Below are 57671 nucleotides of genomic sequence, written 5' to 3'. Positions count from 1 at the left end.
CGCTGGGACTGCAGCAGCTGCACGAGATCGGCCATCATGACCTCCGCGTCGATGTCGGCCTCGGGATCTTCAGGGTCCTCGGTGGGCTGGACTGCAAGCAGGCGCAGCTCCGGTTCGGCGTCTTCCGCCGCTGGTTCGATGGCGATGGCGAAGGGCAGGAAAACGCCCTGCTCCTCCAGCTGTTCGCGGGCAACGCCCAAGGCCGTGCCCAGCACCTTGTTCAGTTCCAGCTGGGCTGCCGCGTCGAGTTCGGCGATCTTGTTTTCCGGGGTGCTCATGCGTTGTTCCTTACGATATCTAGGACTCCGTCACGGACGAGTTCCATGGTCTTGCGGTCTACTGCTTCACCGTTGAAACGGAGGAAGGGTTCGGTGTTCGACGGGCGCAGGTTGAACCAGAACGACCCGTCGGTTGCCGTGACGGTGGTGCCGTCCATGGTGCTGACAACGGTCTCGCAGTTTTCCAATGCCGGATGGCACGGAGGGCAGACGACACCGCTGTGGTCGGGATTGAGGTCGTGGCCGTTGGCGAATTCCTCCAGCACCCGTGCCACGGCGCCCGCCTTGTCCTCTACCTCTGAGTTGATCTCGCCGGAGGACACGTAGGGCTCGTATTCGGCCGCGAAGTCGCTCAGCGGGGTGTCCTGCTGGCCCAGCGCCGCGAGCACGTGCATGGCCGCGAGCATGCCGGTGTCCGCATTGTAGAAGTCGCGGAAGTAGTAGTGGGCGGAGTGCTCGCCGCCGAAGGCGGCGCCTTCCTCGGCCATGACGGCCTTGATGAAGGAGTGTCCCACGCGGGTGACCACCGGGCGGCCGCCGGCCGCGGTGACGGCCTCCGGCACCGCGCGGGAGGTGATCAGGTTGTGGATGATGACGGGGGTTTCCTCGCCTGCCGCCTTGGCGCGGGCGATCTCGCGCACTGCAACCAACGCGGTGATCGCCGAGGGGGACACCGGGTCGCCCTTTTCGTCGATCACGAAGCAGCGGTCGGCGTCGCCGTCGAAGGCCAGGCCGATGTCGGCGCCGTGCTTGACGACTGCGGCCTGCAGGTCGCGCAGGTTTTCCGGTTCCAGCGGGTTGGCCGGGTGGTTCGGGAAGGTTCCGTCGAGCTCGAAGTAGAGGTCGATGATTTCCAGCGGAAGCCCCGGCAGGATGGCATCACCCAGGACGGCCGGGGTGGTGAGCCCGCCCATGCCGTTGCCCGCATCGACAACGACCTTCAGCGGGCGGATGCCCGAAAGGTCGACCAGCGAGCGCAGGTAGTCGGCGTAGTCGGCGAGCACGTCGACCTCGGAGACGGTTCCCTCGGGGGCTTCGGTGGACACCGGAAGGCCCTCGTCCAGGTAGGTCTGGGCCAGGTCGCGGATGTCAAAGAGCCCGGTGTCGGAGGACACCGGAACGGCGCCGGCCTTGGCCATCTTGATGCCGTTGTAGGCGGCGGGGTTGTGGCTGGCGGTGAAGACAACGCCCGCGCAGTCCAGGGACCCCGCGGCGAAGTACAGTTCGTCGGTGGAAATCAACCCGAGCATCTTCGGGTTGGCGCCGCGGTAGGCGGCTCCGCGGGCAAAGGCCGCGGCGAATTCGGGGGAGGACGGACGCATGTCGCCGCCGACCAGGACGTCCTGGCCCGACAGGCCCAGCACGTCGACAAAGGCGGCGCCGATGGCCTCGACCGCTTCGGCAGTAATGGAGGCCCCGACAATGCCGCGCACGTCGTAGGCCTTGAAGGACTCTGAAAGATCGATTTCCACACTCACAGTCAAGAGCTTAGCGGTTGGGGCCCGGCAAGCGGGGATTCTGCCCAACGAAGGTGAGTAGCACCATAGGACTCGGGCGGCTGTGCGGGGGAAGCGCGCCCCGAACTGTCACCGGACACTGGAATACTGGGGAGCATGGACGCTTACTCACCCAGCATTGAAACGGATCTGCGAGCCCAGGCAACTGCCATCTTGCGATCCCTGGTCGGCCGGGATGACGCCGACTTCCACGAGGGCCAGTATGAGGCCATCGAGGCGCTCGTCGCCGGAGGCCGCAGGGCCCTGGTGGTGCAGCGCACCGGTTGGGGCAAGTCGGCCGTGTACTTCGTGGCCTCACTGTTGCTGCGCGCCCGCGGCGCCGGACCCACGCTCATCGTTTCGCCCCTGTTGGCCCTGATGCGCGACCAGGTTGCCGCCGCGTCGCGCGCAGGGGTGCGTGCCGAGGCAATCAATTCCGCCAACGCCCTCGACTGGGAACAGATCGCGCAGAAGCTCGCCAACGACGAGCTGGACGTGCTCCTGGTGTCGCCCGAACGCCTGAACAACCCGGTGTTCCGCGACACCCAGCTCCCCGCACTCGTGGAGCGCATGGGCCTGCTGGTGATCGATGAAGCCCACTGCATTTCCGACTGGGGACACGACTTCCGGCCGGACTACCGGCGCATCAAGGACCTGATCACCGCACTTCCAAGAACCATTCCGGTGTTGGCCACGACCGCCACGGCCAACGAGCGCGTGGTCCACGACGTCCAGGAACAGCTCGCCGTGGGCGGGGCCGACGTCTTTACCCTGCGCGGGTCACTCGCACGCGAATCGCTGCGCCTGGGCGTGCTGCGGCTTCCCTCTCCGCGCACCCAATTCGCGTGGCTGCTGACCCACCTGAACGACTTCCACGGTTCGGGCATCATCTACACGCTGACCGTCTCCGCCGCGGAGGACATCACCCGGTTGCTCTCCGAGGCCGGGCACAAGGTGCTGGCCTACTCCGGGCGCACCGACACCGAGGAACGCCACCGCGCGGAAACGGCGCTGAAGAACAACGAGGTCAAGGCGCTGGTCGCCACCAGCGCCCTGGGCATGGGCTTTGACAAGCCAGACCTGGGGTTCGTTGTCCACGTGGGCGCTCCCAGCTCGCCTGTGGCGTACTACCAGCAGGTGGGCCGCGCCGGCCGTGGCAGCATCAACGCCGACGTGTTGCTGCTGCCCGGCACCGAGGACCGGGAAATCTGGCGGTACTTCGCCACAAGCTCCATGCCCGATGAGGAACGCGCCCACGCGGTGTTGCAGGAACTCGGCGCGGCCGCGGGTCCGATGTCGGTTCCGGCACTGGAATCGCGGGTCAACATCCGCAGGACTCCGCTGGAATTGCTGCTTAAGGTGCTGGCCGTGGACGGCGCAGTGGAACGGGTGTCCGGCGGCTGGATCCGCACCGGGAACCCCTGGTACTACGACGCCGAACGCTACACACGCGTGGCTGCGGCCCGGATGGCCGAGCAAACTGCGATGATCGACTACGAAAATTCACGTGGTTGCCGCATGGAGTTCCTGGCGAAGGCGCTTGACGACCCCGCCGCCGCGCCGTGCGGCAAGTGCGACAACTGCGCCGGTGTGTGGTTCAGCGACGAGATCCAGGATTCGGCCAAGGATTCGGCGCAGACGGCCTTGGGCAGGGTTGGTGCGCTGCTCGAAGCCCGGCGTATGTATCCCGGCGGCATGGAGAAGCTCGGGGTCCCGCTCAAGGGAAAGATCAAGCAGGAGCTCCAGGCCGCCGACGGACGGGCCCTGGCGCGCCTCACCGACCTCGGTTGGGGTGGGCGCCTGCGCGCACTGTTGGAAAACAGCGACGAGCCCGATGCACCCATCGCCAAACCGATGCTTGATGCCTGCGTCAAGGTCCTGAGCGAATGGAAATGGGAAACCCGCCCGGTTGCCGTGGTGTCGATGCCGTCGCGGAAGCGACCCCAATTGGTGGGTTCCTTTGCCCACGGGATCTCGGAGATCGGCCGGCTGCCGTACCTGGGCCAGCTCGAGTACCGGGGCGGGGGACCGCGCGGTGATTCGGGCGGCAACTCCGCGTTCAGGCTCGCGGCCGTCTGGGACCAGTTTGTGGTTCCGGCCGAGATGGCCGAGCGGTTGGCCGGCGCGCCGGGTCCCATCCTGCTCATCGACGACCTGGCCGACAGCCGCTGGTCGTTGACCGAGGCGGCACGCGTCTTGCGCGCCGCGGGGGCGCCGGGCGTGCTGCCCTTCGTGCTGGCCCAGGCAGGGTAGTTCCTGCTCTGGAACTGAGTCCGGGACGGGCATAAAATGAGTCGAACGTCAAGCGATTTGTTGCGTTCAACTTCAATAAGGAAGTGTTGTCATGGCTGAGTTCATGGACGTCCACCACAATATGAAGGGCTTGTCCGAGGCCGATCTCAAGGCCGCGCACGAGGCCGATCTTGCTATCCAAGCCGAGGAAAACGTGCAGTTCAAGCAGGCGTGGGCGGATCCGGACAGCGGAACGGTCTTCTGCCTGTCCGAGGCTCCGTCTGCGGAAGCCGTGCAGAGGATCCACGAGCGCGCTGGCCATCTGGCGGATGAGATCCACGCGGTCCCGCTTGTAGTCTGACCCGGATCCCGTCCCTGGTGGTTGAGCACGCTCGGACCGCCACATTACATCGGCCCGCACCCCCCTCATCCGCAACGGCGGAAAGGGCGGTGCGGGCCGATTGCGTTCGGCGGCGGGGCTAGCTTCCGACCGGGCGCAGGCGAAGACCCTGCATGCCGCCGTCGACGGCCAGGGCCACGCCGTTGGTCGAACCCGACAGAGGGCTGGCCAGGTAGGCGACGGCACCGGCAACCTCTTCCGCCGCAACCATCCGGCCGTGGGGTTGCCGCGCGTTCAACGCGGCCCGCTCGGCAACCGGGTCGTCCGCCGCATCCATGAGCCGGCCGATCCACGGGGTGTCGGCGGTGCCGGGGTTCACCGCATTGACGCGGATTCCCTCGCGTACGTGATCGGCGGCCATGGCCAGGGTCAACGAGTACACGGCACCCTTGGACGCGGAATACAGTGCCCGTTGCGGCAGGCCCGCAGTTGCGGCAATCGAGCACGTGTTGACGATGGCCGCGGCCCTTGATTCACGCAGGTGCGGCAGTGCGGCGCGGGAGACCCGGGCCATGCCCACCACATTGATGTTCAGCACGCGCAGCCACTCGTCGTCGTCGTTATCGGCGACGGTGCCCTGGGCGCCGATTCCGGCGTTGTTGATGACAATGTCGATTCCTCCCAAGGCCCGGGCAGCCCCGGAGACTGCATCATTCACGGAGTTGGCGTTCGCTACGTCGCAGGTGAAGGGGATATGGCGGGCGTCGGCGGTTGCGGTGTCGATGTCCAACACGGCAACGGTGGCCCCGCGGTCGGCAAGGGTAGCGGCAATTGCCGCTCCGATGCCAGATGCCCCGCCGGTGACTATTGCACGCAGGCCGGCCATGTCCTGGGTTGCCGGGGTGGAAGTTAATTCGCTCATGCGTTGACCTGCTCTCGGAAGAATACCTGGCGTTGGCGGCCAAGCTGCTGGATTTCGAACTCCCCGACATCGCCCTCGGCGAGGTACGGGAAACGGCCGGAGAGGGCGACGCCCTCAGGGGTGCCGGTGAGGATGACATCGCCCGGTTCCAGGGCCATGTACTGGCTCAGGTGGTGGACCACGGTGGGCAAATCGAAGATGAAGTCCGCGGTGCTCGAGTCCTGGCGGATTTCCCCGTTGATCCATGAACGGCAGCCAAGGTTGTGTCCGTCGATTTCATCGGCCGGAACCAGGAACGGGCCCAGCGGCGTGGACTGCGGCAGGGACTTGCCCTTGGTCCATTGGCCTGCCGCCCCGGGGATTTGGTATTCGCGTTCGGACAGGTCGTTGGCGATCAGCAAACCGGCAATGACGTCCTTGGCCGCTTCCGCCGAGGGCAGGTACTTCGCATGGGCGCCAATGACGATGCCCAGTTCGACCTCCCAGTCGTACTTTTGGGCCGACGGCGGGATCGGGGCCGGGTCGAACGGGCCAGCAACGGTGTTGGCGGGCTTCAGGAACACCACCGGAATCGTCGGAGGTTCGGCCCCCGATTCACGGGCGTGGGCCGCGTAGTTCATGCCAATGCAAATGACGTTTCCGGGACGTGCGACGGGCGAGCCGATGCGTTCGCCCGTGGGGGCGGCGCTGAAAGCCTCGCCCGCGGCCAGGCTCCAGCCCAGTTCCGGGTAGCTTCCGGCGGCGAGCCCCGCACGGACCGCGGCGATGCCGTCCGCCGCAAGGAAGGCCCCGTTGATGTCGGGTGTGGTGCTGGAAATATCGAAGGCTCGCCCCTCGTTGTCCAGCGCGATGGGGCGTTCCGCTCCGGGTTCGCCGATTCGTGCAAACTTCATTCTGACTCCAAGCATCGGATGATTCGAGTGTGCTGATTCACAACTTTAGCTCAAAATGAACCTTTGACAACATAAACATCCGATGTCTACTCTCGGGGTAGACGAAAGCGATCTCGCTCCGGCGGGCCCTGCCGGCCCGGGCGAAGGCATCACCCCCACGAAACCGCGGGATCCACCACTTGGAGGACACATGAGCACGATCACGGCCTTGAGCACCACCGATGTCCGTTTCCCCACCTCTCGGGAGCTTGACGGCTCCGATGCCATGAACACGGACCCCGACTACTCGGCGGCCTACGTGGTGCTGGAAACGGATGCCCAGGATGGGCTTGAGGGACACGGTTTCGTGTTCACCATCGGACGCGGCAATGACGTGCAGGCCGCCGCCATCCAGGCCCTTGCGCCATTCCTCGTGGGACGCAATGTCGAGAAATTGTTGGGCAACATGGGAACGACCTGGCGTTGGCTGGTCCATGACTCGCAGCTGCGCTGGCTGGGCCCGGAAAAGGGCGTCATGCACATGGCGATCGGGGCGGTCGTCAACGCGCTCTGGGACCTCAAGGCCAAGCGAGAAGGCAAGCCGCTCTGGGCGTTGCTTGCCTCGATGAGCCCCGAGGAACTCGTTGACCTCGTGGATTTCCGATACCTTTCCGACGCGCTGACCCGCGAGGACGCGCTGGAAATCCTCGGCAGGGCCCTTCCGGGCCGTGCGGCGCGCACCGAGGAACTGTTGGCCAAGGGATACCCCGCGTACACCACCACCCCGGGTTGGCTCGGATACTCCGACGAAAAGCTATCCCGCCTGGCCGCGGAGGCCGTCAAGGACGGCTTCACCCAAATCAAGTTGAAGGTCGGCGCCGACCTCGCCGATGACATCCGGCGGCTGCGCACCGCACGCTCGGTGGTCGGCCCCGACATCAAGATCGCCGTCGACGCGAACCAGCGCTGGGATGTCGCCGAGGCCATCGAATGGATGAGTCACCTGGCCGAATTCGACATCGCCTGGATCGAGGAGCCCACCAGCCCCGATGACATCCTGGGCCACGCGGCCATCGCCCGCGGCGTCCATCCGATCCCCGTGGCCACCGGCGAGCATTGCCAGAACCGGGTGCTCTTCAAGCAATTCCTGCAGGCCGACGCGTTGCAGGTGCTGCAGATCGACGCCGCCCGCGTGGCGGGGGTCAACGAAAACATCGCGATCCTGCTGCTTGCGGCAAAGTTCGGTGTCAGGGTCTGCCCGCACGCGGGTGGCGTGGGGTTGTGCGAGGCGGTTCAGCACCTGTCCATGTTCGACTTCGTTGCCGTATCCGGGACCACGGAGGAACGCTACATCGAATTCGTTGACCACCTGCACGAACACTTTGTCGAGCCGATCAACGTCCACTCCGGCGCCTACTGGCCGCCGAGCGTGCCCGGGGCCGGAACACAGATGATTGCCCAAACACTTGCCGACTTTGAGTTCCCGAATGGTGTTGAATGGGCAAATGACTTGGCGCTCAGTGGTGCCTTGTCGATGAATGGCAACGCCGGGACAACGGAGGCCTGAGACCCGATGGAAACCATCGCACTAAACACCAGGCTCAAGCAGGGCAGGGAATCCGACTACGACCGGATCCATGCATCGCTTGCACCCCAACTGCACGCGGCGCTCAAGGCCGCCGGGGTCCGGGACTGGCGCATCTGGCGCAGCGGCCGCGAACTCTTCCACCTGGTCCAAGTCGAGGACTACCGTGCCATGCGCCTTGGCCTCGCCGAGCACCCGGCCAACATTGCTTGGCAGGCCCAAATGGCGGAACTGCTCGAGGTTGGCGACGACTATTCCGGGGACGACAGCGGGATCCCGATGGTCTGGTCGTTCGCCCAAGACCCGGCGGGGGAGCAGCAGTGATGCGCGAGTCCCTGGCCGGCCTCGGGTTCGGAGACCCGGGTTTCGGGCGAAACCTCGGATTCGGCGCGGCGGCGCTTGGCAACCTCTACCGGCCGATGGATGAGGCCACCGCGCAGGCGACGCTGCAGGCGGCCTACGATTCCGGTGCCCGCTACTTCGACACGGCACCGCACTATGGGCTCGGGCTTTCCGAGTCCCGCATCGGTGCGTGGCTCGGCGGCGGTGTCGTCCGCGAGGACCTTGTGCTCTCCAGCAAGGTCGGGCGGGTCCTCGAACCCAACGCGGGCTTTGCCGGGGAACTCGATGACGAGGGCTTCGCGGTCCCCGCCGCAACCCGCAGGCGCTGGGACCCCTCGGATGCCGGCATCCGGTCCAGCATCGAGTCCACGCTCGAACGCCTGGGCAGCGACTACCTGGACATCGTGTTCCTGCACGACCCCGATGCCTACGACCTTGAATCCGGCATCGTCCAGGGCCTGCCCGTGCTCGAAAAGCTCCGCGCGGAGGGGCTCGTCCAGGCCATCGGGGTGGGCACCAACTCCACCGGTGCAGCCGCCGAATGCGTGCGGCGGGCCGACCTTGACCTGGTGATGCTCGCGGGCAGATACACGCTGCTGGAACAGCCCGCCGCGGCAGAACTGCTGCCCCTGTGCATGGAACGGTCCGTGGGCATCGTCAACGTGGGTGTCTACAACTCCGGGTTGCTGGCTTCCGCCGTCGTTCCCGGGAACGCGAACTACAACTACGAACCGGCCCCCGCGCACGTCCTTGAACGTGCGAGGGCGCTGGCCGCGGTGGCCGCGGAGTTCGACACCGATCTGCCCACCGCCGCCGTTCAGTTTGCGATGCGGCACCCGGGCATCGTCTCGGTGATGCTCGGCGCTTCCACCCCGGAGCAAGCTCGGGTGAACGCAACCCGTGCCCATGCCCGCGTCGACGAGGGGTTGTGGGACGCGTTGGCCCAAAGGAGGTTGCTCAATGGCGCACTGGCCATCCGGTAGGCGGAAGCCGCATGCTGGGGGCGCCCATGGAGGGCCTTCCCGTCCATCCCAAGGGGGCAAATGATGGAGCGACTGGATGCGCATCTGCATCTGTGGCAGATTGGCGACCCCGGGGCGTACCCGTGGCTCACCCCGGACTTGGGGGAGCTGTATGCGGACTTCACGCCGAGCATGGCGGAGGCGGAGCTGGCGGACAGCGCCGTCGATGGCGCAATCCTGGTGCAGGCCGCCGACACCCTGGCCGACACCGAGTTCATGCTGGGCGTTGCGGCCGAGTATGACTGGGTGCTCGGGGTCGTCGGCTGGGTGGATCTCTGCGCGCCTCAATCGCTCGAGGACCAGCTCGAGTCGTGGCGCGGGTCGGGTCCGTTCTGCGGGGTGCGCCATCTGGTGCACGACGATCCACGGGCGGACTTCCTCGAGCGACCCGACGTCTCGGCGTCCCTTGAGTTGCTGGCGAAGCACGACATCCCGCTGGATATCCCCGACGCTTTCCCCCGGCACCTGGACCAGGCGCTCCGTGTGGCAGCAAGGCACCCGGACCTGCGGATCGTGGTCGACCATCTGGCCAAGCCGCCGCTGGGTTCCAGCGATGGCGCATTTGCCGCCTGGCGGGATTCCTTCACGCGGCTGGCGCAACTGCCCCAGGTTTTCACCAAGCTCTCGGGCCTGCGCATCCCGCATGCAGGCTATGACGTCTCCAAGCTGCGGCCGGCCTTTGACGTTGCGCTGGAAGCCTTCGGCCCGGGCCGCATGATGTACGGCGGCGACTGGCCAATGACGGTTCCGGCCGGCGGTTACGCGCCGACCTTGCGGGTGTTTGAAACCCTGGTGGGAACGCTCGCGGTGGCCGAACAGGAGTCCCTCTGGGCCGGGACCGCACGACGAGTTTACCCAAACCTCCGATCAAAGATCGGATGAATCAAGCGCGGAATTGATTGAAAATGCAATTGTTTGGAGCTTTTAGGTTGCATGTGATCTGATTCACGAGTAGTTTTTTACTAAACATCCGATGTTAGGAGGGTATGGATATGAGCGAGTACTTGCTGGAGATCGACGGGGTCGACAAAAGCTTCCCCGGCGTTCGCGCCTTGGCGAACATGCAACTCAACGTCCGCCCCGGTGAAGTATTGGCGTTGGTCGGCGAGAACGGCGCCGGAAAATCAACGCTGATGAAGCTCCTGTCCGGGATCTACGTTCCCGACGCGGGAACCTTCCGCATCGGCGGCAACAAGGTGGACATCAGCGGCCCGAAACACGCACAAGAGCTCGGCGTCAGCATCATCCACCAGGAATTCAACTTGATGCGCGACCTGACCGTCGCCCAAAACATCTTCCTGGGCCGCGAACCCATGCGGGGACCGTTCATCAACGACTCGGCGCTCAACCGCCAGGCCCGCGAACTTTTCGACCGGATCGGCGTGGACCTCAACCCGGTTCAGCAGGTCGCCGAACTGACCGTCGCCAAGCAGCAGATGGTTGAAATCGCCAAGGCACTGAGCTTCGACGCGAAGCTGCTGATTCTCGATGAGCCGACCGCCGCGCTCAACGATGCCGAGGTCGAAACCCTGCATCGGATCATCCGCCGATTCATTACCCCGGAAACCGGCGCCATTTACATCTCGCACCGCATGGACGAGCTCAAGGTCATCTCGGACCGGATCACCGTGATCCGCGATGGCGAATACGTGGACACCCTCGACACCGAGACCACCACCATGCCGGAAGTCATCTCCCTGATGGTCGGACGCGAAGTCTCCGGAACCGACCGCCCGGCAACCATCCTCGCGGGCAGGGAAACCCGGCTGGAAGTGCGCAACCTTTCAACCAGGGAACTGCTGAACGACATTTCATTCAGCATTGCCAAGGGCGAAATCCTGGGCTTCGCCGGACTCATGGGCGCCGGCCGCACCGAGGTCGCCCGGGCAATCGTGGGGGCGGACAAGATGAGCTCCGGGACGATCATCCTCAACGGGCAGGCCGTGAGCATCCCGAATCCCGCGCGGGCTGCCCAGCTGCGCATCGGCTACCTCTCCGAGGACCGCAAGCACCTGGGACTCATGCTGGAAGCCGACGTCGCGCAGAACATCATGCTTTCGTCCCTGAAAGAGATCAGCAAGTTCGGTTTCATCAACGGACGCATGCTCAAGTACATCGCCGGTGAACAGGTCGAACGGTTGCGGATCAAGACGCCATCGATCCACCAGGAGGCCAAGAACCTCTCCGGCGGTAACCAGCAAAAGATCGTGATTGCCAAGTGGCTGGTCAAGGACTGCGACGTGCTGATCTTCGACGAACCAACGCGCGGCATCGATGTGGGCGCCAAGGACGAGATCTACCGCCTGCTCAACGAACTTGCCGCCAGCGGCAAGTCGATCATCATGATCTCCTCGGAACTGCCGGAAGTCTTGCGCATGTCGCATCGCATCGCGGTGATGTCGGAGGGCAGAATCACCGGATTCCTGGACAACGCCGAGGCTACCCAGGAACGAATCATGGAACTTGCCACGCAGAGTGAACGAGGAGCAAAAACAGCATGAGCACCACCACCTCGGTTGAAAACGGCAGCCGCTCGCCGTTGGCCAAGCCGCCCCAGAACCGCAAGGAATCCGACCTCATGGTCCGGGCCCGCGCCAGCATGCAGCAGCTGATGGCATTCGGGTCCCTGATCGTGCTGGTGATCCTCTTCGGCATCCTGAATCCGCTTTTCCTGACCCCATCGAACCTCTCCGACATCCTGCTCTCCACGGTGGTCATTGGATTGCTGGCACTCGGTGCGACCTTCGTGATCATCACCGGCGGCATCGACCTCTCGGTGGGAACCGGCATGTCCCTGACCTCGGTCATCGTCGGGGTGACGCTGACCTACATGGGCCTTCCGCTCGCGTTCGGCGTGCTCGCCGGCATCCTGGCCGGTGCCTTGATCGGCCTGATCAACGGAGTGCTCATCTCCTACCTGCGCATCCCGCCATTTATCGCCACTTTGGCCATGATGATGGTTGCCCAGGGCCTGGCCCTGGTCATCTCCGGAACCAAGCCGATCTACTTCAACGACACCCCCGGATTCAGCCAGCTGGCGCTGGGCAAGTCGATTCCGGGCTTGATCATCCCCAACGCGGTCTTCATCTTCTTCATCGCGGCAGTCATCGCCGGGGTAGTGCTTTCCAAGACCCTGATCGGACGCTACACCTACTCGATCGGCTCCAACGAGCAGGCAACGGCACTGTCGGGCATCAACGTCAGGCGCTGGAAGATGTGGATCTACACCCTCGCCGGCACCTTCACGGGCCTGGCCGGCGTGGTCATCGCCTCCCGGCTGAACTCGGCGCAACCGGGGCAGGGCGCGGGTTACGAACTTCAGGCCATCGCCGCCGTTGTCATCGGGGGCACGTCCCTCCAAGGCGGCAAGGGCTCGATCGTCGGCACCGTGATCGGCGCGCTGATCATGTCCGTGCTCACCAGCGGCCTGCGAATCATCAATGTTCCGCAGGAATGGCAATCCGTGGCCATCGGCAGTGTCATCCTGCTCGCCGTATACCTGGACATGCTGCGCCGCAAGGACAAGAGCACCGGCTAAAAGCAGCCGCTTGCCCCCGGCCGCACCAAGGATTTTCACCGTCCCGGACCCTGTTGCCCTACCAGCACCATGTCCGGGGCCGAAACCCATTCATCATCACCACTCGCAGTACGCCCGCAGTTTCCCGTCACGAAATGGAGTACACGTCATGTTCCGTAAGAAGCTCATTGGTCTGGCAGCAGTGTCAATGCTTGCGCTGACCCTGTCCGCATGCGACACCAGCACCACCCCGGACGCCGGTGCCGCTGCCACCAGTGAAGGCCAGAAGCCGTACGTGGCCATCGTTTCCAAGGGATTCCAGCACCAGTTCTGGCAGTCGGTCAAGGCCGGTGCCGAGCAGGCGGCCACCGAGTACGGCGTCGAGATCACCTTCGAAGGCCCGAACACGGAGAAGGACGTGGCCCAGCAGATCGAGATGCTGACCACCGCCATGTCCAAGAGCCCGGCCGCCCTGGGCATCGCCGCGCTCGACTCGCAGGCTGCCACCCCGATCCTGGATGACGCCAAGGCAAAGAACATCCCGGTGATCGCCTTCGACTCCGGCGTCGATTCGGCGATTCCCGTGGCCACCGCGGCAACCGACAACAAGGCGGCAGCAGCCGAGGCCGCCAAGCACATGGCCGAACTCATCGGCGGCTCGGGCGAGATTGCCGTCGTCGCCCACGACCAGACCTCCACCTCGGGCAAGGACCGCCGCGATGGATTCACCGAGTACATGGCAGCCAACCACCCGGACATCAAGATCGTCACGGTCCAGTACGGCGGCGGCGACCAGCTTGAATCGGCGAACCTGGCCAAGACCATCATCAACGGCAACCCGAACCTGAAGGGCATCTACGGCACCAACGAAGGCTCGGCGATCGGCGTGGTCAAGGCGGTTGAAGAGCTCGGACTCAAGGGCAAGCTCACGGTTGTGGGCTTCGACTCCGGCAAGGCCCAGATGGACGCCATCCGCTCGGGCCTGATGGCCGGCGCAGTCACCCAGAACCCGGTCGGCATCGGCTACGAGACCGTCAAGGCAGCTGCTGCGGCCATCAAGGGCGAGACCGTCGAAAAGGTCATCGACACCGGCTTCTACTGGTATGACGCCAAGAACATTGACGACGCGAAGATCAAGGCCAACCTCTACGAGTAGGACTGAAGGGCTGCCGTACATCGCGGAAGCCGCCCGCTGAAAAGCAGGGATTGCCTCGGCCGTGGGTGGCCGGAGCGGATCGTTTCAGCACAAAAGCCCGGTTTCGCCGTCTCCCGTCCGCTTGGCGGGTGGGAGACGGTGAAACCGGGCTTTCCCATGTCAAAGAAGCGGGGCCCGGAGATCCATCAGGCGGATCTCCGGGCCCCGCCGAATCTTTGGCGTCAGCTGGCAGTGGATTGCCTGAGCCAGGTCTCCACGCCGGAGACGTGGGCGGTAACCAGCGCCTTGGCCAATTCGGTGTCACCGGAGCGAATTGCCGAAAGGATCGCTTGGTGCTCGTCCAATGTGCGTTGAACCGCGTGATCCTGGGTCAGTCCGCGCCAGATGCGAGCGCGCACGGTGTTGCTGGAGAGAGCCTCCAACAGGGTCCCGAGGTAGGCGTTTCCCGCGGCTTCGGTGATGATCGAGTGGAAAAGCAAGTCATGGGTGACCAGCTCCTGGATGTCGGTGTCCGCGGTGACCGCGTGCACAGATTCCTCGAGTCGTTCGAGCTGCTCTTCGCTGCGCCGCTGGGCCGCCAGGCCAGCCGCGGACGGTTCGAGGATCCGCCGGACCTCGAGCAGTTCAAGGATCGATGAATCCTGATGAAGCTCGACAACGAACGACATGGCCTCGGTGAGCAGGTGCGGTTCAAGGCTGGTGACATAGGTTCCGTCTCCACGCCGCACGTCCAGGACGCGGATGAGTTCCAGCGCCTTGACCGCCTCGCGAAGTGAAGAACGGGAAAGGCCAAGACGCTCCGAAAGTTCTTTTTCAGGGGGGAGCCGGTCTCCGGGCGAAAGCTCTCCGCCAAGAATCATTTCTTTGATGCGCGTGATCGCTGCGTCTGTGACTGCCATATACCCAGTCTAGACATCGGATGTCTGGGCCGGAACCAAGATGAACGAATTGGTCGGCCCGCGGGCTGTGTTGATACCCGGAACTTTGCGGGTCCCTGGCTTCGCCCTCGACCCCGGTGGGCCGTAGTCTAGAGGTATGGAAACTCTGCTTTGGGTCGTCGTTCCGCTGCTCATCCTCGGTCTTGGCTGGCTGTGGCTGACGCGGCTGCGCGCCAAGAACTCAGCCGAGGTTTCTGCCGCGATCACGCCGGAAACGGCCGAATCAGCAGCCTTGAGACTCACGGGCGAAGGGCATCGAGCAGTCTACAGATCCTTGGCGCAGGGCGATTTCATGGCAGCGGTGCAGAATTACAAGGCCATGACCGGGGAAGGGTACAAGGCAAGCATCATCGCGGTGCGCAGCCTTGAGCGCTTCCCGCAGATTCGCAAGGATCCTGCCGCCGGCATGACCATTTCCCAGCAGCTTGAGGCCGAACGCCTGGCCGAGCTTGCCGCCAATGAAAACGCGGAGCAGGCCGATGACGAATCGAGCCCGAGCGTCGCTGCCTCGATTCCTTCGCTCGATAATTCAGCGGCCTCCCCGGTGCACGAAGTTTCGCCCCAGGATGCGCTGTCCATTCCCAGCGCCCCTGCGATCGGGGACGACGAGGCGTGGGTTGTGCCCAGTGACTGGGCACAGGAATTCGGAAGCGAAGCGGAAAAAACCTCAACGCAGTTCAAGGTTTCCTACTTGGTGGACGGGGAGCCCCGGGAATTTGCCAGCGAAGACCTGCCCCCCGCTGAATACGACCAGTTCATGTCCTTGGTTCGCGACCACGACTTGCCAGGCGCCGCAACGCTGATTGCCAAGTATTCGGGGCTGGACCAAGGCGAAATACTGCGCATGCTTGTTTCCTCGCCGCTGGGCGGGGGCAACTCGTCATCGGCAAACATCGCAGACTTCAGTTTTGAAGGACAGGGGCCGGACGGAGCCGTCCACTTCAGTGTCAACGACCTGGATGAGCCCGAGCGCACCGAGTTCCTCGACCACCTGCGCATGGGCGAACTTGACGAGGCGACCGCGATTGTCGCCCGTTGTACGGGCCTTCCCGATGAGATGGTTCGAACTTTGCTCAACGCGTTCGGCGACGGAGACAAGTAGCTGCTCCAAGCAGCGCCGTCTGCACCTGGAACCGCGTGTGTCTGGCCCCTGATGGGGCCGGACGCGCGCGGTTTCCTTGTTTTTGGGGCGTCTGTGCGGCCTTTGTGAAAGCGCCCCAAGACGCAAAAAAGCCCCCTACCTAAGTAGGGGGCCATTCGGCGGACACGGGGGGATTTGAACCCCCGGTCGAGTTTAACCCCGACACTTCATTAGCAGTGAAGCCCATTCGGCCGCTCTGGCACGTGTCCTTTTACTGTTTCCAGCTCCCCTAGACTACCCAAAGCTGGCTCCGCTTACAAAACGAGAATCAGCCAGGGAGTGAAAACGTTGATATTCCGAGGATTAATGACGGATCAGGACCCGATATTTCGCCACAGGAACTCGTAACTGGTGGCCAACATGGTTGCCGAAGCGGCATTGTCGGAGGCGCCGGCATGCCCGCCGTCGAGGGACTCGTGGTACCGAACGTTTGGCACACCCATGTCCATCATCCTGGCCGCCATTTTCCGGGCCTGAACCGGACCAACCCGGTCGTCACTTGTGGCGCTCCAAATGAGCGAGGCGGGATAGGCGGTCCCGGCAGGCAACGCATCATCGAGCCGGTGGTAGGGGGAAAACGTGCGGATGAACTCCCAGTCCCCGGGCACGTCAGGGTCCCCGTACTCGGCGATCCACGAATGCCCTGCGGCCAACCGGGTGTAACGGCGCATGTCAAGAAGCGGGACGCCGCAGGAAACGGCTCCGAAGAGTTCGGGGTAGCCGGTGATCATGTTGCCCATGAGCAGTCCGCCATTCGAACGCCCGGTCGCCGCCAAATGCCTGGGCGAGGTCACTCCGCGGGCCACCAGGTCGCGGGCAACGGCGGCGAAGTCCTCGTAGGCGCGATGGCGGTTTTCGCGAAGTGCTGCACGGTGCCAGCGCGGACCGTACTCCCCGCCGCCGCGGATGTTCGCCACGACGTAGCTGCTGCGTCGCCCGCCGGCGGTGCTGCGTGTCAGCCAGCCCGGCCCCAGCGTGCCCACATAGCCGGGAGTCAGGCTTGCCTGGAAACCGCCGTAGCCGTGCATCAGGACGGGGTTCAAGCCGTCGAGGGGCAAATCTGCAGGGGAAACCTGGAAATACGGGACGCGTGTCCCGTCATCGGACACCGCAAAGTGCTGGGTCACCTCGAAATCCGAGGCGTCAAAGCGTGCCGGGGCGCCCTTGACGACCCTCGGTGGCGACCCCGGCGCGGCCGCGGAACCGATGGTGCCGCGGGCCAGCGTCGTCGGGGTCAGGAAGCCGGTGATGGTGAGCCAGTAGTCGTCCGCGCACTCCGGATCCAGGTCGTCGACGGACGAGATGCTGAAGCTGTGCAGCGGTGCGCCCGCCTCGAGCGGGCTCAGGGCAAAATCGAGCGAAGGGTCGCAGACCAGGATCTGTGAGGAAACGTCCTGCAGGACATTGAGCAGCAGGTAGTTGGCGGTGAAATCGATCGACTGGAGCGAGCTGCTGTCGGTGGGAACAAAGATCTCCCGCAGGGACGCGGTCCCGGCCATGAATTCTTCCAGGTCGGCCAGCAGCAGCGACCCGGGCACATGGGTCTTGCCGCGGCGGGTCCAGGCGGTTTGCGGGGAGAACAGCACCCAGCTCCGGTGAAGGGACACCCCGACATCCGTTGGCACCTCGATCTGGACCCATGATTCGTCGCGGCGCAGGTAGGTCTTGGCGTTGTAGAAGTCGATCACGTCGTGCGCCACGTCGCGCTCGAACCCCGGAGTGGGGTCGTGCGACACGTAGGCGAGCACGTGGGATTCGTCAATGGCAAAAACCTCCGGGGCCTGGTCCAGCTCCTGGGAGCGGGACAGCCTCCGCACGGTGCGGGCGTAGGAGGAGCGAGTCAGCGACCCCTCGCCCACCTCGGTTGCCACATACAGCGTGTCCCCATCCAGCCACGAGACATTGGTTTTGGCGACGGGAAGGTCAAAGCCGCCGGACACGAAGGCGCGGGTGGCAAGGTCGAATTCACGCACCCTGACCTGGTCGCCGCCGTCGGGGGAGAGCTTGACCAACGCGCGGGCATAGGGGCTGCCCGGTGTCGGGCGCAGCATCTGCGCGCCGGAGAACACCCAGTCGACGTTGTCCTCGGCGGCAAGGGCATCGACGTCGAGCAGCACCTCCCACGCCGGGTCCCCGCCTTGGTAGGAATCCCAGGTCGTGCGCTGCCACAGTCCCTTGGGATGCGCGGCATCGCGCCAGAAGTTGTAATAGTGCTCGCCGCGCTTGGTCACCATGGGAATGCGGTCGGTGGCATCGAGAACCCGGAGGATGGCGTCTCGGCTCGCCTCGTAGTCCGCGTCAAAGAGTTCGGATTCGGTGCGCTCGTTCTGTGCCAGCACCCACTCCATGGCCCGCTGGGAGTCCAGCTCCTCGAGCCACTGCAACGGGTCGGCCGGCTCGTTCGCCGTCGTCTTGCGGTGTGGCGCAGACGGGGGAGCCGCGCCGTTCCCGGGGGCGTCATGAAGCACTAGTGTCGATGCGTCTGCCGGCGTGGCATCCGGGGTGTTCCGGGGCGAAGAAGAACTCATGTGTTCAGTCTATGGAACTAGGCAAGAGGCTTTGGAAATCTTTTTCGTCACAACCAGTGACATCCCCAATTTGTCGAACTCTGTGAGTAGGTTGAGTGGACCTACACGCTCTTGGAAGGAAGAATGATGCAGTTTGGAGAACGGATCGCCGCACTGGCGGCGAAGATTCAGCAACAGCGCAGCATTATCGAAACAGAAGAGGCGACGAAGAACGCATTCATAATGCCTTTCATTTCGACTATCCTCGGGTACGACGTTTTTGATCCTTTGGAAGTGGTACCGGAGTTCACTGCTGATATCGGGATCAAAAAGGGCGAGAAGATTGACTATGCCATCGTTCGCGATGGGGAAGTCCAGATCTTGATCGAGTGCAAGAAATCTCCCGCCGGTTTGAAGTACGAACACGCCTCTCAGCTGTATCGCTATTTCGCCGCGACCAACGCCCGGATCGCCATTTTGACCAACGGCGAGGTCTACCAGTTCTACACGGATCTTGATGCGCCAAACAAGATGGATTCGAAACCGTTCTTGATCTTGGACATGAACGACATTGACGAAACTCTGATCCCAGAGCTTCGGAAGTTGTCTCGAGATACCTTCGACCTCGATTCCATCATTAGCTCCGCGGAGGAGCTCCGGTACATTGGCGAAATCAAGCGGGCGATTGCTGCGAATTTCCAAGAGCCCACACCCGATTGGGTCAAGTTCTTGTCCACCGGCGTCTACGAGGGTCAGTTCACCCAGCGAGTAAGGGACCAATTCACAGGTTTGGTTGCCAAAGCATCCAAACAATTCCTGGGCGACCAAGTGAACGATCGAATTAAGGCAGCGCTCGGTGAGCCCAATGTGCCAGCGATTTCATCGGTAGAACTCATAGCAAGCGTGACGAGCAAGCCCATCGTCGAAGCGGACCTCGAGGCGGATGACGGCGTCGATACGACACTGGAGGAGCTTGAAGGCTTCCATATTGTCCGTGCCATTGTTTGTAAGGACGTGAAAGCCAATCGCGTAGCCTACCGCGATGCGAAATCGTACTTCGCTGTTTTGCTTGACGACAATAACCGCAAGCCGATCGCGCGACTTCATTTCAATCGGACACAAAAATACCTAGGTGTCTTTGGGCCGGACAAAGTCGAGACCCGAATCCCGATTCAAAGTCTGGACGAGATCTATGAGCATGCAGAGGTCTTGCGGGCAACAGTTGAAAGCCACATGGCAGCGTAGTCTCTCAACGCAGCCTTTCCTTGCGTTTGGCACTTGGGCACATCCGGATTGCCGGGTGTGCCCGGGTGACCCGGACGCCCGCGGGGGACTAGGCTGAAAAGCGTGAGTGAGCAGCAGAATTCCAGTCCAGAACCGTACACAATCGCCGTCGTCGGTGCCGGTCCGCGTGGCACCTCGGTATTGGAGCGGCTCCTGGCCGCGCTGCGGCAGGCCGAAGGCCGTGGCCGGATGATCCGGATCCTGGTCTTTGACCAGTTTGAACCCGGCGCCGGACGTGTCTGGTCCACGGCGCAGTCGCGGCTTTACCTGATGAACACGCCATCGGTTTTCCCGACAGTCGCCCCCGAGCGCACGCACCCGGACGAACCCGGACTGAGCTTTGAGCAGTGGCGGGCCTCCGGCGGCGACGGCGCGCTCCTGAGCACGGTCGAGACACAGGAACTCGCGGCACTGGAACGCGGATCCTACCCGCCGCGTGCCCTGTACGGGCGCTACCTGCGCCACGTCTTTGAGTCGGTCGCCGCGGCCCTGCGCGACCTTGAACTGGTCGTCGAGGTCCGCTTCGTGCGCTCCGAGGTCCGCAGCCTGTCGCGCACCGACGCCCGCTATTTGCTGGCCGCGCAACCCGTGGACGACTCCTACCCGCACCCGCGCGCGCAGGGCGCCCCCGAGGAATTCACCGCGGACGCGGTGGTGCTGGCGCTCGGGCACGTTCCGGCGCACCTGAACCCCGCACAGTCGGCGATGTCCGAGGAAGCCGACGAGGTGGACCTGACCTACCAGGGCCCGAATGTGCCAAGCGATGTGTCGTGGGACAAGATCCCGGCCGGGCAGACAGCGCTTGTCCGCGGCCTGGGCCTGAACTTCTTCGACGTGATGGTCGCGTTGACCGTGGGCCGCGGCGGGGAATTCCGTTCGGCCAACGGCGGCCCGGGGCAAACGCTGGAATACTGGGCCTCCGGATTCGAGCCCAAGATCGTGGCGGCCTCGCGCCGCGGCACACCCTACCGGGCCAAGGCCTGCATCGAGGAGTTCATTCCGCCGTCGGTTCGCCTGGAGTACTTCGACAGCGAGGTGATCGTCCAGCGGATCGCCGAGCAACGGGTCACCAACCCGGAGGCCACCGCCGAGTTCGAGGCCCACGTGTGGCCGCTGCTGCACCGCGACGTGCTGCTGGCCTACTACCGCACCGCCGCCGCCAGGACACCCGGGCGCTTCGCGCTCGACCCCGACGAATTCCTGCGCCGGCTCGTTTTGGTGCTGGACGCTGAGCACCAGGCAGGGGCCCAGGTGTGGCTGTCGGAGGCGCAGCAGCTGGTGGCCGAGCACGCCCCGGAGCTGGGTTTCCTGGATGTCCCCGGGCTCGGGCAGCCCTTTGCTGAACGCGGGTTCGGCTCGGCGCAGGAATACCAGAGGGCCGTCCTGGAATACCTTGAGACCGATGCCTTGTCCTCCGCCGGCGGGGAAAAGGACCCGTTGAAGATGGCGATCGGGACGTTGAACGCCGGGCGCATGGAACTCAAGAACATGATTGCCGAGGGGCTGATCTCCGACGAGTCTCGCCTGAACGAGGTCCAGGGCTGGTTCGAACCCCTGGTGGAGGGACTCTCCTCCGGGCCGCCGGTGCAACGCATTGAGGAGTTGGCGGCGCTCGCGCGGGCTTCCGTCGTCGAGTTCATCGGCCCGGACCCGGAATTCGGTATCGACCCCGTCTCCGCCGCGTTCATCGCCTCTTCCCCGTGGGTCGATGCACCCAGCTACACCGCGCCGGTCCTGGTCGAGGCGATGATGCCCGCCAACAGGGTACTGCAGACGGCCTCGCCGCTCTTGCGCCAATTGCTCGACGACGGGCTTGCCGCGCCGCTGACCATGCGCAACGTGGCGGGCGAACCCATTCCGGGGCAGGGCCTCGACGTGGTGGGGGAGCCGTACCGACTGGTCGATGCAAACGGGCTGGCGCACCGTGCCGTCTTCGTGCTGGGCCTGCAGCTTTCCTCGGTGCAGTGGGGCACCGCCATCGCCGCGCAGGCGGGGGCGCCGCTTGACGGGGCGGCCCGCACCCTGGGCGACGCCCGGGACATCGCCCAAGAAATGGTGCGGCTCAGCCAGAACAACGCGCTGTAGAACGCCCCGCAGGGCCAAGCCGGCATTGATTTGGAAACACAAGAGAGGCAGTCCCCACGATACGGGAACTGCCTCTCTTTGTGAGCGGATGGTAAGAGATTTGAACTCTTGGTACGGGGTTACCGCACACTGGTTTTCAAGACCAGCTCCTTAGGCCGCTCGGACAACCATCCAGACCAAAAAAGTATACGCCAGCAAAGGCACGACCGCGGACCACCTGCGGCTTACGCATCCAGGCGTGTCGAAAACGGGCGTCCGTGCCGCGCCCGGCGGATGCGATCATGGGGGAAACGGGAAACGATCCAAGGAAAGCGGGCGACGATGCGAGCCATTGAATACCAAGGTGCAGGCGGAACTGAAGTTGTGGCGGAAACCGAACGCCCGCTTCCCGTCCCGGGGCCCGGCGAGGTGCTGGTCAAGGTGGCGGCCTTCGGGCTGAACAGGGCGGATGTGCAGCAGCGGATCGGGGTGTACCCGCCGCCCCCGGGGGCCAGCGACATCCCCGGCCTCGAGGTCTCGGGCATCGTGGAAGCCGTTGGCCCGGAGGCCGACGCGTCGCTGGCCGGCAAGCGTGTCTGTGCACTGCTGGCAGGCGGCGGGTACGCGCAGTATGTTGCGGTGCCCGAGGGCCACGTGCTCGAGCTTCCGGACTCGGTCGACCTGGTGGACGCCGCGGGTTTCATGGAGGTCGCGGCGACGGTCGTCTCCAACCTCTTCCTCGAGGCGAACCTGCGGGAGGGGCAAAACGTGCTGATCCACGGCGGCGCCGGCGGGATCGGCTCGATGGCCATCCAACTCTGCGCGGCGGCGGGCGCCACGGTGTTTGTCACGGCATCCAGCGACCAGAAGATCGCCCATTGCCTGGCGCTGGGGGCGCACCACGGGATCAACTACCGCGACGAGGACTTCGTCCGGCGCACCGCCGCACTCACCGGCGGGGCCGGCATCGACGTCATCCTGGACGTCGTGGGTGCCAAGTACCTTGCCTCGAACGTGCGGGCGCTCGCCGTGGACGGGACCCTGGTGGTCATCGGGTTGATCGGCGGGGCCAAGGCCGAGCTGAACCTGGGTGCGCTGATGGCCAAGCGGGCCCGCATCATCGGCACCACGTTGCGCGCCAGGCCGACGGAACAGAAGGCCCGGATCGTGGACGAGGTGCGCCGGCGGGTGCTTCCCTTGCTCGAATCGGGGCGGCTTGACCTGGCGATCGACCGCCGTTTTTCGTTCGATGATGTCCGTTCGGCGCACGAATACTTCGATTCGGGGAATCACACCGGAAAAATCGTCGTCAGGGCCTGACCACGATTTCCCCAAGGACTACGGTGGGTGGTGAGTGCAGGGTGTCTTGCGACACAGGAAACCATTCCTGCGCCCACAACTCGCGCCCCACCCATCAGTACCCGTGAGAGGAAAACAATGAGTCAGCATCGCAGCACGGCGCCGGATTTGCCTCCGGCAGGTGTAGCCCCGGAGACGATCGAGGCGGAAGAAAAGAAGTGGACGCCAATCAAGATCGCGATCTGGGTTGCCATCGCACTGCTGGGCGGCGTCGCCTGGTCGATAGTTGCGTTCTCGCGCGGCGAGACCATCAACGCCATCTGGTTCGTTTTCGCGGCTGTCTGCACCTACCTGATTGGCTACCGCTTCTACGCCAAGTTCATCGAGCGCAAGATCACCAAGCCCAATGACTTCCGGGCCACCCCCGCCGAGTACAACAACAACGGCAAGGACTTCATGCCGACCGACCGCCGGGTGCTCTACGGGCACCACTTCGCGGCGATCGCCGGCGCCGGCCCGCTGGTCGGCCCGATCCTCGCCGCCCAGATGGGTTACCTTCCGGGCACCATCTGGATCATCATCGGCGTGGTCCTGGCCGGCGGAGTCCAGGACTACCTGGTCATGTTCTTCTCCATGCGCCGCGGCGGACGCTCGCTGGGCCAGATGGCCCGCGAGGAGCTTGGTCTCATCGGCGGCACCGCCGCACTGATCGCCACCCTTGCCATCATGGTCATCATCGTGGCGATCCTGGCCCTCGTGGTGGTCAATGCGCTGGGCGAATCCGCCTGGGGCGTGTACTCGGTGGGCCTGACCATCCCGATCGCCCTGTTCATGGGCGTCTACCTGCGGTTCATCCGCCCGGGCAAGGTCATGGAAGTCTCCGTGATCGGCTTTGCGCTGCTGATGTTCGCGATCATATCCGGCCGCTGGGTTGCCGAATCGGCGTGGGGCGCCGAACTCTTCCACCTGGACCGCACCGCCCTGGCCTGGTTCATCATCTTCTACGGCTTCATTGCCGCGGTGCTCCCGGTCTGGCTGTTGCTGGCCCCGCGCGACTACCTCTCAACCTTCATGAAGATCGGCGTGATCGGCCTGCTGGCCGTCGCCATCATCGTGGTTCGCCCGGAGATCTCCGTCCCGGCGATCTCTGAATTCGCGATCACCGGCAGGGGCCCCGTGGTGGCCGGGCACCTGTTCCCGTTCCTCTTTGTCACCATCGCCTGCGGCGCGCTCTCCGGATTCCACGCACTGATCTCCTCCGGAACCACGCCGAAGATGGTCGAAAAGGAACGCCAGACCCGCTTCCTGGGCTACGGCGGCATGCTCATGGAATCCTTCGTCGCCATCATGGCGCTGGTCGCTGCGATCTCCATCGACCGCGGCATCTACTTCGCCATGAACTCCTCCGCCGCGGCAACCGGCGGAACCGTCGAGGGCGCGGTGGCGTTCGTGAACTCGCTGGGCCTGACCGGCGTGAACCTGACCCCTGGCATGCTGACCGAGCTGGCCGCGGGCGTGGGTGAGGAAAGCGTCGTCTCGCGCACCGGCGGGGCCCCGACCCTGGCCGTGGGCATCGCGCACATCATGCAGCAGTGGTTCGGCGGGATCGCGATGATGAGCTTCTGGTACCACTTCGCCATCATGTTCGAGGCGCTGTTCATCCTCACCGCCGTCGACGCCGGCACCCGCGTGGCCCGCTTCATGCTGCAAGACACCATCGGCAACATCATCCCGAAGTTCAAGGACACCTCGTGGCGTCCGGGCGCGTGGACGTGCACCGCGATCATGGTCGCGGCATGGGGGTACATCCTGATCCTCGGGGTCACCGACCCGCTGGGCGGCATCAACACGTTCTTCCCGCTCTTCGGCATCTCCAACCAGCTGCTGGCAGCCATCGCCCTGGCAGTCGTCATGACGATCGTGGCCAAACGGGGAAACTTCAAGTACCTGTGGGTCGTGGTGCTGCCGCTGACGTTCGCCACCGCTGTCACCGTGTACGCGTCGTTCCTGAAGATCTTCTCACCGGTTCCGGCCGTCGGTTACTTCGCACAGCACAACGCGTTCAAGGGTGCACTGGAACGCGGGGAAACCAGCTTCGGGTCCGCCAATAGCGTTGCGGCCATGGAGGCCGTGGTGCGCAACACCTTCGTCCAGGGCTGGCTCTCGGTCATCTTCCTGGTGCTTTCGGTGATCGTGATCATCGCGGCCATCATCGCCACCATCAGGGCATTCCCCCACGGCGGCGGCGCCAACACCGAGGATCCGGAGGTTCCCTCCAAGCTCTACGCTCCGAGCGGCATCGTCTCCTCGCCGGCCGAGAGGGAACTCGAGGCGGCATGGAAGCTGGTTCCGCCCGAGCACCATGTCTTCCGGGGCGGTCACTGACCATGGGCTCCGCGAAGGAAACGGTTCCGGGCGCACAACGCTCGGCGGTGGCACGGGCATGTTCCGCAACGTGGCATGGCGCCCGGTCGTTCGTGCGCTTCTTCGAAGGTGTGCTGGGCGCCGACAAGTACCGGGTGTACCTCGAACACCAGGCACGCACCCACCCCGGCGTGCCGCCCATGAGTGAACGCGAGTTCTGGCGCGATTACACCGACTGGCAGGAAAAGAACCCGCAGGGACGCTGCTGCTAGGCGCCAAGACAGTTCGGGACATGGCGGGCCGTTGAACCAGGTTCAAGGGCCCGCCATTTCGCTGCCCGGAAGGGAGCCTGCCGTCCGGTTGAGGGCCGGGATGCCGCACGGGTTCTCCAAAGCCCTCGGGGTTCTCTCTCCCCGCGGTCGGCAGCCCGTGGCAAGATGGTGCCATGACCGAGCAAAGTGCGCAGATCCCGGAAGAGCAAGAGGCAACAGACCAGCCATCGCCGAGTGCCACTCCATGGCCGTCGGTACCCGGTTTTGCCGCGGGGCAACACCCTGTTCCGCAGGAAGTCAGGCCCACTCCTATGGGCCGCGGGCCGGTTGGCGGCCCCGCACCGGGAACCATGCCGGTTCCAAGCACGGAGCAGGAAAGCAACGGCCAGCAGATGATGGGTGTGGGTGAACCCGCAAAGCTCATGCGCATCGGCGGCATGATCAAGCAGCTTCTGGACGAGGTCCGTTCCGCGCCCCTGGACGAGCAGGCGCGCACCCGGATGGCGGACATCCACGAACGATCCGTACAGGAACTTGAAACGGGGTTGTCCCCGGAACTGGCCGCCGAGCTGCACCGGATCCGGTTGCCCTTTGGCGAGGGCGAAACACCCACCACCGCGGAGCTGCGCGTGGCACAGGCCCAGTTGGTGGGCTGGCTCGAGGGGGTCTTCCACGGATTGCAGGCCGCCATGGCAGCCCAGCAGCTCGCCAATCAACAGCTTGCCCAGCGCATGGCCCTGCGCCAGCTGCCACCGGGCACCCAAGTGGCCCCCGGCATCATCATCAACGAACAGGGCGAACCCGAACGCATGGGCCCCATCGGCCCGCGCAGGGCGGAAGGCCCCGCGGAGTCCGGGGACAAGAAGAACCAAGAGGGAAACAGCGGGTATGGCCAATACCTCTAGACTGGTATTCCGGACGAAGACGGCCCGGAGCCGCCAAGGCGCACAGCCTTGAAATCGAGCAGAGGCAAGGGTACAAACGCAGATGGGGCTGTTCTCCACCGCGCGCAATGCGCGCCGTGACGCCAAGGAACTCGGCGATGGAGTGTGGCGACGCGCCTACGACCGCTTCGGGCGGTCGCTGGACCGGGTGCACCAGGTCCTCGAAGGCATTGAAGACGACGACCTGCACAATGCGTTGATCCTGATCGCCAACCACCTGGCGGAGCTGCAATCCAGGGTTCGCGCCATCTGTGTCGAGGCCCAGGCGAAGAACCCCAGCACCGGAGACAACGTTCCGCACGAGCTCTATGCGGTGCACCGCATGCTGTCCAAGGCCGCAAACGACCTGGCAACCACCGCACAGGTTGCCGCGATGTCACGCCTGGACGGCGAGCGCTGGGGTTACGCCTCGGCCGGGCTGGAAAACGTCGCCATGCGCGCCGACCTGGTTGCCGAGGGGATCAGTGCGGCCGAGGCCGAAATGGCCAAACACCGATAGCGCTTTGCTGCACAAACTTGTGAGCGGGCGGTTGGCCGGAATTTTCCGGTCGACCGCCCCCTGTTCGTTGGACGTGGCGGTTACTTCTTGAGGCCCGCGAACTTCACGATCTCGCCGGTGCGGTCGCCACAAGTGCCGGTTGTTCCCGTGGGCCAGACTTTGAGGGTGGCCGCGCGCTGCTTTGTTGTGTCAAGGGAAAAATTGGCGGTGTCGTAGCTCTGGCCGGGTCCGACCGGCGGTGTGATTCTCAGCGGGGTGTTCAATACGGGCGGATCATCCACAATCTCTGTCATGTCGATGGATGCCTTTGAGCCTGTTGGGAATGAAAGGATCCTGTCGCCCAAAGTGGTGGTGACTGAAACGCATGACGTGGCATCGGGGCCGGTCCGTGAATGGAAGCTCTTTGCCCTGAGCAAGGATGGGGCTTGCTGAGGGGTTCCGGAAAAGCCGTACTTCATGCCGAAGGCTGCAAACTGCACGAGATAGGGAACGCCGAGGTCCACGGCCGTTGCCTCCAGGGGCTCTCCGTCGAGTGTCCTGGCCGATGACGCCCCCTTCAAGGATCCCGCGGCCAGGTGGCTTTGGTCGGAAAACAGCACCCCGTAGGGGCCGGGTTCCGCCTCCAAGATCCCGTCCCTCAGGTTGGCGGAGTAGACGATCGCAAGATCGCCTGTTTCGGGGTTGCGGCCCAGCAGCGAGGTACTGCGCATCCCGAGATCGATCGGCACCCAGTCGGAATCGACAAGTATCTTGTCGTCTTGTTTGTCATCCGGGGTCAAATCAGCCGTGGGCGTCGATCCCGATTTCACATACAGCTCGAACACCCAGCCGGTTGCGCGGAGTTCACCGGGATCCGCCGGAAGAGCCGCACGCAGTCGTCCGACCATTCTTTCGCCACCTGCCTTGGTGAATGCGGCCATCTTCTTCCCGTCCAGGGGATTGAAGTAGGAAGGTGCAACTTCCGGCGCGGTAGTCTCGGCGGGTACAGCTGGGGGCGCGGCCGGCCCAGGTGCGGGTGCCGTGCTGTTGGCCCATGGGCCGAACACCGCAACGCCTGCAACCAGTGCGGCGCTGGCTGCCACCGCGAGGAACACGCCCCAACGGGGTCCGGCCGACGACCGGTTGGCACCGCTGCTCGAGCCGGTTGCGGATGCGTCGTCCGTTGCCGGGCGCGGCGGGGGAACGACAGATTGCGAGATCGGTGGCGCATAGTGCCCGGCAGAAATCCCGGAGGTGTTGGACCTGCTTCGAACCATTGCCGTGGCCACTCGATCGTTGGCCGGGTCGGAAGCGCGCAGCAGCGACTCCAATGCGGGATCGAGGTCGTTGCTTGGGTGGGGAGCTGGATTTGGGGTCATGGCCGTGCCGCCTCTCCTGTGGAAAATTGCAGTGCTGAATCGGATGCAAGCGCCGTGGCGAATGCCTTGCGCGCCCGGTGCAGGCGCACGCGGACGGCCCCGGGGCTGCTGTCGAGGATGACTGCTATTTCCTCGGTGGTGAACGAATCCCAGTAGGTGAGCAAGAGAAGCTCCCGCGCCGGCTCTTTCATCGTTTCCAGTGCCCGGGCTACCTGCGGGTTCTCGACCCTTGGACGCATGCGCTCATGAGCAAATGCGCTGCGGAGCTTGGAAGCCTTGGCCGTAGCCCGGTATGCGCCGCGCAGGAGGTTCCGGGCAATCGCCACCACGTAGGCGGTCTCGGGTTGGGCGCCGCCAAGGACCTTTTCCCAGACGATCACGAACACCTCGCCGGTGAGGTCCTCAGCAAGGTGTGCGGGGATGATCCGCCGGGCCAGGTAGCGGAAGACGGTGTTGTGGCAGGCGGCATGCACGGCAGCGAAGCGTTCTTCGGGTGCCGGCACGGGCCTCGGAAGCATCATCACTTGTTCCATGCTCCCTCTATGTCCGGAAGCCGCCCGGGTGTTACACGCCGCATCAAGGAATTTTTCCGAAGCTGCCAATTGAACCTTGAAACGGTTGCTTAACATTTCGCCCAACGCTGATCAGCACGCGCAGCTGCCCCCGCCCACAACACGCGGTGGCAGGATGAGAACATGACGAACCTTGTTTCCCCCGAACTCACATTCCACGACGGCAACACCATCCCGCAGCTTGGCTACGGCGTGTGGAAGGTCGAAGACACCGTTGCCACCGACGTGGTCCAGCAGGCCTTCGACGCAGGCTACCGCCACATCGACACCGCCAAGATCTACGGAAACGAAGAGGGCGTCGGTCGCGCGCTTGCCGCCACCGACGTTCCGCGCGAAGACATGTTCATCACCACCAAGGTCTGGAACGCCGACCAGGGCTTCGAAGAAACCCTCGCGGCCTTCGACGCCTCCATGGAGCGCCTGGGCCTGGAGTACCTCGACCTGTACCTGATCCACTGGCTGCAGCCCAAGCAGGGCAAGTATGTCGACACCTGGCGCGCACTGATCGAGCTGCAGAAGTCCGGTCGCGTGAAGTCGATTGGCGTCTGCAACTTCACCATCGAGGCGCTCGCCAAACTTGAAGAAGCCACCGGCGTGCTGCCGGTCATCAACCAGGTCGAAACCCACCCGTACTTCCCGCAGACCGCGCTGCGCGAATTCGAAGCTTCCAAGGGCATCAAGCACCAGTCGTGGTCGCCGCTGGGCCAGGGCAGCGAACTGCTGAGCGATCCGGTGTTGGTTGCCATCGCCGAAAAGCACCAGGCAACTCCTGCCCAGGTTGTCATCGCCTGGCACTTGGCGCTGGGCAACGTCGTGATCCCGAAGTCCGTGACTCCGTCGCGCATCGTCGAGAACTTCGAAGGCCTTGCTGTCCGCCTGGACGCCGAAGACATCGCGGCGATCAACGCCTTGGACAAGGGCTTCGAAGGACGCATCAGCGCCGACCCTGCCGTCAGCGACTTCGCCTAGGCATCGGTTTCCGCCCGGCTGCAACCGGGAGGAAAGCAAAGTGCCGTGGGGACCCGATTGATCGGGCCCCCACGGCACTTTAACGCCGGTGTGGGCGTTTGCTAGCCAAGGATCGACCACGGCTGCATGGTGCGGTCATCGCCGGGCAAAAGACTGCCGGCCCAGTCGTCGCGCAGTTGCCCGCGCAGTGCGGCACCCAGGCGGGCGGTTCCCTCGAAATGGAAGCCCAGCTTCTGGGCGACTCGTGCCGAGCCGAAGTTCCCCGCATAGGCATTCCATCCGATGCGGGCCAGACCCAAGCCGGCGGGCGCTTCGGCGAGGGCGAAATCCAGCACCGCGGTGCAGGCCTCGGTCAACAAGCCTTGGCCGCGGAACGCCGGGTCCATCCAGAAGCCCAGATCGGCCGATCCGTTGCCAACCCGGTAGAGGCCTACGACGCCGGCCAAGGTGCCGGCGGATCGGATGGTCCACGTGTACTCGGTGCCTTCGTCCCATGTCTTGTCGGTGTGCGTGGTTACGTATTCGATCGCGTGTTCGTGTAAATAGGGAACCGGAATCGGCACCCAGTTCTGCGTTTCGGGATCTTGGCATGCGGCGAAGACCGCGTCAACGTCATCGGCTGCGGGTGGGACGAGTTCCAGGTTCTCGGTCTGCAGCGAAAGTTTTTCCATGGAAAAAGCCTATCGGCTCAACACCGTGAAGAACCCACTCTGCCATGCCCACACCTTGGTGGCGCTTGCATTGAGATCGGTGTCCCATGGGGTGTAGAGGCGGAAGCCACGCTTGCCGGGTTTTTTGGACGTGGTCAAAACCCCTGACTTGGCCAATTCCCGGGCGGGAAACTTGAAACATCCGTAGCCGTGTTTGGTCTCAGCGGCGATCCAGAACTCGTCCACGCCGTCGTCTGCGGTGTAGGGCCTGGTAACGCCCTCTGCGTCACGCCGCCACAAGGTGACAAACAGCCCCGCCTTGGTGGGCGTGACCTTCGCTGCACGGAACGCCACGTGGGTCTCCGTTCCGGACGCGCGGGTGATCGCAAAGCCGCAACCTGCATAGGCGCGGGCCTCCGGATTCGGATCGGGGAAGTACCCGGATATGCCATGGCCTGCCGGAAGCGGTGCATGGCCAAGGAGCTTGGCCAGCTCGGGCGGGAAGAGCGATGATGGGGGAGTCTGACTCGACAACTGAGGTTCCTGGTTCCCGGTTCCGCCCGATGGCTACACCCAAAGGTGCTCACCGGGGCAAGTTTCGAGGTGGTGTTAAATGAAAAACCCCCGGAAAGCCGGGGGTAAATCAGAGCCTCCTGCCAGAATCGAACTGGCGACCTTTTCATTACGAGTGAAACGCTCTACCAACTGAGCTAAGGAGGCACCGTGGCGTATTAGCGCCACAAGTGACTACTTTATAGGAGCGTATCGGCAGCGGTCAAAACGACGTGCCGATACGCCCCGAAGACTCCGGTTGCGCGGGGTCTAGCAGGTCAGTCCGTCGGCGGGAACCTTGCCGTCAATCAAGTACGATTCGACAGCATTGGAGATGCATTCATTGGAGCGGCCATAGGCGGTGTGGCCGTGTCCGTTGAAGGTCACCAGCGAAGCGGAATCGAGCTGTTCGGCCAACGCCTGGGCCCACTCGTAAGGAGTCGCCGGATCCCCGGTGGTGCCGATAACGACGATCGGTGCAGCGCCCGCTGCATTGATCACGCCGGGTTCCCCCTTCGGCGGGTACTTCCAGTCCTGGCACCCCACGGCGCCATAGGCCAGGTACTTGCCGATGGTCGGCGCCGCGGCGACCAACGCCTTTTCGTCGGCCCGCATCACGCCGATATCGGAGTTCATGGGGTAGTCCAGGCAGTTGATGGCAGTGAACGCGGCGCTGCTGTTCCCGGAGTAGTTGCCATCCGGTTCACGGCCGGCCGTGATGTCGGCGAAGAACTGGATGTCGTCAACGTTCCCGGCAATCACGTTGCGCAGTGCCTCGGTCAGCGCCGGCCACAGGGAATTGGAATAGAGCGGGACAATGAATCCATTGACAAAGTCGATGATCGGCACGGTCCGGCCGTCGGTGGCCACCATCGGGGTGCGCTCGACTCCGGCGAACAATTCGCGGAGCTGGGTCAACGCGGACTCGAGATCGCCGGTGAACGGACAATCAGGGGACTCGAGGCAATTCTGCATGTAGGCCCGGATTTCGTTTTCGAAACCGATGGCCTGACCCATGGTGATTTCTTCGTTGGTCAGCGATGGATCCAGCGCGCCGTCAAGCACCATGCGGCCGACGTTCTGCGGGAAGAGCTCTGCGTAGTGGGCCCCAAGGGCGGTGCCGTAGGAGTAACCAAGGTAGTTCAGTTGCTTGTCACCGAGCAGGGCGCGCATGACGTCCATGTCCCGCGCCGCGGAATCGGTGTCCACGAACCCAAGGGACGGACCGGTGCGTTTGGCGCACAGTGCCGCATACTGGGCGCTGGATTTGCGCATGAGGGCCAAACCCTCGTCGGTGCTGGTATCGAATTGCTCCTGGCGGCTGGCATCCTGTTCCGCCGGTGTCTCGCACTTGACGGGGGTCGAGGAGCCCACGCCTCGCGGGTCGAAACCGATGATGTCGAAGCTGCGCTGCAGATCCTGCCCGAACAAGGTGGGGATCGAATCCCTGACAATTTCAAGGCCCGAGCCGCCGGGCCCGCCGGGATTGACCAGCAGCGACCCCTGGGCGTTCTTTCCCGCGCGCTTGTTGAGGGCAAGGGTCATGGTTTCGCCTTGGGGATTGGCATAGTCCACGGGCACCTTGATTTTTGCGCACTCGAGGACTCCGCCGCAATTGGTCCATTCCAGCTTCTGGTTGTAGAACTTCTCAAGGCCGGCAGGGACCACGTCGGCAACGGGTGCCGCGGTCGACTGCGTGGCGGAAACCGATGGGCTTTGCACGCCCGCGGTGGGGTCCGCAGTGGTGGCTGGACCGCATGCCGTCAGCAGCAGGGCCACGGAGCCCAATGCTGCAATCACGGACACTGGGCGTCTGAAGGCTCTCATGCTGGCTCCTAGGGCTGGTGGGGCGGAATATTCGGTTATTTGGCGGGCCGCAGGGCGACCATCATGGCCTCGACGGCCAGAAGCGGTGCAACGTTTGCACCGATGCGGGTACGGGCCTCGGCGATGGCATCGATCTTGGCCACCGTCGCTTCGGGGCGCGACGCCGCGGCGTAGGACCGCAGGTCGTCGGCGAGGTAGTCGTTGACAAGTTCGGTGCCGGAGTTCAGCTGCAGCATCAAGACATCGCGGAAAAACGTGGTCAGGTCGATCAACGAGCGATCCAGCGCATCGTGCGTGGAGCGGCGGGCCCGGCGCTTGGCGTTTTCTTCCAAGGCCTTGAACTGGCTGCGCTGCTGGGGCGGAACCGGGGCGTCGGCGTCCAGCCCGAGCGCCGTGCGCAGCGCGGCGGCCTCGGCCTCGGCGCGTTCGGTTGCTGCGGCGGTGGCCTCGGCCGTGGAAAGGTCCACCAGCTCCGCGGCGGCCATCACCGCATCGGCGACCCCGCGAAGCCGCAACGGCATGCGCACGGTGCGGTCCCGGCGGCGGCGGGCGTCCTCGTCGCGGGCCAGGCGCCTGGCAATGCCGATGTGCGATTGGGCGATGCGGGCCGCAAAGTCGGCCTGGGCCTCCGAAAGCCCGTCGCGGCGGACCAACAGCTCGGCAACGGCGGCCCGGGTGGGCACCGAAAGCGACACCGAACGGCAGCGCGAACGGATCGTCACCAGCACGTCGGCGGGGGATGGGGCGCACAGGATCCAGATGGTGTGCGGGGGAGGCTCTTCGATGGACTTGAGCAGCACGTTGGTGGTGCGCTCGGTCATCCGGTCGGCGTCCTCGACGATGATCACGCGCCACGGGGCGGTGGAGGGCCGGTCCTGGGCCTTGGTGATCAGCTCGCGGACGTCGTCGATCTGGTAATTAACCTTCTCGGTGGAGATCAACGCGACATCCGGGTGGGTGCCGGCCAGTACCGTCACGCAGGCCTTGCACTGCCCGCAACCGCGGTTTGCCGCATCGGGGACCGTGCATTGCAGGGCGGCGGCAAAGGCCCGCGCGGCGTTCGAACGCCCGGAACCGGGAGGGCCCGTGAACAGCCAGGCGTGCGACGGGCTGCCCTCGGCCACGGCGCGGGAAAGCGCTGTGATGGTTTTCCCCTGGCCCGGCAGGTCGTCCCAGACACTCACGACAGGTACCCGGAAGCTTCCGGAAGGGCGGCGACGGCGTTGCTGATGGCGGCGGCCAACTCGTCGACGCTGTTTGTAGCATCGAGCACCACGTAGCGCTGCGGGTCGCGGCCGGCAAAGTGGAGGAACGCCTCGCGAATGCGGGCATGGAATTCGTCGGGTTCCGATTCCAGCCGGTCCTCGGCCACGGGCGCCCCGTCGACTCCGGTGGTGCGGCGGGAACGGCCCGCTGCCGGGGCGACGTCCAGCAGCACGGTCAGGTCGGGGCCCAGCCCGCCGGTGGCGAATTCGTTGATGGAACGCACGGCGTCCTCGCCCAGGGCGCGGCCGATGCCTTGGTACGCCAGGGAAGAGTCGATGAACCTGTCGCAGACCACCATGGTGCCGGCGGCCAGCGCCGGGCGGATCACCTGTTCGACGTGGGCGGCGCGTGCCGCCGCATACATCAGAGCCTCGGTGCGCGCATCGACGGTGCCCTGCCCGTGGTCCAGCACCAGGGAACGGAGCTTTTCGCCGATCTGGGTGCCCCCGGGTTCGCGGGTTTGCAGGACGTTGTGGCCGTTTTTGCGCAACTCGGCGCTCAGCAGGGCCGCCTGCGTCGATTTCCCGGCGCCGTCCCCGCCTTCGAAGACGATGAAGCGGCCTGCTGATCTAGGATTCTGCTGCGTCGAACTCACCGTCCTAGCCTATCCCTATTGGGGTGCGACGGTGAGTCGTCCGGGCGGGCAGTTGGGCTGTTGGTTCCCAAGTCCGCGGGGCCGGACGGGGACCGTCGCGGGGGTTGTCACAGCGCGGCGGCGTTTCGTCATCGAGCTGGGGGCGCGGGCCCGGCCCGGAGTAACCTGAAAAACATGACTGCCAGCAACAAGAATTCCTGGGCACCGGACACCATTGTGGTGGCAGCCGGGCGCCCGCCGCACGAAACCGACCAGCCGGTGAACCCGCCCATCGTGCTTTCCTCGACGTTCTACTCACTGGGGGAATCCGGTGCGGGGGAGAAGGTCTACGGACGGTTCACCAACCCGACGTGGGACCCGCTGGAAGCGACGATCGCGCAGCTCGAAGACAGCTACCTGCCGGCCCTGGCCTACGCCTCGGGCATGGCCGCGGTCGCCGCGGGCCTCTCGCTGCTTCCGGCCGGAGGCACGATCGTGATTCCGCGCCACGCCTACAACGGGTCGCTGGGCCTGGTGGCCGAACTCGAGAAGACCCTGGGGCTGACCGTGCGCCGCGTGGAACTCGAGGACACAGAGGCAACCCTCGCCGCGTTCGACGGGGCAGACATGGCCTGGCTTGAATCGCCGACCAACCCCATGCTGGAGGTCGCCGACCTTCCGGAGCTGCTGAAGGCGGCGCGTGCCATGGGCGTGCTCACCATCGTGGACAACACGTTCTCCACACCGCTTCTGCAGCGCCCCCTGAAGCTCGGCGCGGACGTGGTGGTGCATTCGGCCACCAAGTACATGGGAGGGCATTCGGATGTGGTGCTCGGCGCCGTGGTGACCCGCAACCCGGAACTGCACGCCAGGTTGCACGCCATGCGCACCTTGCACGGCGCCATCCCCGGTCCGTTCGAGGCCTGGCTGACGTTGCGCGGTATCCGGACCATGTCCTTGCGCCTGGAAAAGGCGGAGGCCAACGCCCAGGACCTTGCCGCCCGGCTCAGCGGGCACCCGGCGATCTCCCGGGTCCGCTACCCGGGCCTGCCCGGGGACCCGGGGCACGCCCGCGCCGCGGCGCAGATGGACGGATTCGGTTCCATCCTGTGCATCGAGGTGGAAGCCGGTGCCGCCGCGGCCGATGCGATGCTGGCGAAGCTGCGCCTGTGGACCCCGGCCACGAGCCTGGGCGGGGTCGAGTCCCTGGCCGAGCGCCGCCGCCGCCATGCCGGCGAGCCGGAGTCGGTGCCGGAAAACCTGGTGCGGCTGAGCGTCGGAATCGAAAACGTCGAGGACCTCTACCGGGACCTGGATGAGGCACTTGGGCGTTCCTGAATCCGGCATGAGGACTCGGCGGGCAAAATTGCGGCACTCACGTGGCGGATGCGGCTAAGCTGAAACCATGTCTTTTGCCTTAGCGTTTGAGTTCTACCTGATGAAAGCGCTCAGCATCGTCGCGGCCGTCATTGCGATCATGGCCCTGGTCGATGCCGTGCGCCGCCCCGCCGCGAACTTCGTGCGCGAGGGCAAGCGGACCAAGCCGTTCTGGATGGCGATGACCGGCGCCGCGGTGTTGGTCTGCGGCCTGACGGCGCTTTCAGCAAACGGCGGTGGCGGCGTCTTCCAGCTCATTGGCGCCTGTATTGCCTGCGTGTACATGGCGGATGTGAAGCCCGCCGTGTCGGGCAAGGGCGGTTACTACCCGTACTAGACGGGCAGGTTGCCCACAAGGCGCAAAGTTTCGATCGCGGCGGCGGCATCCTGGTTTTCCGGGTGTTGCTGCCGCGGTTTTTTGCGTTTCCGGGTGGCTGAATTGGCTGCCGGCCGGACTCAGGCGACGTGGGCGAGTTCGCCGGTGCGCGGGGCCACGGCTTCCCAGCGGACGGTCATTTCGCCCAGGCGCCAGCGTGCGGCCGAATCGCAGATGGGCCAGCCGGTTGCGCGCAGCGAGCGGCACATTGCCACGAAACGCTGCTTGTTGCCGAACGATGCCAGCGGAGCCGCGGCCAGCCAGGCCGCATCCGCAGCCCGCAGGAAATCATGGATCCGCTCGCCCTCGATGTTGCGGTGGATCAGCGCCTTCGGCAGCCGTTCCGCGACATCGGAGGGAAGCGTGAAGGCCCCGAAACGCAGGGAAATGCTCAGGGATTGCGGTCCGTCCCGGGTGACGGCGACCCAGGAACTGCGCCGGCCGATTTCGTCGCAGGTGCCCTCGATGAGCACCCCATTCTCGGTGAGCCTGGAAGTCATGGTGTCCCAGATGCCGGCAACGTCGGCCTCGTCGTATTGGCGCAGGACGTTGAAGGCACGGATGACGGTGACGGGGGAAGAAACGGGGATTTCAAAGCCGCCCAGGCGGAATTCAAGGCCATCGAGGTCAAGGGCGGTGCCGCGGGCCACGCGTTCGGGTTCGATTTCGATGCCGAACACCCTGGCCCGCGGGGAAACTGCGCGCACCCGTTCAAAGAACTCGACCGCGGTGGCGGGCGATGCGCCGTATCCGAGGTCGACGGCAATGGGCGGGGCGCCGGTGACACCCGGGCGCAGGCGCCAGCCCTGGGGGCCCGTCATCCAGCGGTCAACGCGGCGCATGCGGTTGGGGTTTGTGGTGCCACGGGTGGCATGGCCCAAGGGGCGACCGGTTCGCGACCGTCCGCCGAGCCGAGTCGCTTTCTGAACCATTGATTTAATCCTAAAGTGTCCGACACCGCGACGCCTAGGAGTCACGAAACAAAGTAAGGCACTTCACCCTCGATAGAATGGGGCCATGACTTACACCCTGATCCTGCTTCGCCACGGGCAAAGCGAGTGGAACGAAAAGAACCTGTTCACCGGTTGGTACGACGTCACGCTCACCGAGCAGGGCCGTGCCGAAGCCACCCGCGGCGGCGAGCTGCTCACCGAGGCCGGCCTGGCCCCGTCGGTGCTGCACACCTCGCTGCTGAAGCGCGCCATCATCACCGCCAACCTGGCACTTGAGTCCGCGGACCTGAACTGGATCCCGGTCAAGCGCAGCTGGCGCCTGAACGAACGCCACTACGGCGCCCTGCAGGGCAAGGACAAGGCGCAGACCTTGGCCGAATACGGCGAGGAGCAGTTCATGGAGTGGCGCCGCAGCTACGACACCCCGCCGCCGCCACTGGCAGACGACTCGGAGTTCAGCCAGATCAACGATCCGCGCTACGCGGACCTGGGTGACGACGCCCCGCGCACTGAATGCCTCAAGGACGTCCTCGATCGCATGCTTCCGTACTGGGAAGACGAGATCAAGCCTGACCTGGCTTCGGGCAAGACCGTTCTGGTCACCGCGCACGGCAACTCGCTGCGCGCATTGGTCAAGCACCTGGACGGCATCAGCGACGAGGACATCGCCGGGTTGAACATCCCGACCGGCATCCCGCTGGTGTACGAACTGAACGATGACTTCACCCCGGTCACCCCGGGCGGCAAGTACCTTGACGCTGCCGCTGCCGCGGACGCCATCAAGGCCGTTGCAAACCAGGGCCGCCACTAAGGCTCTGGTTCGCCCCCGCCGCTGCGGGGTGCCAAGGGCTTGCTCCCTTTCCCGTAAGGGAGGGCGGCGGGCCCTTCGGTATTTAAGCATTCGGTAATTACAAGGAGCTGGCGCGGCACATGGAATATTTTTATTACAGGTGCAAGGGTGGGTTCATGCCGGAGAACCGCCCCCACCCAAGGAGAACCCGATGCGCCCCCTGAAGTTGCTTGCCTCGGGGGCCGGGGAAAACCCCATTCTTCCCAACGGATGGGAAATCGCCGCGACAATTCTTGGCTTCACTGTTCGTCGTTGCGCTCGTGGCGGCCCTGCTGATGCTCATCGTCAGGCTGGCACGCGGCTCCAAGGTGCGAACGGCCACCGGCAACGACAAGGCGCAACTGCAGGATGAGATCGCCCGGCGCACCGAATCCATCGAACACCGTCTGGGCAACATCGAGCGCACCCTTCAGGAGGTGGCCGAGTAATGCTTTCGACTTGGTACCTCGTGATGTTTTTGGTTTTCCTTGCCGTTGTCGGGCTGATTGCCGGCGCCGTCCTGCTCATCAAGGGACTCCGAAGCCGACCTCAAATCGCCGGCGAGGCCCTGCACCGGGACCGCGAGCATCTGGCGCGGCTCGAGGCCATCGACCAGCGCCTGGAGCGCCTCGAAAAAACACTGCACGACCTGCCATCCTGACCATGCCAGAGAAGCAACCCGCGGTTCCGCTGGCGGTGCGCCTTGCCGCGCTTGGCAGCGAACCGCGGTTGAGGATCCTGGCTGAACTCTCTGCAGGTCCGCTGCACGTATCGGAATTGGCCAGGCGTGTGTGGATGAGCCGGCAATTGCTGTATTTGCATCTGGCAAAGCTGGAGCAGGCAGGGTTCGTATCGGGTGTCGCGGACGTGGCGGACGACGGAAAAGCGCTGAAGCTCTTCGAGCTGAACGAGTTCGAGCTGAACGAGTTCGAGCTGAACGTCGACATCGCCCGGATAGTCGGCGAATACCCGCAAACCCCGTAGCCGGGATGCCGTCGCGAGATACCCCGAACGCCGGAGCGGCAGCGGCAGGTTGACTGCAATCGGACATAATTTGTTAATGCGAAGAGATAATTTTGAGCGCAAGCGGGTGCACGCACTGGTTGATGCGGTACTGTGCTGTCTCGACGTACCCCTGAATCATGTAAGGATCGCAATTCGTGGCAACTGACTATGATGAAGTTCGTCCGGACGTAGCCGAGGCCCGCAAGGCCTCGCTCGACGCGGTTAAGTCCGCCAACGCTCCGGATGCCCGCAGCGTAACGCTGGATCTGGACGAAGCCGACACCTCCGACGGTGTTGAACTGCCGGGTGCCGACCTGTCCAACGAGGAACTGACGGTCACCGTCGTTCCGCAAAAGGAAGACGAATTCCTCTGCGGCTCGTGCTTCCTGATTCGCCACCGCTCGCAGCTTGCTCGCGAAACCAACGGCGTTGGCTACTGCCTCGAGTGCGAGGGCTAAGAACGGGCCTTCGCGCCCGCCGGCAAACAAATACCGCTGGCCTTGCAATGGCCGGGGCAAAGCCCGAGCGCAAGCAAGACCAGCGGGTTGCTGTCTTAAGCGGCCAACCGGATGACTAGAATGCTTCGCTCACCGGCTCCCATTCGCCGGTGACGAGGTAGGAAACCTTGCGGGCAACCGATACGCCGTGGTCGCCGAAGCGTTCCAGGTAGCGGCTGGTCAGCGTGACATCGGCGGTCGTCGGGGCGGACTGGTCCCAATCGGCGGAGGCCACGACCTTGAAGATCGATGCGTGCAGCTTGTTGATCTTGGCGTTGAGCTCAATGATTTCGCGGGCAATGGCCAGATCGCGGGTGTCCAACAGCATTCCCAGCTTCTGCGCAATGGCGATGTCGAGCTCAGCCATTTCGGCGAAGATGGGTGCCACGGACGCAGGCACGACCTGCTGCGGGAAACGCAGTCGGGCCAGCTGGGCCACGTGTCGGGCCAGGTCGCCCATGCGTTCAAGGGAAGCGCTCATGCGCAGGGAGCCCACGATCATGCGCAGGTCGGATGCGACCGGGCCCTGAAGGGCCAGGACGTCGATGGCACGTTCGTCGAGTTGGGTCTGCAGAAAATCGATCTTCGCGTCCTCGGCGATGACTTCCTGGGCCAATTCGATGTCCGCATTGCGGAAGGACTCGAAGGCCCGTTCCATGGCCGAGGCCACTAGCTGCGACATCTGAATGAGCTCTTCACCGATTTGCTGCAAATCGGCCTGGAAAACCTTACGCACGCGGGCGTCCTTTCGTGATGGTGGCACCGCGTCCGGCACGGACGACGGAACTGTTCATGTCCATTCTTACAGCACCAGGTGAACCGATCGGGGGTTCAAGGTGAACGTTTAGTGAATGACTTTGGCAAATGCGGGATTCTGCCCGATCCGGTGCCTGTGCGCCAGATAGGCTAGAGGGCGTGAACGATGTCTTGCTTTCCGTGATTGCGGGCCTGGTCGGTTTGGCCCTGGGTGTTGTGGGCATCATGGCGTACCGTGGCTCGGTCCGGAGCCGGCGTGGCCTACCCACCGTGGGGGAACCAACCCTGCCCGAGGGTTCCGCTGCCGTGCTCTCGGTCATCGGGCGCGCCTTTGTCATCCTCGACGAGGTCGACGGGGTGGTGCGGGCAAACCCAGCGTCCTATGCCTACGGGCTGGTGCGCGGGCACACCCTGATCCATGAGGAATTGCGGTTGCTGGCACGCAAGGTACGCGCCGACGGCGTCATCGCCGAGCGGGAATTCGAACTGCCCCGGGGAACCATGGGTTCCTCGAGCCTGATCGTTCATGTGCGCGTCGCGCCGCTGGGGGATGAATACATCCTCCTGCTGGCCGACGACCGCACCGAAATCACACGCACCGAGGCAGTCCGCAACGACTTCGTGGCCAACGTGTCCCACGAGCTCAAGACGCCGGTGGGTGCCATTTCCCTGCTGGCCGAGGCCATCGACGGGGCGGCCGACGACCAAGTGGCGGTCCGCCGCTTCACTGCCAGGTTGCACAAGGAATCGGCACGGCTCGCGGCACTGGTCCAGGACATCATCGAACTCTCCAGGCTGCAGGGCACCAACGTGATGCTGCAGGGTGAAATCGTCGACATCAACGAGGTGCTGGCCGAGGCGGTTGACCGCAACAAGCTCCCGGCCGAGGAAAAGCGCATCAAGATCCTGGTGGGAGGAACCGTCGACCAGCCGGTCTTCGGTGATCGCGACCTGCTGATGACGGCCCTGCGCAACCTGATAGACAACGCGATCCGCTATTCGCCGGCAGACACCACCGTCGGGGTGGGACTGCGCCATCGCGACGGCCTGATCCAGATCTCGGTCACCGACCAGGGTCCCGGCATTTCCGCCGATGAACAGGAACGCATCTTTGAGCGGTTCTACCGCGTCGATGCGGCCCGGTCGAGGCAAACAGGGGGAACCGGGCTTGGATTGAGCATCGTCAAGCACGTGGTGGCCAACCACGGTGGAGAAATCACCGTGTGGTCCCAGCCTGGTCAAGGGTCGACCTTCACAGTTCGCTTGCCAATTTTGGACGAAACACCAGACCAAGACGCGGTAGCCCCCGCAGAGAAAAGCCCCAAACACAACACGGCCCATGCGCGCAACGCGCGGCCGGAAGGAGGACGGGGATGACCCGTATTTTGTTAGTCGAGGACGAGGAATCGCTCTCCGACCCGCTGTCTTACCTGCTGGAGAAGGAAGGCTTCGAGGTCCAGGTCGCTGAGGACGGGCTCAGCGCCGTCACAGAATTCGAGCGCCACGGGGCAGACCTGGTGTTGCTGGACCTGATGCTGCCGGGGCAACCCGGAACCGAGGTATTCAGGCAGATCCGGTCCACCTCTCAAGTGCCCGTCATCATGCTCACCGCCAAGGATTCGGAAATCGACAAGGTTGTCGGGCTGGAACTTGGTGCCGATGACTATGTCACGAAGCCCTATTCCTCGCGTGAACTTGTCGCCCGCATCCGTGCGGTGCTGCGCAGGCAGGGCGAGAGCGAAGAACTGGTCAGCAACATCGTCGCCGCGGGCCCGGTGCGCATGGATGTCGAACGGCACGTGGTTTCGGTGCGGAGTACCCCGGTCTCCATGCCGCTGAAGGAATTCGAGCTGCTGGAGTTGCTGCTTCGCAACACCGGCCGCGTGCTCACCCGCGGCCAGCTCATCGACCGGGTGTGGGGTTCGGACTACGTGGGGGACACCAAGACCCTCGACGTGCACGTCAAGCGCCTGCGTTCAAAAATCGAACCGGATCCGGCGGCCCCCGTCCACTTGGTGACGGTGCGCGGACTCGGCTACAAGTTCGAGGCCTAGACACCCGGTGCAGAGACCGGGATAAATTCCATAAATGGTGCGTCGGCCCCGGGGATACGGTTCCCCGGGGCCGACGCGTGGGTTGCGTCCACCGGCCGCGGGCAACAAAAAAACCGGGGCGTGGTCCGATCTTGTGTAGATCGGACCACGCCCCGGTTTGGTGGCTGTTGAATTACCGCGTGGCGGACAACGAGGTGCCTAGTGGTTTTCTTCAGACTTCGGCGACGGGGTCAGGTGCGACAGCTCGCTCTCGCTGAAGCCGCCCGGAACGTAGGGGCGGTATTCCTCGAGGACGCCGTTGACAACCGGGATGCCGACTTCGTCCGAGGAACCGCCGACGCTGAGCGTCGCCGTGGCCTGCAAGCCCGGCATTACGCCGGTGGCGGGCAGGATCGTCTTGTTGGCGTCCTTTTCGAGCTCGACTACCGACTTCGCCGGAACCTTGATGCTGACCGAACCGGTCGAAAGCTTCAAGTCCAGGGTCTGCGCGGTAGCGGTGTTGTTGAGGACGGAGCCAATCAGGCGGGCCTCATCATTTGCGCTCTTGGCGACAAGCATCATATTGCGCACTTCGAGATCAGCAATGTTCAGAACGATGCCATCGGAAGCAGCGTACTGCAAGGTCGTCGCTTGTTGGTTGATGGCGCTACAGCTGGTAAGGCCAAGGGCCAACATGGCCAGGGCAGCTGCCGCAACGGCGCGGCGTCCACGGTTTTTCTGTGCGGTCATCACGGCACAAACTCCTCAATCAGTTTCGAGTTCGGGTGAGCTAGCGGGCACACAGGATGCACCCGAGGGAGCCACTCTCCCCCCTAGCCTAATCGCTTTTTGCCCGAATGCATGATTTGGCCCCCGCGATAAGCGTCATCAAGGTGCTGATCATGGCTGGAATCGACCCCGAATCCGGCTATTTGCATAGCACTAGTTTCGCCGCTTGGGAAGAGCTAAATCCGCGCCATTACAAGGGAGTAGGGGAGTCGGTCGAACCATTTTCCGCAATTCCCGTGATAAACTAGTAAGTGGGAAAGGGGTTTATCCACATGGTTTTTGAGGTTGGCGAGACAGTTGTCTACCCGCACCACGGTGCAGCAATGATCGAAGAGATCAAGATGCGCACCATCAAGGGCGAAGAGAAGATGTATCTCAAGCTTAAGGTTGCCCAAGGCGATCTGACTATCGAGGTTCCGGCAGAAAATGTCGACCTTGTTGGTGTGCGCGATGTAGTTGGCCAAGAAGGTTTGGATCACGTCTTTGACGTGTTGCGAGCCGAGTTTACGGAGGAACCCACTAACTGGTCCCGCCGTTACAAGGCGAACCTGGAGAAGCTTGCTTCAGGTGACGTCATCAAGGTTGCAGAGGTCGTGCGTGACCTTTGGCGCCGAGATCATGACCGTGGCCTTTCCGCCGGCGAGAAGCGCATGTTGGCAAAGGCCCGCCAGATCCTGATCAGCGAACTTGCGCTGGCCAAGAAACTTGACGAAGACAAAGCCGAAAGCGTGCTTGACGAGGTTCTTGCCTCGTAGCATCCACGAAATTTGTAATGCTTGATCCCGATGGGGGGCCGAAACATCGAATGATGCTTCGGACCCCCATCGGCGTCTTAGGCAACCTGGCGCATCCCTCCCGGACGAGCCAGACAACACCGATAGTCTGGTGTGGTGAGTGGAGAAAACCCGAAAAGCGCCAAGCCGACCAAACGCACGGCCGTCATCGTCGTGGCCGCAGGTTCCGGAACCCGGCTCGGTTACGGCATGCCCAAGGCGCTGGTTCCCCTGAACAACCGGACGTTGCTGGAACATGCGCTTGACCGGATTGCCCTGGCAACTTGCCCCGACGAAGTCGTCGTCGTCCTGCCGGCGGGGGACAGCGAGCTCTCGGCGCTCTGTGCCAGTCACGAGTTGAACCCCCGGACAATTGCCGGGGGAGGCACCCGTAACGACTCGGTGCGCGCAGGCCTGTCCGCGCTCGGCCCCGGTGTCGAACAGGTGCTGATCCACGACTCCGCGCGGTGCCTGACCCCTCCGGAGGTTTTCGACTCAGTCGCGGGAGCACTTGCCGGTGGGGCAACGGCCGTGATTCCGGTGCTGCCGGTGGTGGACACCATCAAGACCGTCGCCCTGACCCCGGGGGCCGAACAGCCGCATGTGACGGGCACCCCCGCCCGGGAATTCCTGCGAGCGGTGCAAACCCCGCAGGGCTTCCACGCGGCGACACTGATCGCGGCACATGCCCAGGCCGACGGCTGGGACAAGGCCCGGGCCGAGGAAATCACCGATGACGCGATGCTCATGGAAAGGCTCGGGGAACGCGTGGACACGGTCCCCGGTTCACCGGAGGCCCTGAAAATCACAACACCCATGGACTTGCTCCTGGCGCAGTCGTTGCTGGGCGCGGGCACAACGGAAGGCCGCACCATGAACCAGTCCGACGAACAATCGATGCAGGCGGCCGCCCCCATGCTCATTCCGCGCACCGGCATCGGCATCGACGTCCACGCAATCGCCGACGCCTCCGAGCCACGGGACATGTGGCTGGCCGGGCTGCACTTCCCGGGCGTCCAGGGACTCTCCGGGCATTCCGACGGGGATGCGGTGGCTCACGCCGCCTGTGACGCCCTCTTTTCCGCCGCCGGGATCGGGGACCTGGGCACCCACTTCGGAACCGACCGCCCCGAATACGAGGGCGCCTCGGGAACCACCTTGCTGGCCGAGGCCGCACGGCTGGTGCGCGAGGCCGGATTCGAGGTCGGCAACGTGGCCGTCCAGTTCGTGGGCCGTCGACCCAAGTTCGCGGCCCGCCGCCTTGAAGCGGACGCGGTGCTCAGCGAAGCGGCCGGGGCACCCGTCACCGTCACCGCCACAACCTCCGACGGGCTGGGCTACGAGGGCGCGGGGGACGGGCTGACCGCCTACGCCACCGCGTTGGTGTATTCGGTCAAACGCTGAGCGCCGCAGCAGGTCCGCCCGTGAATCCACGCGGCCTCGGATAACCTTGGGTTGTGAGCATCCGTTTTTATGACACCAAGCAGGCAATCACCCGGGACTTCGTGCCCCTGATCGAGGGCAAGGTCGGGCTGTACTACTGCGGTGCCACGGTGCAGGGCATGCCGCACGTGGGCCACGTGCGCAGCGCCATCGCCTTCGACATCCTCACCCGCTGGCTGGAAAACCGCGGCTACGAGGTCACCGTGGTGCGCAATGTGACGGATATTGACGACAAGATCCTGGAGAAGTCCGCCGCCTCCTTCGGCGAGGACTTCGAGGAGGACGAGGACTACTTCGCCAACGAAGCCTGGTTTGCCCTGGCCTACCGCTTCGAGCAGGAGTTCGCCTCCGCCTACGACACCTTGGGCGTGCGCAGGCCAACCTACGAGCCGCGCGCCACCGGCCACATCACCGAGATGCACCAGCTGATCAATACGCTGATCGAGCGCGGCCACGCCTACCCGGCGCTTGACGGCTCCGGCGACGTGTACTTCGACGTCCGCTCCTTCCCGGCCTACGGCTCGCTGACGCACCAGAACGTCGATGACATGCAGGGCGCACCGGACGCCGATCCGCGCGGCAAGCGCGATCCGCGCGACTTCGCTCTCTGGAAGGGCCACAAGGACACCGACCCGGAAACCGCATCCTGGCCGAGCCCCTGGGGCGCCGGCCGCCCGGGCTGGCACCTGGAATGCTCCGCCATGGTCACCAAGTACCTCGGCACCGCCTTCGACATCCACGGCGGCGGCCTTGACCTGCGCTTCCCGCACCACGAGAACGAGATGGCCCAGTCGATGGCCGCCGGCCACGACTTCGCCAACTTCTGGATGCACAACGGCATGGTCACCTACCAGGGCGAGAAGATGTCCAAGTCCATCGGCAACACCATTTCGCCCGCCGAAATGCTGGAACTGGCCACCCCCCGAGTGGTCCGCTACTTCCTGGGCCAGGCGCACTACCGTTCGCAGCTGGACTACCGTCCGGAGTCGCTGGCGGAGGCCGGAGCCGCGGTGGAGCGCATCGACGGGTTCGTTGCCAACGCGCTGGCCCGCATCCACGGTGTCGGACCGAACGATGACTTCTCCATCGACATGCACCACTTCGAGGTCACCGAGGCCTTCGAATCGGCGATGAACGACGACCTCAACGTGCCCCAGGCCCTGGCCGCGCTGCATGAAACGGTGCGCCGCGGCAACACCGCGCTTGCCGCGGGCGACCTGGAAACCGCCGACGAGGCAATGCAACAGGTCATGGCGATGACCTACGCGCTCGGCCTGGATGACACCATCGAACAGGGCGGTGCGGCGAACGCTGCACAGGGCGCTGCACTCGACGTTTTGGTTGCCGCGCAGCTCGCGGACCGGGCTGCCGCCCGCGCGGCCAAGGACTGGGCCCGCTCGGATGCCATCCGCGACACCCTGGCCGCCGCCGGAATCGTCGTGGAGGATTCCGCGGACGGGGCCCGCTGGAGCCTGAAAGCGTAAGTTGCCCCACAAAGCGCATTATTTTTGCGCAACGTGTCGCTAAAATAGGTAGGCGGCGAGTGAAATCGCCGTGCAATCCGCCCCGACCCAAGGAATACACCATCATGTCTGCTGCACAGAAGCGCTCCGGCGCCGTACGCAAGAGCAAGAAGGGCCCCTCCGTCGGAACCGGCGGATACGGCCGCAAGGCCCTCGAAGGCAAGGGCCCGACGCCCAAGGCCGAGGACCGCCCGTACCACAAGGCTTTCAAGAACAAGGAGCTCGCAGAGCGCTCCGCCGCCAAGCGCGGCAACACCACCAAGGGCGGCTCCGCCCCGCGTGGCCGCAGCACCAGCCGCAGCAAGGGCAGCGAAGAACTGGTCACCGGCCGCAACTCGGTCGTCGAGTCGCTGCGCGCAGGCATCCCGGCCAAGGCCCTGTACCTTGCCATCCGCATTGAGATGGACGAGCGCGTCCGCGAGTCGCTGAAGATCGCCGCCGAGCGCGGCATCCCCGTGCTGGAAACCGGCAAGGCCGAGCTTGACCGCATGACCGACGAGGCCATCCACCAGGGCCTGGTCCTGCAGATCCCGCCGTACGACTACAAGGATGCGCTGGAGACCGTCAAGTCGACGATCGCCAAGTACAACAAGGGCCACATCAAGAACGCCCCGTTGTTCGTTGCACTCGACGGCATCACCGATCCGCGCAACCTCGGTGCCATCATCCGTTCGGCCTCGGCCTTCAACGCCCACAGCGTGATCGTTCCCGAGCGCCGCTCCGTAGGCCTGACCGCCTCGGCCTGGAAGACCAGCGCCGGCGCCGCGGTTCGCGTTCCCGTGACCCGCGCCCCGAACCTGAACTCCACGCTCAAGGGCATGAAGGAAGCCGGCGTCTTCGTGATCGGCCTGGACGGCGACGGCGACGTTTCGCTTCCCGACCTCGGCCTGGCCACCGAGCCGCTGTGCATCGTCGTTGGTTCCGAGGGCAAGGGTCTGTCCCGCTTGGTCCGCGAAAACTGCGATTCGATCGTGTCGATCCCGATCAACTCCGGCATGGAGTCGTTGAACGCTTCTATGGCCGTGGGCATCACCCTCTACGAGGTTTCGCGCAAGCGCAGCGCCTAAGTACCTTTGGCTTCCCTGCGCCGAACCGCGCAGGGCGGCATTTCATAAACGACGGTGGTTCCCGGATTCGACAAGGATCCGGGAACCACCGTCGTTTAACGGCTATTCCCAGGCCGGTTGATTCTCGGTAGCGTGGGTAGAGAGCCGGATGAATGCTTGAGCAGTTCAAGTGCGCACAACCGACGCACCAATGATTTGGTCGGTGGCGCCTGTGAGGGAACGGGGATGTCGCCATGGGGCAGCCGCAGATCGAATCCGACGACTATGCACCGCACCGACTCGATGAATCGTTGGGTGCGCCGTTGCATGTGCAGATTCCCGTGCTTGAAGCCGTTGACCGAGGCGAATACAGGGCACCGCATGCGGTGCTCGGGCCGCACTTGAACATGGTCGGGCACGTCGGGGTGCGGACCCTGCAGCGCGGTGTCATCGGCGTGAATGTTCTCAGCGGCGCAGGGACATTCCCCATGCGCCGGGAGCTGGGGGACATCTGGGACGCGCTGCTCGAATCCAAGGAGATCGGGCGTGTCCCCGATTACCGGATCCAGCGGATCGAGAAGGACGGGTCGACGGTGACCCTCGACGATCCATATAGGCATGCGCCACGGCTGGGGGAACTGGAGCTGTATCGGTTGCGGACAGGCGGCCAGGAAGTGCAGCGGCATTTGCTCGGTGCACACTTGCAGCACTACACATCTCCCATGGGCGAGGTTGAAGGCACGGGATTCGTGGTTCACTGCGAGGACGTGACGGCAGTCAGGGTTTGCGGGGACTTCAATATCTGGAATGGGTCGACCCACGCCATGCGGCGACTCGGAAACAGCTGGATTTGGGAGATCTTCATTCCCGGGGTCGGTCTTGGCACGAAGTACCGGTTCGAATACCTCGAGCCGACCGGTACATGGGTTGAGTATGCCGATCCGCTCGGGCACTACTCCACCGAAGATCCCGACACCATCTGTCTGGTGCAGGCCGAAGGGTTTGAGGGCGAGGAATGAGCGTCCAGGATTAGCGGAGGCGAACGCGCAGGAAATTGTGGGACAGTTCACAGAAACTGGATTGTGCCCGATTTCCGTCTTTTTCGGGTGTTCCGGGGCCGTTGCCCCCGTCTTTGCGGGGTTTCCGGGTTCCGACCGGCGGGGAGGGGCCCGGTTGGACTTCCGGGGCCGGGGCGCGTAGAGTTGTTTCTCGCGCCGGACACCGCAGCGTAGCCCGAAAGGGAAACGGGCGGGGGTTGGCGAGAAGGATTTTGGAAGAACACCGGATGTCGAATTGACTCCGGGTTGCTTCCGGACTAAGGTAGTGAAGTTGCTCCAGAGCGAAGCGCCGGCGGTTGGTAAGCCCGGGTCGTGGAGGTTGGAAGCGTCTGTTGTTTGAGAACTCAATAGTGTGCCAAGTTTGTTGATACCAATTTATTTATTTTATTGGTGAATGGTTTCAGGGTCCGCACCCCCGTGCGGGGACCTGGGGCAATTTGCCGGGATTTTTTTTACTTGGTGCAACCCGGCCGACTTTTTCCAGTCGGCGTGATGGTTGTGTCTGTATTTTTTTACGGAGAGTTTGATCCTGGCTCAGGATGAACGCTGGCGGCGTGCTTAACACATGCAAGTCGAACGATGACCCCCAGCTTGCTGGGGTGATTAGTGGCGAACGGGTGAGTAACACGTGAGTAACCTGCCCCTGACTCTGGGATAAGCCCGGGAAACTGGGTCTAATACTGGATATGCACCGTGGACCGCATGGTCCTTGGTGGAAAGATTTTTTGGTCAGGGATGGACTCGCGGCCTATCAGCTTGTTGGTGAGGTAATGGCTCACCAAGGCGACGACGGGTAGCCGGCCTGAGAGGGTGACCGGCCACACTGGGACTGAGACACGGCCCAGACTCCTACGGGAGGCAGCAGTGGGGAATATTGCACAATGGGCGAAAGCCTGATGCAGCGACGCCGCGTGAGGGATGACGGCCTTCGGGTTGTAAACCTCTTTCAGTAGGGAAGAAGCGAAAGTGACGGTACCTGCAGAAGAAGCGCCGGCTAACTACGTGCCAGCAGCCGCGGTAATACGTAGGGCGCAAGCGTTATCCGGAATTATTGGGCGTAAAGAGCTCGTAGGCGGTTTGTCGCGTCTGCCGTGAAAGTCCGAGGCTCAACCTCGGATCTGCGGTGGGTACGGGCAGACTAGAGTGATGTAGGGGAGACTGGAATTCCTGGTGTAGCGGTGAAATGCGCAGATATCAGGAGGAACACCGATGGCGAAGGCAGGTCTCTGGGCATTAACTGACGCTGAGGAGCGAAAGCATGGGGAGCGAACAGGATTAGATACCCTGGTAGTCCATGCCGTAAACGTTGGGCACTAGGTGTGGGGGACATTCCACGTTTTCCGCGCCGTAGCTAACGCATTAAGTGCCCCGCCTGGGGAGTACGGCCGCAAGGCTAAAACTCAAAGGAATTGACGGGGGCCCGCACAAGCGGCGGAGCATGCGGATTAATTCGATGCAACGCGAAGAACCTTACCAAGGCTTGACATGTGCCAGACCGCCGTGGAAACACGGTTTCCCCTTTGGGGCTGGTTCACAGGTGGTGCATGGTTGTCGTCAGCTCGTGTCGTGAGATGTTGGGTTAAGTCCCGCAACGAGCGCAACCCTCGTTCTATGTTGCCAGCGCGTCAAGGCGGGGACTCATAGGAGACTGCCGGGGTCAACTCGGAGGAAGGTGGGGACGACGTCAAATCATCATGCCCCTTATGTCTTGGGCTTCACGCATGCTACAATGGCCGGTACAATGGGTTGCGATACTGTGAGGTGGAGCTAATCCCAAAAAGCCGGTCTCAGTTCGGATTGGGGTCTGCAACTCGACCCCATGAAGTCGGAGTCGCTAGTAATCGCAGATCAGCAACGCTGCGGTGAATACGTTCCCGGGCCTTGTACACACCGCCCGTCAAGTCACGAAAGTTGGTAACACCCGAAGCCGGTGGCCTAACCCCTTGTGGGAGGGAGCCGTCGAAGGTGGGACCGGCGATTGGGACTAAGTCGTAACAAGGTAGCCGTACCGGAAGGTGCGGCTGGATCACCTCCTTTCTAAGGAGCAACTAACACCAAGCGACCACGCCAAAGTGCGGGGAACCGTGGGTGTTCAGTGCTGCTCGCATCCACCACTTGTGTTGGTGGGCGAGTGCTCAAGGGTGGAATATCAACAAGCAACGGCCGTCCGGTTTCGGGCACGATCGACCAGTACGCCGCACCTTGTGTGTGGTTGGAACGTGGGTGGTGTCCGGGGGTGGAACGGTCTTTTGGCACACTGTTGGGTCCTGGATCAACAGGCCCGGCGCATTCCCTTCGGGGGTGTTCCGGTTCGGTTTTTTCTGGTTTCCCGCGCATGGCCTAAGCCGCACAGTCCGCACCCGGAAGGGTGTGTGTGTCGGTGGTGGGTGTGACGGGGTTGTTGTTTGGGAACTGTATAGTGGACGCGAGCATCTTGTGAAGCAAGATCAAGAGCCGGTGGCCTTCGGGTCGGCGGTGTTTTTGTCTTGTTTTGCATAAGCAATTTCTTAAGAATTATTGAACCTGGTGGACATGCCTTGTGTGTGTCTTTCTTGGTTCTTTCGATTGTAATTAATTAAGCTCATGTAAATTTTTGATCATGTTTGTGGTCAAGTTTTTAAGAGCGCACGGTGGATGCCTTGGCATTGGGAGCCGAAGAAGGACGTGGGAATCTGCGATAAGCCTGGAGGAGTCGATAACCGGACGTTGATACCAGGATTTCCGAATGGGGAAACCCCGCACCATGTCATGTGGTGTGACCCGCAGCTGAACACATAGGCTGCGTGGAGGGAACGCGGGGAAGTGAAACATCTCAGTACCCGCAGGAAGAGAAAACAAAAGTGATTCCGTTAGTAGTGGCGAGCGAACGCGGAAGGGGCTAAACCGGTCCATGTGTGATAGCCGGCGGGCGTTGCATGGCCGGGGTTGTGGGACTTTTACGTTCTGGTTCTGCCGGACCAGTGAAGTGAGGTGCGGGCGTATAGGCGAACCGGTTTGAATGCCGGACCATAGAGGGTGAGAGTCCCGTAGTGCCAATGCGTGTCTGCCGCTTTGTGAGAGCATCCCAAGTAGGACGGGGCCCGAGAAATCCCGTTTGAATCCGCCAGGACCACCTGGTAAGCCTAAATACTACCCAATGACCGATAGCGGATAAGTACCGTGAGGGAATGGTGAAAAGTACCCCGGGAGGGGAGTGAAATAGTACCTGAAACCGTGCGCTTACAATCCGTTGGAGCCTCCTTGTTGGGGTGACAGCGTGCCTTTTGAAGAATGAGCCTGCGAGTTAGTGTTACGTCGCGAGGTTAACCCGTGTGGGGAAGCCGTAGCGAAAGCGAGTCTGAATAGGGCGAGTTAGTGGCGTGATCTAGACCCGAAGCGAAGTGATCTACCCATGGCCAGGTTGAAGCGCGTGTAAGAGCGCGTGGAGGACCGAACCCACTTCAGTTGAAAATGGAGGGGATGAGCTGTGGGTAGGGGTGAAAGGCCAATCAAACTTCGTGATAGCTGGTTCTCCCCGAAATGCATTTAGGTGCAGCGTTGCGTGTTTCTTACCGGAGGTAGAGCTACTGGATGGCTAATGGGCCCTACAAGGTTACTGACGTCAGCCAAACTCCGAATGCCGGTAAGTGAGAGCGCAGCAGTGAGACTGTGGGGGATAAGCTTCATAGTCGAGAGGGAAACAGCCCAGAACGCCAACTAAGGCCCCTAAGCGTGTGCTAAGTGGAAAAGGATGTGGAGTTGCGAAGACAACCAGGAGGTTGGCTTAGAAGCAGCCATCCTTGAAAGAGTGCGTAATAGCTCACTGGTCAAGTGATTCCGCGCCGACAATGTAGCGGGGCTCAAGCACACCGCCGAAGTTGCGTCATTCAAATATTGGTAGGCCTTCGTGGTCCAGCCGTTTGGATGGGTAGGGGAGCGTCGTGTGGGCAGTGAAGTCGCGGTGTAAACCAGCGGTGGAGCCCACACGAGTGAGAATGCAGGCATGAGTAGCGAATGACGGGTGAGAAACCCGTCCGCCGAATGATCAAGGGTTCCAGGGTCAAGCTAATCTGCCCTGGGTAAGTCGGGACCTAAGGCGAGGCCGACAGGCGTAGTCGATGGACAACGGGTTGATATTCCCGTACCGGCAAAAAACCGCCCATAGCGAACCGGTGATGCTAACCGCCCCAACCACCCACCGTGGAGCCTTCGGGCTTTGCACCGGGTGTGCGGCGCGGGACCCGAACCGGGGAGTTAAGCGTATTAACAGGTGTGACGCAGGAAGGTAGCCGAGCCAGGCAATGGAATTGACCTGGTCCAAGGATGTAGGGCGAGTCGTAGGCAAATCCGCGACTCACATAAGCCTGAGACCCGATAGGCGCCCCCCTCGGGGGGTGATTCGGTGATCCTATGCTGCCAAGAAAAGCATCGACGCGAGGTTTTAGCCGCCCGTACCCCAAACCGACACAGGTGATCAGGTAGAGAATACTAAGGCGATCGAGAGAATCATGGTTAAGGAACTCGGCAAAATGCCCCCGTAACTTCGGGAGAAGGGGGGCCTGCCCCGTGACCGCCACTTGCTGGCGTGAGCGGGTGTGGGCCGCAGAGACCAGGGGGAAGCGACTGTTTACTAAAAACACAGGTCCGTGCGAAGTCGCAAGACGATGTATACGGACTGACTCCTGCCCGGTGCTGGAAGGTTAAGAGGACCGGTTAGCCCCTTGTGGGCGAAGCTGAGAATTTAAGCCCCAGTAAACGGCGGTGGTAACTATAACCATCCTAAGGTAGCGAAATTCCTTGTCGGGTAAGTTCCGACCTGCACGAATGGAGTAACGACTTCCCCGCTGTCTCAACCATGAACTCGGCGAAATTGCACTACGAGTAAAGATGCTCGTTACGCGCAGCAGGACGGAAAGACCCCGAGACCTTTACTATAGTTTGGTATTGGTGTTCGGTGCAGCTTGTGTAGGATAGGTGGGAGACTGTGAAGCCCGGACGCTAGTTCGGGTGGAGTCATCGTTGAAATACCACTCTGGCTGTACCGGTCACCTAACTTCGGCCCATAATCTGGGTCAGGGACAGTGCCTGATGGGTAGTTTAACTGGGGCGGTTGCCTCCTAAAAAGTAACGGAGGCGCCCAAAGGTTCCCTCAGCCTGGTTGGCAATCAGGTGTCGAGTGTAAGTGCACAAGGGAGCTTGACTGTGAGAGCGACAGCTCGAGCAGGGACGAAAGTCGGGACTAGTGATCCGGCGGCACGTTGTGGAACGGCCGTCGCTCAACGGATAAAAGGTACCTCGGGGATAACAGGCTGATCTTGCCCAAGAGTCCATATCGACGGCATGGTTTGGCACCTCGATGTCGGCTCGTCGCATCCTGGGGCTGGAGTAGGTCCCAAGGGTTGGGCTGTTCGCCCATTAAAGCGGTACGCGAGCTGGGTTTAGAACGTCGTGAGACAGTTCGGTCCCTATCCGCTGCGCGCGCAGGAAATTTGAGAAGAGCTGTCCTTAGTACGAGAGGACCGGGACGGACGAACCTCTGGTGTGTCAGTTGTACTGCCAAGTGCACCGCTGATTGGCTACGTTCGGAAGGGATAACCGCTGAAAGCATCTAAGCGGGAAGCCCACTTCAAGATGAGATTTCCATGCACGCTTGTCGTGCGAGAGGCCCCCAGCAGACCACTGGGTTGATAGGCGGGATGTGGAAGCGAGGACCAAAGACTCGTGAAGCTGACCCGTACTAATAGGCCGACAACTTAAACCACAAACACCACACACATTGATGTGTGGCGAGAAACGCTGCGTCCACTATACGGTCCCGAAACAACAACCCATTGTTTTTTCGCGGAACAACCAAACATGTATCACCACTAGTGATACCACTGTAACCCCAGGTTCACCACGCCGCCGGAGCATGCTCCGCGGCGGCGGTACAGGAGTTACGGCGGTCATAGCGTGGGGGAAACGCCCGGTCCCATACCGAACCCGGAAGCTAAGACCCACAGCGCCGATGGTACTGCACTCGGGAGGGTGTGGGAGAGTAGGACACCGCCGGACCATTATTTGACGGAAGGACCCCCGGGCCACGCGCCCGGGGGTCCTTCCGCATTTAACCCGCCCCCCGCTTTGTGCCCGTGGCCGGAAAACACCTGGCCCCGCACCCGCTGCGGGCCTTTTTCCTTTTAACCCCGGCCCCAGGCCGGGGCCTTTTTGCTTTAACGGGTCCGCCGCCCGGGGTGCCCTGGCTGCACCGGGCCGGTGTCGGTGGTGGGGGTTGTGGGGGATGGGGGCGCTTCCCAGTCGGGTGCGGGGTTCCTGCCGGGCCTCCGGTGGCCGGCCCCCCGCCCCCCGCACGTTGCGGGGGGCCTTTTCCCTTTTAACCGCCCCGCCCCGCCCCGCCCCCGGCCCCCGCACGTTGCGGGGGCCTTTTCCCTTTAACGGGACCGCCGCCCGGGGGCCGGGGGGTCCTTCCCGGCCGGCGTCCCGTGCGGGCCGCACCGCCCCCGGGTGCCCGGGGTGCCCGCGGTGGGGGTTGTGGGGGATGGCGGGGTGTCCGCCGGCGCGGCCGGTGTCCCTGTCCGGCGCTTTGTCCTGGTCGGGCATCCTGGTCGGGCATCCCGGGGCGGGTGCCCTTTTGCAGTGCGGTGCGGTGTTCGGGTGCGGGTTTTGTCCGGTGGCCGGGTGTTGGGGTGGCGGGTGTTGCGGGGGTCACAGGGTGGTTTTTGGGGGTGCGGGGTGCTTTCGGGGCCCCGGCGGGGCGCTTGGGGCCGGTGCGGCGGGGTTTTGGGGGCGGGAGGGCCCCGATTTGCGCAAGCGGCCGAAGGCGTGTATTGTTTTCTGAGTTGCCGGGATGAGGACAGCGGGTAAAGCCGCTGGGGATCTCCCGGTCGACCATCCTTCTTACCCCCAGCAAGTCACCGGTTTTTCCGGTGCCTTGCGGCGCGGTTCGGCGGGGCGGGTAGCACCGGTTGGTGCGATTTGCTCTTCGACACGCGGTGGGTTAGGCTGGATAAGTTGCTCCAGAGCGAAGCGCCGGCGGTTGGTAAGCCCGGGTCGTGGAGGTTGGAAGCGTCTGTTGTTTGAGAACTCAATAGTGTGCCAAGTTTGTTGATACCAATTTATTTATTTTATTGGTGAATGGTTTCAGGGTCCGCACCCCCGTGCGGGGACCTGGGGCAATTTGCCGGGATTTTTTTTACTTGGTGCAACCCGGCCGACTTTTTCCAGTCGGCGTGATGGTTGTGTCTGTATTTTTTTACGGAGAGTTTGATCCTGGCTCAGGATGAACGCTGGCGGCGTGCTTAACACATGCAAGTCGAACGATGACCCCCAGCTTGCTGGGGTGATTAGTGGCGAACGGGTGAGTAACACGTGAGTAACCTGCCCCTGACTCTGGGATAAGCCCGGGAAACTGGGTCTAATACTGGATATGCACCGTGGACCGCATGGTCCTTGGTGGAAAGATTTTTTGGTCAGGGATGGACTCGCGGCCTATCAGCTTGTTGGTGAGGTAATGGCTCACCAAGGCGACGACGGGTAGCCGGCCTGAGAGGGTGACCGGCCACACTGGGACTGAGACACGGCCCAGACTCCTACGGGAGGCAGCAGTGGGGAATATTGCACAATGGGCGAAAGCCTGATGCAGCGACGCCGCGTGAGGGATGACGGCCTTCGGGTTGTAAACCTCTTTCAGTAGGGAAGAAGCGAAAGTGACGGTACCTGCAGAAGAAGCGCCGGCTAACTACGTGCCAGCAGCCGCGGTAATACGTAGGGCGCAAGCGTTATCCGGAATTATTGGGCGTAAAGAGCTCGTAGGCGGTTTGTCGCGTCTGCCGTGAAAGTCCGAGGCTCAACCTCGGATCTGCGGTGGGTACGGGCAGACTAGAGTGATGTAGGGGAGACTGGAATTCCTGGTGTAGCGGTGAAATGCGCAGATATCAGGAGGAACACCGATGGCGAAGGCAGGTCTCTGGGCATTAACTGACGCTGAGGAGCGAAAGCATGGGGAGCGAACAGGATTAGATACCCTGGTAGTCCATGCCGTAAACGTTGGGCACTAGGTGTGGGGGACATTCCACGTTTTCCGCGCCGTAGCTAACGCATTAAGTGCCCCGCCTGGGGAGTACGGCCGCAAGGCTAAAACTCAAAGGAATTGACGGGGGCCCGCACAAGCGGCGGAGCATGCGGATTAATTCGATGCAACGCGAAGAACCTTACCAAGGCTTGACATGTGCCAGACCGCCGTGGAAACACGGTTTCCCCTTTGGGGCTGGTTCACAGGTGGTGCATGGTTGTCGTCAGCTCGTGTCGTGAGATGTTGGGTTAAGTCCCGCAACGAGCGCAACCCTCGTTCTATGTTGCCAGCGCGTCAAGGCGGGGACTCATAGGAGACTGC

48 protein-coding genes, 3 tRNA genes and 4 rRNA genes (1 of these 55 running past the window's edge) are annotated in these 57671 nt (G+C 63.4%); 36 read left to right on the top strand and 19 right to left on the bottom strand.

Features of this window, described 5'->3' with window-relative positions; all coding sequences use genetic code 11:
• Nucleotides 1-278, bottom strand: partial view of a hypothetical protein gene (locus JOF47_RS19740; protein ID WP_210002139.1) — the 5' portion only. 202 nt of this gene lie to the left of the window's left edge; only the first 278 of its 480 coding nucleotides appear in the window; its start codon is at nucleotides 276-278; its stop codon lies off the left edge, out of view.
• The gene (locus JOF47_RS19735) at nucleotides 275-1756 is read right to left on the bottom strand and encodes a phosphomannomutase/phosphoglucomutase (protein ID WP_342592872.1); all 1482 of its coding nucleotides are present in this window, start codon (nucleotides 1754-1756) and stop codon (nucleotides 275-277) included. The genes JOF47_RS19740 and JOF47_RS19735 overlap by 4 nt, the downstream gene beginning before the upstream one ends.
• Nucleotides 1757-1891: 135 nt before the next feature.
• Between JOF47_RS19735 and JOF47_RS19730 the strand changes: the two genes are divergently transcribed.
• Both JOF47_RS19730 and JOF47_RS19725 read left to right on the top strand, forming a co-directional pair.
• The gene (locus JOF47_RS19730) at nucleotides 1892-4027 is read left to right on the top strand and encodes a RecQ family ATP-dependent DNA helicase (RefSeq protein ID WP_210002135.1); all 2136 of its coding nucleotides are present in this window, start codon (nucleotides 1892-1894) and stop codon (nucleotides 4025-4027) included.
• Between the two features lie 91 nt (nucleotides 4028-4118).
• Nucleotides 4119-4367, top strand: coding sequence for an SCO4226 family nickel-binding protein (locus JOF47_RS19725; RefSeq protein ID WP_210002133.1), 249 nt, complete (start codon nucleotides 4119-4121; stop codon nucleotides 4365-4367).
• A 118-nt stretch (nucleotides 4368-4485) separates the two neighbouring features.
• On the opposite strand, the gene JOF47_RS19720 is transcribed toward JOF47_RS19725, so the two are convergent.
• Both JOF47_RS19720 and JOF47_RS19715 read right to left on the bottom strand, forming a co-directional pair.
• Nucleotides 4486-5268 carry an SDR family NAD(P)-dependent oxidoreductase gene (locus JOF47_RS19720; RefSeq protein WP_210002131.1) on the bottom strand — a complete coding sequence of 261 codons (783 nt, stop codon included), beginning with the start codon at nucleotides 5266-5268 and terminating at the stop codon, nucleotides 4486-4488.
• On the bottom strand, nucleotides 5265-6161 hold the full coding sequence (locus JOF47_RS19715; protein ID WP_210002128.1) for a fumarylacetoacetate hydrolase family protein: 897 nt from the start codon (nucleotides 6159-6161) through the stop codon (nucleotides 5265-5267). Before JOF47_RS19715 ends, JOF47_RS19720 begins: the two co-directional genes overlap by 4 nt.
• Before the next feature lie 190 nt (nucleotides 6162-6351).
• Here JOF47_RS19715 and JOF47_RS19710 point away from each other — a divergent pair, with 190 nt between their 5' ends.
• From JOF47_RS19710 to JOF47_RS19680, 7 genes are all read left to right on the top strand, one after another.
• Nucleotides 6352-7707: an L-fuconate dehydratase gene (locus JOF47_RS19710; RefSeq protein WP_210002127.1), complete on the top strand. Its 1356-nt coding sequence runs from the start codon at nucleotides 6352-6354 to the stop codon at nucleotides 7705-7707.
• A 6-nt stretch (nucleotides 7708-7713) separates the two neighbouring features.
• The gene (locus JOF47_RS19705; RefSeq protein WP_210002125.1) at nucleotides 7714-8049 is read left to right on the top strand and encodes an L-rhamnose mutarotase; all 336 of its coding nucleotides are present in this window, start codon (nucleotides 7714-7716) and stop codon (nucleotides 8047-8049) included.
• Nucleotides 8049-9050, top strand: a complete 1002-nt coding sequence (locus JOF47_RS19700) for an aldo/keto reductase (protein ID WP_210002820.1) — start codon at nucleotides 8049-8051, stop codon at nucleotides 9048-9050. The genes JOF47_RS19705 and JOF47_RS19700 overlap by 1 nt, the downstream gene beginning before the upstream one ends.
• Nucleotides 9051-9110: 60 nt before the next feature.
• Entirely contained in the window at nucleotides 9111-9971 is an 861-nt protein-coding gene (locus JOF47_RS19695; RefSeq protein WP_210002123.1) for an amidohydrolase family protein, read from the top strand.
• Nucleotides 9972-10081: 110 nt separating this feature from the next.
• Entirely contained in the window at nucleotides 10082-11590 is a 1509-nt protein-coding gene (locus tag JOF47_RS19690; RefSeq protein WP_210002121.1) for a sugar ABC transporter ATP-binding protein, read from the top strand.
• A complete protein-coding gene (locus tag JOF47_RS19685) occupies nucleotides 11587-12627 on the top strand; it encodes an ABC transporter permease (RefSeq protein ID WP_210002119.1) in 1041 nt (346 codons plus the stop codon). The genes JOF47_RS19690 and JOF47_RS19685 overlap by 4 nt, the downstream gene beginning before the upstream one ends.
• A 148-nt stretch (nucleotides 12628-12775) precedes the next feature.
• Nucleotides 12776-13762 carry an ABC transporter substrate-binding protein gene (locus JOF47_RS19680; RefSeq protein WP_210002117.1) on the top strand — a complete coding sequence of 329 codons (987 nt, stop codon included), beginning with the start codon at nucleotides 12776-12778 and terminating at the stop codon, nucleotides 13760-13762.
• Nucleotides 13763-13983: 221 nt separating this feature from the next.
• On the opposite strand, the gene JOF47_RS19675 is transcribed toward JOF47_RS19680, so the two are convergent.
• The gene (locus JOF47_RS19675; protein WP_210002115.1) at nucleotides 13984-14661 is read right to left on the bottom strand and encodes a FadR/GntR family transcriptional regulator; all 678 of its coding nucleotides are present in this window, start codon (nucleotides 14659-14661) and stop codon (nucleotides 13984-13986) included.
• A gap of 136 nt (nucleotides 14662-14797) precedes the next feature.
• On the opposite strand from JOF47_RS19675, the gene JOF47_RS19670 reads away from it, so the two are divergent.
• Nucleotides 14798-15802, top strand: a complete 1005-nt coding sequence (locus JOF47_RS19670) for a hypothetical protein (RefSeq protein WP_210002113.1) — start codon at nucleotides 14798-14800, stop codon at nucleotides 15800-15802.
• A 159-nt stretch (nucleotides 15803-15961) separates the two neighbouring features.
• Here JOF47_RS19670 and JOF47_RS19665 read toward each other — a convergent pair.
• Nucleotides 15962-16050, bottom strand: a tRNA-Ser gene (locus tag JOF47_RS19665).
• Between the two features lie 105 nt (nucleotides 16051-16155).
• The gene (locus JOF47_RS19660; protein ID WP_210002111.1) at nucleotides 16156-18369 is read right to left on the bottom strand and encodes a prolyl oligopeptidase family serine peptidase; all 2214 of its coding nucleotides are present in this window, start codon (nucleotides 18367-18369) and stop codon (nucleotides 16156-16158) included.
• A 126-nt stretch (nucleotides 18370-18495) separates the two neighbouring features.
• On the opposite strand from JOF47_RS19660, the gene JOF47_RS19655 reads away from it, so the two are divergent.
• Entirely contained in the window at nucleotides 18496-19593 is a 1098-nt protein-coding gene (locus tag JOF47_RS19655) for a type I restriction endonuclease (protein ID WP_210002817.1), read from the top strand.
• Nucleotides 19594-19695: 102 nt separating this feature from the next.
• Complete coding sequence (locus JOF47_RS19650; protein WP_210002109.1) at nucleotides 19696-21717, top strand: FAD/NAD(P)-binding protein; 2022 nt, start codon at nucleotides 19696-19698, stop codon at nucleotides 21715-21717.
• Between the two features lie 85 nt (nucleotides 21718-21802).
• On the opposite strand, the gene JOF47_RS19645 is transcribed toward JOF47_RS19650, so the two are convergent.
• Nucleotides 21803-21890 (bottom strand) — tRNA-Ser (locus JOF47_RS19645).
• 148 nt (nucleotides 21891-22038) lie between these two features.
• Between JOF47_RS19645 and JOF47_RS19640 the strand changes: the two genes are divergently transcribed.
• The 5 genes from JOF47_RS19640 (at nucleotide 22039) to JOF47_RS19620 (ending at nucleotide 27074) form a co-directional block, all read left to right on the top strand.
• A complete protein-coding gene (locus JOF47_RS19640) occupies nucleotides 22039-23016 on the top strand; it encodes an NAD(P)H-quinone oxidoreductase (protein WP_210002107.1) in 978 nt (325 codons plus the stop codon).
• A gap of 117 nt (nucleotides 23017-23133) precedes the next feature.
• Nucleotides 23134-25380, top strand: coding sequence for a carbon starvation CstA family protein (locus tag JOF47_RS19635; protein ID WP_210002105.1), 2247 nt, complete (start codon nucleotides 23134-23136; stop codon nucleotides 25378-25380).
• A gap of 47 nt (nucleotides 25381-25427) precedes the next feature.
• Nucleotides 25428-25631 (top strand): YbdD/YjiX family protein, encoded by a 204-nt coding sequence (locus tag JOF47_RS19630; protein ID WP_342592895.1) that lies wholly within the window; start codon nucleotides 25428-25430, stop codon nucleotides 25629-25631.
• Nucleotides 25632-25804: 173 nt separating this feature from the next.
• Nucleotides 25805-26536, top strand: coding sequence for a proteasome activator (locus JOF47_RS19625; protein ID WP_245357072.1), 732 nt, complete (start codon nucleotides 25805-25807; stop codon nucleotides 26534-26536).
• A gap of 82 nt (nucleotides 26537-26618) precedes the next feature.
• Complete coding sequence (locus JOF47_RS19620) at nucleotides 26619-27074, top strand: hypothetical protein (RefSeq protein ID WP_210002101.1); 456 nt, start codon at nucleotides 26619-26621, stop codon at nucleotides 27072-27074.
• 80 nt (nucleotides 27075-27154) lie between these two features.
• Here JOF47_RS19620 and JOF47_RS19615 read toward each other — a convergent pair whose 3' ends face one another.
• Nucleotides 27155-28432 carry a hypothetical protein gene (locus JOF47_RS19615; protein ID WP_210002099.1) on the bottom strand — a complete coding sequence of 426 codons (1278 nt, stop codon included), beginning with the start codon at nucleotides 28430-28432 and terminating at the stop codon, nucleotides 27155-27157.
• Nucleotides 28429-28953 (bottom strand): RNA polymerase sigma factor, encoded by a 525-nt coding sequence (locus JOF47_RS19610; RefSeq protein WP_210002097.1) that lies wholly within the window; start codon nucleotides 28951-28953, stop codon nucleotides 28429-28431. Before JOF47_RS19610 ends, JOF47_RS19615 begins: the two co-directional genes overlap by 4 nt.
• 174 nt (nucleotides 28954-29127) lie before the next feature.
• Here JOF47_RS19610 and JOF47_RS19605 point away from each other — a divergent pair, with 174 nt between their 5' ends.
• Nucleotides 29128-29973 (top strand): aldo/keto reductase, encoded by an 846-nt coding sequence (locus tag JOF47_RS19605; RefSeq protein ID WP_210002095.1) that lies wholly within the window; start codon nucleotides 29128-29130, stop codon nucleotides 29971-29973.
• A gap of 101 nt (nucleotides 29974-30074) precedes the next feature.
• On the opposite strand, the gene JOF47_RS19600 is transcribed toward JOF47_RS19605, so the two are convergent.
• From JOF47_RS19600 to tmk, 6 genes are all read right to left on the bottom strand, one after another.
• On the bottom strand, nucleotides 30075-30644 hold the full coding sequence (locus JOF47_RS19600; RefSeq protein WP_210002092.1) for a GNAT family N-acetyltransferase: 570 nt from the start codon (nucleotides 30642-30644) through the stop codon (nucleotides 30075-30077).
• Between the two features lie 9 nt (nucleotides 30645-30653).
• A complete protein-coding gene (locus JOF47_RS19595; RefSeq protein ID WP_210002090.1) occupies nucleotides 30654-31157 on the bottom strand; it encodes a MepB family protein in 504 nt (167 codons plus the stop codon).
• Between the two features lie 113 nt (nucleotides 31158-31270).
• Nucleotides 31271-31343: transfer RNA gene (locus tag JOF47_RS19590), tRNA-Thr, on the bottom strand.
• Between the two features lie 102 nt (nucleotides 31344-31445).
• Entirely contained in the window at nucleotides 31446-33002 is a 1557-nt protein-coding gene (locus JOF47_RS19585; protein WP_210002087.1) for an alpha/beta hydrolase, read from the bottom strand.
• A gap of 35 nt (nucleotides 33003-33037) precedes the next feature.
• On the bottom strand, nucleotides 33038-34186 hold the full coding sequence (locus tag JOF47_RS19580; RefSeq protein WP_210002085.1) for a DNA polymerase III subunit delta': 1149 nt from the start codon (nucleotides 34184-34186) through the stop codon (nucleotides 33038-33040).
• Complete coding sequence (tmk, locus tag JOF47_RS19575; RefSeq protein WP_210002083.1) at nucleotides 34183-34863, bottom strand: dTMP kinase; 681 nt, start codon at nucleotides 34861-34863, stop codon at nucleotides 34183-34185. Before tmk ends, JOF47_RS19580 begins: the two co-directional genes overlap by 4 nt.
• A 174-nt stretch (nucleotides 34864-35037) precedes the next feature.
• Here tmk and JOF47_RS19570 point away from each other — a divergent pair, with 174 nt between their 5' ends.
• Together JOF47_RS19570 and JOF47_RS19565 are read left to right on the top strand one after the other, a co-directional pair.
• Nucleotides 35038-36180, top strand: coding sequence for a trans-sulfuration enzyme family protein (locus tag JOF47_RS19570; protein ID WP_210002081.1), 1143 nt, complete (start codon nucleotides 35038-35040; stop codon nucleotides 36178-36180).
• Nucleotides 36181-36247: 67 nt separating this feature from the next.
• Nucleotides 36248-36556: a DUF2516 family protein gene (locus JOF47_RS19565; RefSeq protein ID WP_210002079.1), complete on the top strand. Its 309-nt coding sequence runs from the start codon at nucleotides 36248-36250 to the stop codon at nucleotides 36554-36556.
• 119 nt (nucleotides 36557-36675) lie between these two features.
• Here JOF47_RS19565 and JOF47_RS19560 read toward each other — a convergent pair whose 3' ends face one another.
• A complete protein-coding gene (locus JOF47_RS19560; RefSeq protein ID WP_210002077.1) occupies nucleotides 36676-37527 on the bottom strand; it encodes a class I SAM-dependent methyltransferase in 852 nt (283 codons plus the stop codon).
• Nucleotides 37528-37612: 85 nt separating this feature from the next.
• On the opposite strand from JOF47_RS19560, the gene JOF47_RS19555 reads away from it, so the two are divergent.
• The 5 genes from JOF47_RS19555 to JOF47_RS19535 all read left to right on the top strand — a co-directional run bounded on the left by JOF47_RS19555 (nucleotide 37613) and on the right by JOF47_RS19535 (nucleotide 39840).
• Complete coding sequence (locus tag JOF47_RS19555; RefSeq protein ID WP_210002075.1) at nucleotides 37613-38359, top strand: phosphoglyceromutase; 747 nt, start codon at nucleotides 37613-37615, stop codon at nucleotides 38357-38359.
• A 272-nt stretch (nucleotides 38360-38631) separates the two neighbouring features.
• Entirely contained in the window at nucleotides 38632-38826 is a 195-nt protein-coding gene (locus tag JOF47_RS19550; protein WP_210002073.1) for a hypothetical protein, read from the top strand.
• Nucleotides 38826-39038 carry a hypothetical protein gene (locus JOF47_RS19545; RefSeq protein ID WP_210002071.1) on the top strand — a complete coding sequence of 71 codons (213 nt, stop codon included), beginning with the start codon at nucleotides 38826-38828 and terminating at the stop codon, nucleotides 39036-39038. The genes JOF47_RS19550 and JOF47_RS19545 overlap by 1 nt, the downstream gene beginning before the upstream one ends.
• A 2-nt stretch (nucleotides 39039-39040) precedes the next feature.
• A complete protein-coding gene (locus JOF47_RS19540) occupies nucleotides 39041-39361 on the top strand; it encodes an ArsR/SmtB family transcription factor (RefSeq protein ID WP_210002069.1) in 321 nt (106 codons plus the stop codon).
• A 176-nt stretch (nucleotides 39362-39537) separates the two neighbouring features.
• A complete protein-coding gene (locus JOF47_RS19535; RefSeq protein ID WP_210002067.1) occupies nucleotides 39538-39840 on the top strand; it encodes a DUF4193 domain-containing protein in 303 nt (100 codons plus the stop codon).
• Nucleotides 39841-39955: 115 nt separating this feature from the next.
• Here the strand turns inward: JOF47_RS19535 and phoU are convergent, their stop codons facing one another.
• Nucleotides 39956-40615 (bottom strand): phosphate signaling complex protein PhoU, encoded by a 660-nt coding sequence (gene phoU, locus JOF47_RS19530; RefSeq protein ID WP_210002065.1) that lies wholly within the window; start codon nucleotides 40613-40615, stop codon nucleotides 39956-39958.
• Nucleotides 40616-40794: 179 nt separating this feature from the next.
• Here phoU and JOF47_RS19525 point away from each other — a divergent pair, with 179 nt between their 5' ends.
• Together JOF47_RS19525 and JOF47_RS19520 are read left to right on the top strand one after the other, a co-directional pair.
• Nucleotides 40795-42012 (top strand): sensor histidine kinase, encoded by a 1218-nt coding sequence (locus JOF47_RS19525; protein ID WP_210002063.1) that lies wholly within the window; start codon nucleotides 40795-40797, stop codon nucleotides 42010-42012.
• Nucleotides 42009-42689 carry a response regulator transcription factor gene (locus JOF47_RS19520; protein ID WP_210002061.1) on the top strand — a complete coding sequence of 227 codons (681 nt, stop codon included), beginning with the start codon at nucleotides 42009-42011 and terminating at the stop codon, nucleotides 42687-42689. The genes JOF47_RS19525 and JOF47_RS19520 overlap by 4 nt, the downstream gene beginning before the upstream one ends.
• Nucleotides 42690-42887: 198 nt before the next feature.
• Here JOF47_RS19520 and JOF47_RS19515 read toward each other — a convergent pair whose 3' ends face one another.
• A complete protein-coding gene (locus JOF47_RS19515; protein ID WP_210002059.1) occupies nucleotides 42888-43418 on the bottom strand; it encodes a hypothetical protein in 531 nt (176 codons plus the stop codon).
• Between the two features lie 311 nt (nucleotides 43419-43729).
• On the opposite strand from JOF47_RS19515, the gene JOF47_RS19510 reads away from it, so the two are divergent.
• From JOF47_RS19510 to JOF47_RS19470, 9 genes are all read left to right on the top strand, one after another.
• The gene (locus JOF47_RS19510; RefSeq protein WP_210002057.1) at nucleotides 43730-44212 is read left to right on the top strand and encodes a CarD family transcriptional regulator; all 483 of its coding nucleotides are present in this window, start codon (nucleotides 43730-43732) and stop codon (nucleotides 44210-44212) included.
• Nucleotides 44213-44347: 135 nt separating this feature from the next.
• The gene (gene ispD / locus JOF47_RS19505; protein ID WP_342592871.1) at nucleotides 44348-45634 is read left to right on the top strand and encodes a 2-C-methyl-D-erythritol 4-phosphate cytidylyltransferase; all 1287 of its coding nucleotides are present in this window, start codon (nucleotides 44348-44350) and stop codon (nucleotides 45632-45634) included.
• A gap of 53 nt (nucleotides 45635-45687) precedes the next feature.
• Nucleotides 45688-47157, top strand: coding sequence for a cysteine--tRNA ligase (cysS, locus tag JOF47_RS19500; RefSeq protein WP_210002055.1), 1470 nt, complete (start codon nucleotides 45688-45690; stop codon nucleotides 47155-47157).
• Between the two features lie 104 nt (nucleotides 47158-47261).
• Complete coding sequence (gene rlmB / locus JOF47_RS19495; RefSeq protein ID WP_210002053.1) at nucleotides 47262-48263, top strand: 23S rRNA (guanosine(2251)-2'-O)-methyltransferase RlmB; 1002 nt, start codon at nucleotides 47262-47264, stop codon at nucleotides 48261-48263.
• 233 nt (nucleotides 48264-48496) lie between these two features.
• On the top strand, nucleotides 48497-49261 hold the full coding sequence (locus JOF47_RS19490) for a GlgB N-terminal domain-containing protein (RefSeq protein WP_210002051.1): 765 nt from the start codon (nucleotides 48497-48499) through the stop codon (nucleotides 49259-49261).
• A 550-nt stretch (nucleotides 49262-49811) separates the two neighbouring features.
• A 16S ribosomal RNA gene (locus tag JOF47_RS19485) occupies nucleotides 49812-51337 on the top strand.
• A 570-nt stretch (nucleotides 51338-51907) separates the two neighbouring features.
• Nucleotides 51908-55040: ribosomal RNA gene (locus tag JOF47_RS19480) — 23S ribosomal RNA — on the top strand.
• Nucleotides 55041-55216: 176 nt separating this feature from the next.
• Nucleotides 55217-55333 (top strand): 5S ribosomal RNA (rrf, locus tag JOF47_RS19475).
• A gap of 1197 nt (nucleotides 55334-56530) precedes the next feature.
• A 16S ribosomal RNA gene (locus tag JOF47_RS19470) occupies nucleotides 56531-57671 on the top strand; the annotation flags it as partial.

The organism is Paeniglutamicibacter kerguelensis, assembly GCF_017876535.1.
Classification (GTDB): Bacteria; Actinomycetota; Actinomycetes; order Actinomycetales; family Micrococcaceae; genus Paeniglutamicibacter; species Paeniglutamicibacter kerguelensis.
Note: the sequence above shows the minus strand (reverse complement) of the source record. Positions and strands in the feature narration are given on the sequence as shown.

Bases quoted from the DNA above. Each gene is read 5' to 3' on its own strand.
- JOF47_RS19705 (WP_210002125.1), top strand. From the start codon at position 7,714: ATGGAAACCATCGCACTAAACACCAGGCTCAAGCAGGGCAGGGAATCC.
- JOF47_RS19490 (WP_210002051.1), top strand. From the start codon at position 48,497: ATGGGGCAGCCGCAGATCGAATCCGACGACTATGCACCGCACCGACTC.
- JOF47_RS19570 (WP_210002081.1), top strand. From the start codon at position 35,038: ATGACTGCCAGCAACAAGAATTCCTGGGCACCGGACACCATTGTGGTG.
- JOF47_RS19695 (WP_210002123.1), top strand. From the start codon at position 9,111: ATGATGGAGCGACTGGATGCGCATCTGCATCTGTGGCAGATTGGCGAC.
- JOF47_RS19605 (WP_210002095.1), top strand. From the start codon at position 29,128: ATGACGAACCTTGTTTCCCCCGAACTCACATTCCACGACGGCAACACC.
- JOF47_RS19515 (WP_210002059.1), bottom strand. From the start codon at position 43,418: ATGACCGCACAGAAAAACCGTGGACGCCGCGCCGTTGCGGCAGCTGCC.
- JOF47_RS19720 (WP_210002131.1), bottom strand. From the start codon at position 5,268: ATGAGCGAATTAACTTCCACCCCGGCAACCCAGGACATGGCCGGCCTG.
- rlmB (WP_210002053.1), top strand. From the start codon at position 47,262: ATGTCTGCTGCACAGAAGCGCTCCGGCGCCGTACGCAAGAGCAAGAAG.
- JOF47_RS19670 (WP_210002113.1), top strand. From the start codon at position 14,798: ATGGAAACTCTGCTTTGGGTCGTCGTTCCGCTGCTCATCCTCGGTCTT.
- JOF47_RS19615 (WP_210002099.1), bottom strand. From the start codon at position 28,432: ATGACCCCAAATCCAGCTCCCCACCCAAGCAACGACCTCGATCCCGCA.
- JOF47_RS19620 (WP_210002101.1), top strand. From the start codon at position 26,619: ATGGGGCTGTTCTCCACCGCGCGCAATGCGCGCCGTGACGCCAAGGAA.
- JOF47_RS19640 (WP_210002107.1), top strand. From the start codon at position 22,039: ATGCGAGCCATTGAATACCAAGGTGCAGGCGGAACTGAAGTTGTGGCG.
- JOF47_RS19685 (WP_210002119.1), top strand. From the start codon at position 11,587: ATGAGCACCACCACCTCGGTTGAAAACGGCAGCCGCTCGCCGTTGGCC.
- JOF47_RS19610 (WP_210002097.1), bottom strand. From the start codon at position 28,953: ATGATGCTTCCGAGGCCCGTGCCGGCACCCGAAGAACGCTTCGCTGCC.
- JOF47_RS19710 (WP_210002127.1), top strand. From the start codon at position 6,352: ATGAGCACGATCACGGCCTTGAGCACCACCGATGTCCGTTTCCCCACC.
- JOF47_RS19715 (WP_210002128.1), bottom strand. From the start codon at position 6,161: ATGAAGTTTGCACGAATCGGCGAACCCGGAGCGGAACGCCCCATCGCG.
- JOF47_RS19675 (WP_210002115.1), bottom strand. From the start codon at position 14,661: ATGGCAGTCACAGACGCAGCGATCACGCGCATCAAAGAAATGATTCTT.
- JOF47_RS19545 (WP_210002071.1), top strand. From the start codon at position 38,826: ATGCTTTCGACTTGGTACCTCGTGATGTTTTTGGTTTTCCTTGCCGTT.
- JOF47_RS19555 (WP_210002075.1), top strand. From the start codon at position 37,613: ATGACTTACACCCTGATCCTGCTTCGCCACGGGCAAAGCGAGTGGAAC.
- JOF47_RS19660 (WP_210002111.1), bottom strand. From the start codon at position 18,369: ATGAGTTCTTCTTCGCCCCGGAACACCCCGGATGCCACGCCGGCAGAC.
- JOF47_RS19655 (WP_210002817.1), top strand. From the start codon at position 18,496: ATGCAGTTTGGAGAACGGATCGCCGCACTGGCGGCGAAGATTCAGCAA.
- JOF47_RS19600 (WP_210002092.1), bottom strand. From the start codon at position 30,644: ATGGAAAAACTTTCGCTGCAGACCGAGAACCTGGAACTCGTCCCACCC.
- JOF47_RS19520 (WP_210002061.1), top strand. From the start codon at position 42,009: ATGACCCGTATTTTGTTAGTCGAGGACGAGGAATCGCTCTCCGACCCG.
- JOF47_RS19680 (WP_210002117.1), top strand. From the start codon at position 12,776: ATGTTCCGTAAGAAGCTCATTGGTCTGGCAGCAGTGTCAATGCTTGCG.
- JOF47_RS19730 (WP_210002135.1), top strand. From the start codon at position 1,892: ATGGACGCTTACTCACCCAGCATTGAAACGGATCTGCGAGCCCAGGCA.
- JOF47_RS19690 (WP_210002121.1), top strand. From the start codon at position 10,082: ATGAGCGAGTACTTGCTGGAGATCGACGGGGTCGACAAAAGCTTCCCC.
- JOF47_RS19540 (WP_210002069.1), top strand. From the start codon at position 39,041: ATGCCAGAGAAGCAACCCGCGGTTCCGCTGGCGGTGCGCCTTGCCGCG.
- JOF47_RS19700 (WP_210002820.1), top strand. From the start codon at position 8,049: ATGCGCGAGTCCCTGGCCGGCCTCGGGTTCGGAGACCCGGGTTTCGGG.
- JOF47_RS19565 (WP_210002079.1), top strand. From the start codon at position 36,248: ATGTCTTTTGCCTTAGCGTTTGAGTTCTACCTGATGAAAGCGCTCAGC.
- JOF47_RS19725 (WP_210002133.1), top strand. From the start codon at position 4,119: ATGGCTGAGTTCATGGACGTCCACCACAATATGAAGGGCTTGTCCGAG.
- JOF47_RS19510 (WP_210002057.1), top strand. From the start codon at position 43,730: ATGGTTTTTGAGGTTGGCGAGACAGTTGTCTACCCGCACCACGGTGCA.
- JOF47_RS19560 (WP_210002077.1), bottom strand. From the start codon at position 37,527: ATGGTTCAGAAAGCGACTCGGCTCGGCGGACGGTCGCGAACCGGTCGC.
- JOF47_RS19625 (WP_245357072.1), top strand. From the start codon at position 25,805: ATGACCGAGCAAAGTGCGCAGATCCCGGAAGAGCAAGAGGCAACAGAC.
- JOF47_RS19635 (WP_210002105.1), top strand. From the start codon at position 23,134: ATGAGTCAGCATCGCAGCACGGCGCCGGATTTGCCTCCGGCAGGTGTA.
- JOF47_RS19585 (WP_210002087.1), bottom strand. From the start codon at position 33,002: ATGAGAGCCTTCAGACGCCCAGTGTCCGTGATTGCAGCATTGGGCTCC.